We start from the raw sequence: 57,671 nt of genomic DNA on the forward strand, positions 1-57,671 counted from the left end.
CGCTGGAAGCCGATGAAGAGCGGCAGCCCCTCGTAGACGAAACCGCCCACCGCCGCGAGGCCGATGGCAAAGGCCACCGGCATGCCGCAGATGAGGCCACCGGCGAACAGCCCGAAAAGAATAATCAAACCCATGTCAGTACACGCGGCCCCTTGCCAGTTCGGCCATTTGATAGAGAGTGAAGAGCGCGCTCAGCGCGCCGCAGATGGCCATGGGCACGGCGCGCATGCCCTCGGAAATGCCGAGCATCGGCACGGTGCGGGCCCAGGTGTTCTCGGCCAGGATGTAGCCCTGCCAGCCGAGACAGAGCGCGAAGATCAGGACGCCGACCAGCGCCAGCCATTTCATCGCCATGGCGATCGGGCCGGGAAAGGCGTCGCGCAGGAAGTCGACCGACAGATGCGTGCGGCTCCAGACGCCCGCGGCGGCCCCGAGAAAGGTGATCCAGACCACGAGGATCAGCGCCAGCTGCTCGACCCAGGTTGGGGTGTCGTTCATGATGTAGCGGCCCCAGACCAGCCAGCCGAATATGGCGATCAGGACGACAAGGCCGGTGCCGGCCACCATCACGCAGATCCGCGAGAGCAGATCGAGCAGGCGATAGACGGCCCCTGCCCCGGCCACGTGGCTCTGTGCCATGGTCACTCCCGGAAAGGGCGTGTCCCCGCGGGGACACGCCGCAACTCAGATCACTCGATCGACTGGATGTCGCGGATCAGGCTTTCCAGATCCGGGTTGGTCTCGATGAACTTGGCGTAGACCGGCTCCATCGCCGACTGGAACGCCTGCGAGTCCTCGACCTCGTTCACCGTCACGCCGCTGTCGATCACCTTCTGCTTGGAGGCGTCCGAGCGTTCGGCCCAGAGCTCGCGCTGAAGCTCGGCGGCCTTCACCGCGGCTTCGGTGACAATCGCCTTGTCCTCGTCGGACACGCCGTCCCAGACCTTCGTCGAGACGCAGATGCACTCGGGGATGATCAGGTGGTTGGTGATCGAGTAGTACTTGGCCACCTCGTAGTGGTTCGAGCTCTCGAAGGACGGGTAGTTGTTCTCGGCGCCGTCGATCACGCCGGTTTTCAGCGACTGGTAGACCTCGCCGTAGGCCATGGGCGTCGCGTTGCCGCCGAGCTGGTCGACCATCTGCACGTAGAGATCGTTGTTCATCACCCGGAACTTCATGCCGTCCATGTCGGCGGGCGTCTCGATCGGGTGCTTGGTGTTGTAGAAAGAGCGCGAGCCGCTATCCATCCACGACAGGGCGACGAGCCCCTCTTCCGACAGCGCGTCCGAGAAGCGCTGGCCGATCTCGCCGTCCATCGCCGCGTGCATGTGGTCCACGTCGCGGAAGATGAAGGGCAGCGACAGCACGTTGGTCGCCGGGACGATCTCGCCCATCGGGCCCATGTTGAAGTTGCCGACCGCGATGGCGCCGGCCCGGACCTGCTCGATGGCGTCGGGCTGCGCGCCCAGCACGCCGTTGGCATAGACGGTCGGTTCGATCCGGCCCTCGGTCTTTTCCGTCACCTCGTCGGCGAACTGCTGCATGGCGACCACGTTCGGATAATCCTCCGGGTGGATCGCCCAGGCGCGCCAGGTCTCCGCCTGCGCCGCCCCTGCCAGCAGGCCGCAGAGCGCGGTCGCCGCGACCAGTGCCGTCTTGGTCCTCGTGAAATCCATCATCATCTCCTCCCTTAGATGCATATGACGTTACGCGGCGTTTATGACTGACTTGTATGATAACTGTCAATGATATCGTATGATGAAAAAATAACACCGTCGCACAGGCCGGCTTCGGCGATCAGCACGGGCGGCCTGACGCAAATTCAATCTCGACTTTTCGGAGATGCGCGAAAGCTCGCGCTTTGGATGCAGAGGCTGTCGCTATTTCATTCATATCGTGTAAACTCAGACGCATAGATCCGTCCTTGGAAGGACCATTGATATGTTCATTAGACTTATTGAGTCGTTTTCGGCTGTCTCTCTGTGCGCGTTTTTCCTTGCCGCCACGACGACCGCGCCGGCCCTGGCGCAGGACGAAGCCACGGCCCCCGGCCCCACGGTTCTGGTCCAGACGGTGGCGACCCAGAGCATCCGCCCCTCCTTCACGCATCCCGCCCGCATCGAGGCGCTGAACACCGCGTCGATCCGGCCTCCGATCCAGGCGCAGATCACCGCGCTGCACATCACCGCCGGCAGCTACGTCGAAAAGGGTGAGCTTCTGGTCGAGATGGACGAGACCGATTTCCGCATCGCCCTCGCCCAGGCGCACGCGGCGCTGAAGCAGGCCGAGGCCTCCGCGATCAAGGCCGACCTCGATCTCGACCGCGCGACGCAACTGTCGCGGAGCAACACCGTCTCGCAGCGCGAGGTGGAATACGCCCAGGCGCAGGCCGACGTGGCCCAGGCGCAGGTCGACGTGGCCAGTGCACAGATCGCCCAGGCGGAGGAAAACCTCGCCGACACCAAAGTCTACGCCCCGTTCAGCGGCCGCATTTCGGCACCGCAGTTCGCGGTTGGTGACCTCTTCGCGCCCGGCGACCCGACGCAGCCCGGCTTCATCGCGACGCTGGTTTCTCTCGATCCGATCTACGCGGTCGGGCTGGTCGATCAGTCCAACTATTTCGGCTTCCTCGCCAAGCGGCTCGAAATCCAGGAGGCCGGCGGCTCGATCCCTCCACTGGAACTCGAGGCGATCCTGCCCGGCGGTGAGGTCTACCCCGAGAAGGGCACCTTCGAGAACTGGGACAACACCGGCGCCGCCAGCACCGGCACCATCGCCGCCCGCGTCCTCTTTCCCAATCCCGACGGCGTCCTGCTTCCGGGCCAGAACGTGACCATTCGCGGCCAGGTGCTCGAACCGATCCAGGCGCCCCTCATCCCGCAGCGTGCGGTGAGCCTCGACCAGCAGGGCCATTTCGTCTGGGTGGTCGGCGACGGCGACACGGTCGAGCGCCGCAACATCACCGTCGGTGTCCGCAGCGGCGCCAACTGGACCATTGCAGAAGGTCTCGAAGACGGCGAACAGGTGGTCGTCGAAGGGCTGCAGAGCATGCGCCCCGGCCTCACCGTCACGCCGAAACCCTACGACAGCTGAGCCCCGGCAGCGGAGAATTTCATGGGACCTTTATTTTTCATCCGGCGGCCCAAGTTCGCCTTCGTCATTTCCATGCTCATCACGCTGTTCGGCCTGCTAACGCTGACCGTGATGCCCATCGACCAGTACCCCGACATCACCTCGCCCAAGGTTGTGGTGCGCGCCAACTACCCCGGCGCCGATGCCCAGACCCTGCTGCAGGCCGTCGCCGCGCCCATCGAGGACGAGGTGAACGGCGCCGAGGGCATGGCCTACATGGAGTCCAAGGCCGCCTCGGACGGCTCCTACACGCTCACCGTCACCTTCGAGACCGGCGTCGATGCCGATCTGGCGCAGGTCGACGTGCAGAACCGCGTGGCGCTGGCCGAGCCATCCCTGCCCGCCGAGGTGCGCCAGCGCGGCATCCGGGTGCGCAAGCGCAACCCCGACATCCTGATGGTGGTCGACATCATCTCGCCCGACGGGCGTTTCGACGGGCTCTTCCTGTCGAACTACGCCTCGATCAACATCGAGGGCGAACTGGCGCGTATCGGCGGCGTCGGCGCCGCCGAGAACATCGGCGCGCTGGACTACGGCATGCGCGCCTGGCTCGACCCGGTGCAGATGGCCAACCACAATCTGACGGTCAACGAGATCGTGCTGGCGGTGAAGGAGCAGAACGTGCAGGCCGCCGTGGGCTCGCTCGGCGCCGCCCCTGCCGCGGATGACACGCAGTTCCAATACGTGCTGACCACCAAGGGCCGGCTCGAGACCGAGGAGGAATTCGGCGACATCATCCTGTCGGCCAATGACGCGGGCTCGGTGGTGCGCCTGCGCGACGTGGCGCGGATCGAGCTCGGCGCCTTCGCCTACAAGGGTTATGGCGAGTTCAACAACAAGCCCGGCGTGCTGCTGGCGGTCTACAAGCTGAGCGAGGCGAACTCGCTCGATGTGGCCGAGGCCGTGCGCGAGAAGATGGAGGAGCTGAAGGAGTACTTCCCCGAGGGCGTCGATTACGTCATCGGCCATGACACCACGCTGTTCATCGAGGCCTCGCTCGAGGAGACGGTGATCACCATGATCTTCACCATCCTGCTGGTGGTGGCGGTGACCTACATCTTCCTCGGCTCGATCCGCGCGACGCTCATTCCGACCATCGCAGTGCCGGTCTCGATCATCGGCACCTTGGCGGTGCTCTTCGCCTTCGGCATGACGATCAACACGGTGACCCTCTTTGCCCTGATCCTCGCCATCGCGCTGGTGGTGGACGATGCGATCATCGTCGTGGAGAACGTCGAGCGCATCCTGCACGAGAACCCCGAGATCAGCTCGGTCGAGGCGACGAAACGCGCCATGGCCGAGGTGACGGGGCCGATCGTCGCGACCTCGCTGGTGCTGGCGGCGGTCTTCGGGCCGACGCTGCTGCTGCCCGGCATCACCGGGCGCATGTTCAGCCAGTTCGGCGCGACGCTCACCGTCTCGGTGCTGATCTCGATGGTCAACGCGCTGACGCTGAGCCCGGCGCTGGCCTCGGTGCTGATGAAGCCGGGTATGCACCCGAACTTCGTCATCCGCGGGTTCAACAAGGGCTTCGACTGGGTGACGCGGGTCTACAGCGCCATCGTCGATTTCCTCGCCAAGCACGCGCTCATCGCCATCGCCATCGTCGCGGCGTTGTTCTTTGCCATGTACACGCTCTTCACCACCACCCCGACCAGCTTCATCCCGACCGAGGACAAGGGCTTCTTCATGGTGGACGTGCAGCTGCCCTCTGGCGCCTCGCTGAACCGGACCGAGGTGATCATGGACCGTCTCACCGATGCGCTCGGCGAGGATGAGGCGGTGGAGAACGTGCTGTCGGTGAACGGCTACTCGATCCTCAACTCGGCGCTGCAGTCCAACGCCGGGATGATCATCGTCAAGCTCAAGGAATGGAAGGAGCGCACCACCGAGGAAAGCAGCCAGGCCTTCCTGCAGCGCAAGTTCACCCAGCAGTTCGCCGACATGCCCGAGGCCAAGACGATCATCTTCGGCGCCCCCGCCCTGCCGGGCATCGGCGCGGTCGAGGGTCTGAGCTTCGTGCTCGAGGACACCCAGGGGCGCGGCCCCAACGAGATGACCGCCGCGCTGCAGAGCTTCCTCGGAGCGGCCAATGCCGCGGACGAGATCGCGCTGGCCTATTCCACCTTCAAGGCCGACGCGCCGCAGCTCTTCCTCGACATCGACCGGGTGCGCGCCAAGACGCTGGGGGTGCAGGTCTCGGACATCTTCCTGACCCTGCAGGCCCAGCTCGGCGCGCTCTACATCAACGACTTCAACGTCTTCGGCCAATCCTACCGGGTGATGATCCAGGCCGACGCGCAATACCGCCAGAACGAGCGCGCCTTCGACACGCTCTACGTGCGCAACCGCGAGGGCGGCATGGTGCCGCTCTCGACGGTGATCACCGCGGTGCCGACCACCGGCCCGGACGTGCTCTATCGCTACAACACCTACAACTCGGCAACGGTCACCGGCATCCCCGACAGCGCCGGCGGCTTCAGCACAGGCAACGCGATGGACAGCTTTGAGCAGACCGCCGGGGCCGCCCTGCCCGAAGGCTTTCGCTACGAGTGGACCGGCTCCTCGCGCGAGGAACGCGCCTCGGGCAACGCGGTGCCGATCGCGCTGGGGCTGAGCCTGGTGTTCACCTTCCTCTTCCTCGCGGCGCTCTACGAGAGCTTCCTGACGCCGGTGGCGGTGCTGCTCACGGTGCCCTTCGCGGTGCTGGGGGCGCTGGTGACGCTGCGGATCGCCGGCGAGCCGCTCAGTCTCTACGGGCAGATCGGCCTGCTGATGCTCATCGCGCTGGCGGCGAAGACGGCGATCCTGATCGTCGAGTTCGGCAAGCAGCAGCGCGAGGCGGCGGAACTGGATCTGCACGATGCGGCGATGCAGGCGGCCAAGCTGCGCTTCCGGCCGGTGATGATGACGGTGCTGGCCTTCGCGGTCGGGGTCTACCCGCTGGTCATCGCCTCGGGCGCGGGCTCGGCGAGCCGGGTGTCGCTGGGCCTCGCGGTCTTCGGCGGCGCCATCGCCTCGGCGGTGTTGGGGGCGATCTTCGGGCCGGTGTTCTTCAAGATCATCCAGGGCCTGCGCGAGAAGATCCACCGGGGCCGCACGCCGCCGGTTGTGTGAGGCGCTCTCACGAACACGAAAAGGCCCGGGTACTGCGCCCGGGCCTTTTGCATTTGAGAGCCCCGACAGAGCCTTGGCGCGGGGCGACCAGCGCCGGGCCGCGCCCGACCCTCCCCCCGGAAGGGCGCTCTGGCGATATCGCGCCCCGCACCGTTTTCTTGCGGGGTGACGCGATAAAGTGCCTTTTGCCCCCGCTGCGAAGCGCCCACCCAAGGGTCGGGCGCGGCCCTCAGCACGCGGCTCAGGCCGCCGCCTCCTGCACCTCGGCGCTCAGCCGTCCCGAGAGCAGCGCCGCCAGCGCCACCATTGCGGCAGCCGTGCCCAGCACCAGCGGCAAGCCTCCGAGCTGGTAGGTCAGCCCGGACAGCAGCGTGCCGATCAGCCGCCCGGCGGCGTTGGCCATGTAGTAGAAGCCGACGTCCATGGTCACCCGCTCGGACTTGGTGAAAGCGAGGATCAGGTAGGAATGCAGCGAGGAGTTCACAGCGAAGATCGCCCCGAACACCAGAAGCCCGATCACCAGCACCCCCGTCAACCATGCCTGCGGTGTCGGCGAGAGCAGCACCGCCACGGTCAGCACCGCCGGCACCACGAAGAGCGCCGCGGCCCAGCCGCGCGCGGCATGGATCAACGCGCCCTCGGGACGCGCCTTGGCGCGCAGGATGCGCGGCGCCGCCGCCTGCACCGCGCCATAGAGTATGATCCAGACCGCCATGAAGGTGCCGATCATGAAGAAGGCGGCGCGGTTGCCCGCTTCGCTTCCGTCCGAGAGCACGGCGTAAAAGTAGATGGGGATGCCCACCACGAACCACACGTCCCGCGCGCCGAACAGGAACACCCGCGCCGCGGACAGCCAGTTGACGTTGGCCGACTTCGAGAAGACCTCGGAGAATTTCGCCCCCTTGCGTCCCTTCGGCAGCCCCGCAGGCATGAAGAGCGCCACGGCGATCAGGATCACCGCCAGCACCAGCGCCATCGCCAGCACCGCCCATGTGAACCCGAGCGTCGCCAACAGCGCCGCGCCGAGCAGGAAGCCGAGCCCCTTCACCGCGTTCTTCGACCCGGTCAGCAGCGCCACCCAGCGAAACAGCCCGCCGCCCTCGGAGGGCGCCAATAGCTTCACCGCCGACTTCGAGGACATCTTCGCGAGGTCCTTGGCCACGCCCGAGGCGCCCTGCACGCACATCACGAAGGCCACCGAGGCGGCAATGCTCCACGCCGGATCGAGCTGCGTCAGCGCCAGCAGCGCCACCACCTGCAACGACAGCCCGGCGTAGAGCGTCGAGGTCAGCCCGAAGCGCGCCGCGATCCAGCCCGCCGAGAGGTTGGTGACCATCCCCGCGATCTCGTAGAGCACGAAGAGATATGCCAGTTGCACTGGCGAGAAGCCGAGGCTGTGGAAATGCAGCAGCACCAGCATGCGCAGCGCGCCGTCGGTGAGCATGAAGGCCCAGTAGGCCACCGTCACCGCGACATAGGCCGAGAGCCCCTCGGGCCGGTCCGGGGCCTGCGCGCTCACAGCCGCCCCCCGACCATCAGCGCCACGTCCACCAGCCGGTGCGCGTAGCCCATCTCGTTGTCGTACCAGGCGTAGACCTTCAGCTGCGTGCCATTCACCACCATGGTCGAGGGCGCGTCGATGATCGAGCTGCGCGTGTCGTTGGTGTAGTCGGACGAGACCAGCGGGCGTTCCTCGTAGCCGAGAATGCCCTTGAGCGCGCCCTTGGAGGCTGCCTCGAAGAGCGCGTTGACCTCCTCGGCGCTGGTCGCCCGCTCGAGTTCGAAGACACAGTCGGTCAGCGAGGCATTGAGCAGCGGCACGCGCACCGCATGGCCGTTCAGGCGCCCCTTCAGCTCGGGGTAGATCAGCGTAATCGCCGAGGCCGAGCCGGTGGTGGTGGGGATCAGCGAGTTCAGCGCCGAGCGGGCGCGGCGCAGATCCTTGGCGGGGCGGTCGACGATGGTCTGCGTGTTGGTCACGTCGTGGATTGTCGTTATCGACCCGTGCCTTATGCCAAGGTTCTCATGGATCACCTTGACCACCGGCGCGAGGCAGTTGGTGGTGCAGGACGCCGCCGTGACGATGTTGTGCCGGGCGGGATCGTAGGTGCCGTCGTTGACGCCGTAGACGATGTTGGCCGTCGCCCCGTCCTTGACCGGGGCCGAGACCACCACCTTCTTCACCCCCGCCGCAAAATAGGGGGCGAGCGCCGCCTCGGACTTGAAGACGCCGGTGCAGTCGATCACCACGTCGACGCCCTCGAGCGGCAGCGCCGACAGATCACGGGTGCCGATGAACGGCAACCGGGTGCCGTCCACGGTGACGCTCTCATGGTCGTGCTGGAACTCCGCGTCCCAGCGTCCGTGCACCGTGTCGAACTCCAGCAGGTGCGCATGCATCGCCGGATCGCCCACGGCATCGTTGATCCAGGCGATCTCGGCGCCCTTCTCGAGCAGCGGCTTCAGGGCGAGCTTTCCGATGCGGCCGAGGCCGTTCAAAGCGTAGGTGGTCATGTGGTCTCTTTCGGGGTGGTCTTGGTCAGGGAGGTCTTGGTCGGGGAGGTTTCGGGGGTGTCGAATTGCGCGATTTCGTCCACCGCCGCCTGCAAGGAGATGCGGTCCAGCTGCGCAATGGGCAGCGCGGCAAAAGCCTCGATCCGGTGCTTGAGCGCGCCGTAGGCCTGCTGGAAGGCGAGCATCTTCTCGGCCTCGGTGCCGGTGGCCTTCACCGGGTCGGGCATGCCCCAGTGACCGGAGATCGGCTGACCGTCCCAGGCCGGACATTCCTCGTTGGCCGCCTGGTTGCAGACGGTGAAGACGAAATCGAGATTGGGCGCGCCCTCACCGGAGAATTCCGAGACGTTCTTGGCGCGCAGCGGCGCGATGTCATGGCCCTTCTGGCGCAGCAGTTCAACCGCGATCGGGTTCAGTTCCGAGCTGGGCTTGGTCCCCGCCGAATAGGCATTGAACCTCTCGCCGGCGATCTCGCGCAGCAGCGTTTCGGCAAAGATCGACCGGGCGGAATTGCCGGTGCAGATGAACAGGACGTTGTACTTGCGGCCTTGATCTTGGGGAGTCATCGCGGCGGTTCCTTCTGTTGCGAAGAACGGGCTCGGGGAGCAGATCTCGGGGCGCCCGCGACAGCAATCGCGCAGCAGGTAGTCGAAGGTGTCCTGCACCTGTTTCATGTCGACCGCGTAAAGCAGCGAGGTGCCCGCGCGTTCCTGGGTGACCAGCCCGGCGCGCATCAGCGCGGCGAGATAGGTCGAGAGCGTGCTGGCCTTCACCTCCAGCACTTCGGCGATCTCGCCGGCCGGCAGGCGGTCGGGATAGCGGCGCATGAGCAGCCGGAACAGCGCCAGCCGCTGCGGGTGGCCGAGGGTCATGAGGCGGTCGGGAATCTCTTTTTCCATATTTCATGAATATGTGAATTATCTGGATTCGGGAAGTGACGGTTTCATGACGGGCGTCGGCGCAGGGCTGTTCTCTCGGCTCACGGCCGCGTGACGTCGGGGCCTCTTGCGTATTTCCCGATATATCTTATCTTCCGATATATCGAAAATGATCCCGAATGACGGGCACGAGACGGTAGATGCGACAGGACAAGGACGGACATCGCGGCGGCAGGCGGCACAAGCGCCTCTTCGAATACGGCGAGCTGCGCCTGCTCATCCTGTCGATGATCGCCGAGCAGCCGCGCCACGGCTACGAGCTGATCAAGGCCATCGAGGAACGGTCGGGCGGCGCCTATACGCCCAGCCCCGGCGTCATCTACCCCACCCTGTCGTGGCTGGAAGACATGGGCTACGCCCGGGTCGAGCCCGACGAAAGCGGCCGAAAGCGCGCCCGGCCGACCCCCGAGGGCAGCGCCTTTCTGCAGGCCAACCGCGCCGCCGCCGACGATCTTCTGACCCGCAAGCCCCCGGCCTGGCACCGGGGCAATGCGCCGAAGGAAATCGTCGCCGCCATGGACGAGATCAAACTGGCCCTGCGCCGCCGGATGGCGGCGGAGGGCGCCGACGACACGCTCATCGCCACGCTTGCCGCGCAGCTACGAGACACCGCCCGGGACATCGCAGGCGACACGCCCGATGCGCCCTCCGAAGACAGCTGATTGCAAGGACTTCCCATGGAAAGCGTCATCACACGACACAAACACGAGCTGAAGCGCCGCACCCTGACGGTGCGCGAGACCGAACGGCTCACCCCGCACATGATCCGCATCACCCTCGAGGACGAGTCGCTCGCCGATTTCGCCAGCCTCGGCGCGGATGACCACGTGAAGCTCTTCCTCGACACCGGGGCCGAGGCGCCGGTGGCCCGCGAGTACACGCCCCGCGCCTTCGATCCCGAGGCGCGCACGCTGGTGCTCGACTTCGCCATCCACCAGGCCGGCCCCGCCACCGCATGGGCCGAAGCCGCCGCACCCGGCGACACGCTCAACATCGGCGGGCCGCGCGGCTCGGCGGTGATCGCGCCGGTCTTCGACTGGTACTTGCTGATCGGCGACGAGACCGCCCTGCCCGCCATCGGCCGCCGGGTCGAGGAGCTGCCCGAAGGCATCAAGGCGATCACCCTCGCCGCCGTGCCCGGGCCGGACGACGAGCAGCGCTTCGACAGCGCCGCGACGCAGCAGGCCCACTGGCTGCACCGCCCGGTGTCGCAGGCGCATGAGGCGGAGGCGCTGCTCGAAGCAACCCGCGCGCTCACCCTCCCCGAGGGCAATGGCTTTGTCTGGATCGCCGCCGAGGCGCAGGTCGCCCGCGCGCTGAAGCAGCATTTCCTGACCGAGCGGGGCCACCCGGCGCATTGGCTCAAGGCCGCGGGCTATTGGGTGAAGGGCGACGCGGGCAGCAGCGACAAGGCTCTGGACTGAGCGTTCCCCACCCTATGTGAAAAAGTGAAAGGCCGGGCAGCAGCATGCGCCCGGCCTTTGTGTGTCTGAGGATCAGGGGTCAGGGCTTGGCGTAGCGCGCCGCGAATCCCGGCAGGTTCACCCGCGCCCGGGCCCCGCCAGAGGGCGGCGTGCGGCGCTCCTCCTTACGGGTGACGATCCCCGCGAACAGGATCAGCGCGATCACCGGAGACATGATGAGAAGGCCAATGGCCAAGCCAACCAGAAAAAGATGCATGATAGTTCCTCCCTAGGAATCAACGCTATCACGGATCCGTGGCGACACAATGCCGCATTTTCATTTTCAACACCGCCTTCGCAGCGGCAGCATTCGGCGCTGCGCCGCGGCATTCCACGCGCGCCCTGCAGAAACGGAAAACGCCGGCCCGCAGAGGCGGGCCGGCGCGAGGCTGGCAGGCTGTCTTCGGGAAGGCGCGATCAGTCGCTGATCGAGCCTTCCTCGTCGCCGCGCTCGTGCATCTTTGAGCGGACCATGCGGCCGACGATCAGCGGCATGATGAAGCCGATGGCCGCGATGCTCCAAAGCGCGATGGACAGCGGGCTGTCGATCAGGGTGAACCAGTCGCCGTTGTCGATGGTGATCGCACGGCGCAGGTTGTTCTCCATCGTGTTGCCGAGCAGCGTGCCGAGGATGATCGGCACCAGCGGCACGTCGAGCTTGCGCAGCACCCAGCCCATCACACCAAAGCCGATCATGATCAGCAGGTCGAAGCTCGAGCCCGAGATGCCGTAGATGCCGACGAAGCTGACCATCGCCACGATCGGCATGAGGATGCGCGGCGGCACCATCAGCACGCGGGTGAAGATGCCCACCATCGGGATGTTCAGCGCCAGCAGCATGATGTTGGCGATGAACAGCGCGGCGATCAGGCCCCAGACCACGTCGGGGTTCTGCGCGAAGAGCAGCGGGCCGGGGGTGATGTTGAGCGACAGCAGCACCGCCAGCAGCACCGCCGTGGTGCCCGAGCCCGGCACGCCGAGCGCCAGCATCGGCACGAGCGCGCCGCCGGCGGCGGCGTTGTTGCCCGCCTCGGGGGCGGCCACGCCGCGCGGATCACCGGTGCCGAAGGTGCCTTCCTTGTCCACCAGGCGCTTTTCCATCGAGTAGGAGATGAACGAGCCCAGCGACGCCCCCGCCCCCGGCAGAACGCCGGCGATGAAGCCAAGCACCGAGGTGCGCAGCATGGTCGGGGTACAGGCCTTCAGCATCGACAGCGGCGGCGTGAGACGGCCGACCTTCAATTCGCGCGAGCTGGCATCCGAGCCGCCGTGACGGTGCTCGAGGAATATGAACACCTCGGACAGGGCGAACAGGCCGACGATGGCGACGAGGAAGTCGAGCCCGTCGTAGAGGTGCACCTCGCCGAAGGTGAAGCGCGGCACGCCGGTCTGGGTGTCGACGCCGATCATCGCGAGGCCGAGGCCGAGCATGGCGGCGAAGGCCGATTTCGCCTGGTTGGTCGAGGAGACCCCGCCCAGCGTCGCGAAGGCCAGCGCGAAGAGCGCGAAATATTCCGCCGGTCCGAACAGCAGCGCGATCTTCACCAGCTGCGGGGCCAGCAGGATCAGCCCCCAGGTGGCGATGAAGGCGCCGACGAAGGAGGCGATGCCCGAGAGCGAAAGCGCCTCGCCGGCCATGCCCTTCTTGGCCATCGGGTGGCCATCGAGCACGGTCATCATGGCCGGCTCGTCGCCGGGAATGCCGAGCAGGATCGAGCTGATCCGCCCGCCGTACATGGCGCCGTAGTAGACCGAGGTCAGCAGGATCAGCGACGGCGTCGGCCCGAGCCCGAGGGTGAAGGCGAGCGGGATGAGGATGGCCACGCCGTTCGACGGGCCGAGGCCCGGCAGCGCGCCCATGATGGTGCCCAGAAAGCAGCCCAGCAGCGCGAGGCCGAGGTTCTGCAGGGTGAAGGCAACGGCAAAACCGTCGCCGAGGTTGGCAAGAACGTCCATGGCGGCCTTCTCCTCAGAAACCGAGCGGGCCGCGGGCCAGCGACAGCCCCAGCACGAGATGGAAGATCACGTAGATTCCGACCGAGGTCAGCACGCCGATCAGCAGCGACGCCAGCACCGGGCTGCCGAGGCGCCAGGTCAGGTAGGCCGCGGCGACGGCGGTGGCGATGACGAAGCCGACGACGGGCAGGAACTCGGCGTAGAGGATCATCACGACGACCGCGGCGAGGATCTCGACGAGCCGGGCCAGCGAGGGCCACTCGGGCTCGGCATCGGGCTTGAGCGCGATGAAGATGGACGACAGGCCGAGGATGGCAGCGATGATCAGCGGGAAGGCCTTGGGTCCGACCTCGTCAGAGAGGAAGCTTTCCTCGATCTGCAGAGCGGCCCACGCGAAGAAGATGGCGAGCGCCAGCCCGAAGAGGCCGAAGATGCGGTCACTCATGGTGTCCCCCGTAATTTGCGTGAAGGTAGGAAATTGTCCGGCGGGCCCCCGGAGTGACAGGGGCCCGCCGTGCAATGCGTGGGATCAGGTCACTTGATGATGCCGATCTCGCGCGAGATATCCTGGATCTCGCTCACGCTGTTCTGCACGAACTGCTCGAAGTCCGCGCCCTGCAGGTCGAGCGGCGCCAGACCGTTGTTGGCCATGATCTCCTTCCACTCGTCCGAGGCGTAGAGCTCGCCGATCTTCGACACCCAGGCGTCATAGGCCGCATCGCTCATGCCTGCCGGAGCATAGAAACCGCGCCAGTTGGCGCCGATGGCGTCGACACCCTGCTCCTTGGCGGTCGGAAAGTCGGCGAAATCGCCTTCCAGGCGCTCGGGAGCGAGCACGGCGATCACCTTGATGTCGCCGGAGTCGACGAAGCCCTTGGCTTCCGACGCGTCGCCGGTGAAGGCCTGAACCGAACCGGCGAGAAGCTGGGTCACCGCCTCGCCGCCGCCGTCAAAGGCCACGTATTTGACCTTGCGCACGTCCTCGACGCCGTAGGCCGAAGCTGCGATCAGAACCTTCAGGTGGTCCCAGCCGCCCACGGCCGAGCCGCCGGCCACGGAGACCGAGCGCGGGTCCGCCTTGATCATGTCCAGAAGCTCGGGGAGCGTCTCGATCTCGCTGTCCGCGGACACCGCGATCACGCCGTAGTCGGCCCCGATCGAGGCCAGCCAGCGCACCTGGTCGGTGGTGTTGCCCGGGTAGGCGCCCTGCGCCAGGCGGGTCGCGGTGGCCGAGCTGGCCGCGACGATCAGGTCGTTGTCGTCGGAGCGCTTGTTGACCACCTCTGCAAAGGCCACGCCGCCGCCGCCGCCGGCAACGTTGACGACCTGCATGGTCTTGTCGATCAGCCCGAGCCCCTGCAGCTCCTTGCCGACCTGCCGGCAGGTGAAGTCCCAGCCGCCGCCGGGGTTGGCGGGCGCGATGCACTCGGGGTTCTCGGGGGTGTAGTCCTGGGCCTGCGCGGCAAGAGCCGAGACGCCGAGAACGGTCGCGGCGACGAGGCCGCGGGTTGCAGTGATAAACATGGTATCCTCCTCATGGTCGGCCACCGAACCGATACGCGCCGGCGCCGTCGTCTCCCCGCGGAACCCGACTGCGCTTTGCAGCCTCCCCGGTTGCGGGTTAAGACGTGTCTCTAAGCCACGAAGCTGTCGCGAACCTGTCAGAGACCTGTTAGCGCAAGCGAACGTTTCGTCAGCCAGGGAAAAGGTACGAGTGCCATGCGGGTCCTGATGGTCGAGGATGCCAGCGATCTTGCCGAGGGCGTCAGCGCGCGGCTGGCGCAGTCGGGCATCGTCTGCGATGTCGCCGATAGCCTCGAGGCGGCGAGCGATTTCCTCGCGGTGCAGGGCTATGACGCCATCGTGCTCGACATCAACCTGCCCGACGGCTCCGGCCTGCGGTTCCTGCGCGAGTTGCGCGCCTCGGGCGCGCGCACCCCGGTGCTCATGCTCACCGCGCTGGTCTCGGTGGACGACCGGGTGAGCGCGCTCGACCTCGGCGCCGACGACTATCTCGGCAAGCCCTTCGACCAGCGCGAGCTGGAAGCCCGGCTGCGCGCGCTGATCCGCCGCGAGGCCGAGCAGAAGGGCGCCGAGACTGTGCTCGGCCCGCTCGCCTTCTCCCCCGCCGGGCAGAGCGCCACGCTGGACGGCAAGCGGCTCGAGCTGACCGCGCGCGAGGCGGCGCTGCTCGGCGTGCTGCTGCGCCACCAGGGCCAGTACCTGAGCAAGGGACGACTCTACGATTCGCTCTACGGCTTCGGCGATGCCGATGTCGGGGTGAACGCCATCGAGCTCTACGTCGCGCGGCTGCGCAAGAAGCTCGCGGGCAGCGGTGTGAGTATCGCCACCCAGCGCGGCATCGGCTACCGGATCGGCCTCGATGGCTGACCCCGCGCCGCCGCCATCCGCCCTGCCCCCCAGCCTTGCCACGCGGGTTCTCAAGGCGGTGCTGCTGATCCTGCTTGCGGGCGCGCTGCTGGTGGCCGGCGCAACGCTCTACAACGGCCGGCTCGCGGCCCGGCAATCCTACGACCGGATCCTGCTGGGCGCGGCGCAGGACATCGCCGCCTCGATCCGCATCCAGTCCGGACGGCCCCTTGTCGACATGCCGGTCTCGGCCTTCGAGCTGCTCGCCCAGGCCCCCGAGGACCGCATCCACTACGCGGTGCGCGGCCCCGGTGGCACGCTGATCACCGGGCTCGACGAGCGCGATATCGCCCCCCCGGCGCGCGGTGGCGGCGGCGGGCCGGAGTTCTTCGACGACCGGCTCAATGGCGAGCCGGCGCGCTTCGTGCGGGTGACCCGCCGCTTCGCCGAGCGCGACTTCTCGGGCGGCATTTCGATCACCGTCGGCCAGACGCTGCGGGCGCGGCAGGCCATGGCGCTCGGCCTCACCCGCGACACGCTGCTGCCGATGCTGCTGGCCGGGCTGGCGCTTCTGGCGATGTCCTGGGTGGTGACCCGCTCGGCGCTGCGCCCGCTCGAGGCGCTCTCGGAAGACCTCGCGCAGCGCGACCCCTACGATCTGACCCCGGTGCCGACCGAGGGGCTGCCGCGCGAGCTGACGGTGATGCTGGGGGCGATGAACCGCTTCATGGGGCGGCTCGACCGCCAGATGGAGGGCATGCGCCACCTGATCTCCGACGCCGCCCACCAACTGCGCACGCCCGTGGCCGCCATCCGCGTACAGGCCGAGGCGATGCAGGACCAGCCCGACGACACCCTACGCGCGCGGTCTCTGGCGCGGCTGCTGGCCCGCACCCGCTCGCTCGGCGCGCTGCTCGACCAGCTCCTGTCGCGCGCCCTCGTCAGCCACCGCGGCGAAAGCGCGCCGCGCGCGCCGCTCGACCTGCGCGAGGTGGCGCTGGAGGTGGTCGAGCGCGGCGACCACGAGCTGCTCGCCCCCGAGGCAGAGCTGCGGCTGGAGATCGGCGAGGACCCGGTCATGGTCCGCGCCGATGCCTTCTCGGTCGGCGAGGCGGCGAAGAACCTGCTGGTCAACGCGCTGAAGCACGGCGCCCCGCCCATCGCCATCGGCGCCGAGCGGCGCGGCACCGAAGCGGCACTCTGGGTGAGGGATGCCGGCCCCGGCCCCGCCCCCGGGATCGCCGCGCGCCTCGGCCAGCGCTTCGAGCGCAGCGCCGCCTCGCGCGAGGACAGCGCCGGGCTCGGCCTCGCCATCGTCGCCTCGGTCGCCGCGGCCTTCGGCGGGCGCGTCGCGCTGGAATACCCCGAAGGCGGCTTCCGCATCGCGCTGCTGCTGCCCGCCGCCCCGCAGGAGGACGCGCCCGAATGACCCTCCGTCAGCTCTGCACTTGGCTTAGCGCCCTGCTCTGCGTCCTGCTCCTCGCCATGATGTTCACCCTGCCCCGCCCCGCCGCGGCGCAGGAGCGCGTGGAGACCTTTGGCGCGGGCGCCACCCGGCTGATCCTGCGTTCGACCACCGATATCGACATCATCGAGCCGGTCATCGCGCGCTTCGCCGCGCTGAACCCCGATCTCTCGGTGCTCTACGAGCAATGGGGCTCGAACAACCTCTACAACAACAGCCGCGCCGCCTGCGCCGGACGCGCCGCCCCCGCCGACGCGGTCCTCTCCTCGGGTGCGCACCAGATGGTGGCGCTGGTCAATGCCGCCTGCGCCCACCCCTACCACTCCCCCGCCACCGCCGCGCTGCCCGACCAGCGGCGCTGGCGCGACGAGCTCTGGGGCATCACCGAGGAGCCGGCAGTCATCATCTACAACACCGAGGCGCTCGCCGCCGAGGATGTGCCGCGCACCCGCTTCGCCCTGCTCGACCTGATGCGCAAGAAACCCGAGCTGCTGCGCAGCCGCATCGCCACCTACGACATCGAGGACTCGGGGCTCGGCTATCTCTTCGCCCATGCCGACAGCCTCGAGGCCACCACCTTCGGCGCCATGCTCGAAGCCTTCTCGCGGGTCGGGGCGATCGCCACCTGCTGCTCGCTGACGATCATCGAGGGCGTCTCCGAGGGGCGCTACCACATCGCCTACAACGTGCTCGGCTCCTACGCCGAGGCCCGCGCCGCGCCCAATGTCGGGATCATCCTGCCCGAGGATTACACGCTGATGATGTCGCGCAGCCTCATGATCCCGCGCAACGCCCCGCACGCCGAGGCCGCGCAGCGGCTGCTCGACTTCCTGCTCTCGCCCGAAGCGCAGGGTCAGTTGGCCGAGCTCGGCCTGATCGCCGCCACCGACCCGGCCGAAACCAGCCTGCTGCCGAGCGCCCGGCGGCTGATCCCGCTCTCGCCGCCGCTGCTGCTGGCGCTCGACCGCAGCACCCGCGAACGGCTGTTCCGGCTCTGGGACGAGGCCTTCTCGCCGGACGCGGGCTGATGCCCTACATGCGCTTGCAATCCCGCGCGGCGCTTGCAATCCCCCGGGCTCTGGGGCTTCATCAAGGAAACGAGGACCGCGCCATGATGCGACTTGCCACCCTCGGCGCCGTGCTGCTTGGCCTGGCGGCCTGCGCCGCGCCACCACCACCGACCGAGGCCGAGGTGCTCACCGTCGCCTGCTCGGCGGGCATAAACGAGGCCTGCGGCTATCTCTCCCGCGGCATGTCGGTCTCCGGCCGGCCGCTCTGAGAGGTGCCGGACGCGCGGCAGGACCGCGCCTCCGAATTCGTCTAGGCAGAAATATCCCGGGGGAGTCCGCGCAGCGGACGGGAGCAGAGCCCCCTGCAACCTTGGCCGCAGGTCGTTCCCGCGCGGCAGGCAGAGCCCCTATCACCCTCGGGCGCACGCCGTCGGCGCGCGGAGGACAAGGCCCTTCGCTGCGCCGGACATTGCACGGGGCGGCCTGCGCCGCCCCGCATCGCTCCTCAGGCCGCCGGCATGCGCCGTTCGATGATCTCGGCCCACCACGAGCAGCCCGCCGGGATGGCCTCGTCGTTGAAGTTGTACTGCGGGTGGTGCACCGCCGCCGTGTCGCCGTTGCCGACGAGAATATAAGCGCCGGGGCGCTCCTCGAGCATGAAGGCGAAGTCTTCGCCGCCCATGACCAGCGGCGCGTCGGCGCAATCGCCCGAGACCGCGCGGGCCACGTCGGCGGCGAACTCGGTCTGCTCCTCGGAGTTCACCATCACCGGGTAGTTGCGGGTGTAGTCCACCGTGGCGACGCAGCCGAGCGCCGCCGCCATGCCGGTGCAGATCTCGGAAATGCGGGACTCGGCGAGGTCGCGGTTCTCGGGCGCCAGCGTGCGCACGGTGCCGCGCATCGTGACCCGCTGCGGGATCACGTTGAACGCCTTGGAGGAGGTCTCGAAGCTGGTCACCGAGACCACGATCTGCGTCACCGGGTCGGCGTTGCGCGCGGCGATGGTCTGCAGCGCCGTGACGATCTGCGCCGAGGCGACGGTGGGGTCGATGGTCTCATGCGGCTTGGCGGCGTGCCCGCCGCGGCCCTCGATAGTCACCTCGAAAACGTCGGTGGCGGCGAAGAAGGCGCCGGGACGAATGGCAAACTGGCCGACCGGCACGCCGGGCCAATTGTGCATGCCGTAGACCTCCTGGATGTTCCAACGCGCCATCATGCCGTCGTCGCACATCTCCTTGCCGCCGCCGCCGCCCTCCTCGGCGGGCTGGAAGATCACCACGGTGGTGCCGTCGAAGTTGCGGGTCTCGGCGAGATACTTGGCGGCGCCGAGCAGCATGGCGGTGTGGCCGTCATGTCCGCAGGCGTGCATCGCCCCGGGCGTCTTCGAGGCATAGTCGAGCCCGGTGTCCTCGAGAATCGGCAGCGCGTCCATATCGGCGCGCAGGCCGATCACCTTGCCCGAGGCATCGGTCTTGCCCTTGATCACGCCGACGACGCCGGTGCGGCCGATCCCCTCGACCACCTCGTCGCAGCCGAACTCGCGCAGCTTCTCGGCCACCAGCGCCGAGGTGCGGTGGGTCTCGAAGAGGAGTTCGGGGTTCTCGTGCAGGTCGCGGCGCCAGTCGGTGATCTCGGACTGGAGCTCGGCGAAGCGGTTCTTGACGGGCATGGAAGTGCGTCCCTGTGGTTTGATCATATTTCGCGGAGAGCCTGCCACCGGCGCCGGGGCGTGGCAAGCTGCGGTGCACCCTGACCCGAGGGAAAACGCGCGACCGGCCCCTCCAAAGGGCGCAGCCCGCACCGGGCGCGCGGCTTCCCTGCGGCTGGCGCCGCACGCGTGGTCTGTGCGTTCCATGCCTGCCATGTTCAGACACCATTCAAGCGCCTCCCCGCCGGGACGGCGCCGACCATCGGGCCCGACCCGATGGTGCCACACGAGACGACCGCACGCCCGGCGGCTTCGACGTGACGCGGGAAAGGGAGCCCCTTACAGGTTCGGCCCCGGCACCAGCTTGCTGCCATCGGAAAAGCGCGACAGGCGGAAGCGCGTCAGATCGTGGCCCGGGTCCCTGCCCTGCGCCATGTCCGCGACCACCCGGCCGAACCCCGGGCCGATGCCGAAGCCATGGCCGCACATGCCCGTCGCCACGATCAGCCCCGGGATCTGCGCCACGTGATCCACCACCGGCACCACGTCGGGCATCACGTCGATCATTCCCGCCCAGCTCGCCTGCAGCGGCACGTCGCCCATCTCGGGGAAATGCTGCGCGAACTGCGCGCGGGTCGCGGCGACCTTGCCGGCGTTGGGCTCGGGCGAGAGGATGCGCATCCGCTCGAAGGGGGTCTCCTCCTCGTCGCGCCAGCTCCGCGCCGTGCCCCAGGCGTCGGGATAGCCCGCCGGGGCCTTGACCCGGAAGTGCACGTCGAAGCTGCCCTGCCGCGCCAGCGTCAGGTAGGGCCGCGCGTGGCGCACCGCATCGGGGCCGAGGAACAGCTCTGAAAAAGCCGAGGGTGCCAGCGTGTAGCCGCCATCGGCCCGCGGGCGGAAGGCCAGCACGTCGTCCACGGCGGCCTTGTTGACCAGCTGCGGCAGCGGCGCGGTGGCCATGGCGGTCGAGCGCACGGAAAGCTGCGGCAGGGTCACCCCGTGCCGCTTGAGGAAGAGTCCCGACCAGGCGCCACCCGCCAGCACCGCCTGCGCGCAGCGCACGGTCCCGGCCTCGGTCACCACGCCGGTGACCCGGCCAGCGCTGCGTTCGAGCCCGCGCACCGCGCAGCGCTCGCGCACGATGACGCCTTCCGAGGCCGCCAGCCGCGCCAGCTCCGGCACCGCGTGCCAGGGCTCGCCCTTCATGTCGGTGGGCGTGTGCAGCATGCCGACCCAGGGGCTGTCAGTGGCGCCAAGCTGTGCCTTGGTCTGCGCGGCATCCAGCAGTTCAGAGCTGACGCCGAGCGGCTTCGCCTCCTCCAGCCAGCCCGCGAAATTCTCCATCTCGGACTTGCTCTTGGCCAGGTAGCCGACGCCCACGGTGCGCGTGCCGAGCCGCCCGTCGCAAAGTCCGTCCAACTCCTGCCACAGCCGCTGCGCCTCGAGCGCCACCGGGATCTCGGCCATGTCGCGGCCCTGCACCCGGATCCAGCCCCAGTTGCGCGAGCTTTGCTCGGCGGCAATGCGGCCCTTTTCCAGCAACACCACCTTGAGCCCGGCACGGCTCGCGAAAAGCGCCGTGCAGGTGCCGATGACGCCGCCGCCGATGACAACGAGATCAGCGGCCTCGGGCAGATCACCGCCGTGCTCGGCGGGGATCACCTCGCGGAAGGGAAAGGTCACGCTCATGCCAAACGCTCCAGCAGCTTCTCCATGAAGTCCTGCCCCGCCTGCAGCTGCGAGACGGCGATCGACTCGTCCGGCTGGTGCGCGATGCCGATGTCGCCCGGCCCGCAGACCACCACGTCGTAACCGCCGTTCTGGAAGTGGCTGGCCTCGGTGCCGTAGCTGACGTGGCGCTTGGCGTTGTCGCCGGTGATCTGGCGCACCAGCTCCTCGGCGCGGTTGTCGGCGGTCGGTGCGAAGGGCGGCAGGTTGAAGGCTTCCCTGACCTCGATCCATGACTCGGGGCGCACCGCCTGCATCTGCGCGGTGAGCTCGGCGACCTTGTCCATCAGCCGGCCGGTCCAATACTCGGGATCCTCGCCCGGCACCACGCGGAAGCCGAGCGGGAACTTGCAGTCCTTGGCGGTGATGTTCTGCGCCGTACCGCCGCGGATCTGCCCGACGTGAACATTGGTGTGCGGCGGCGTGAAGAGCGCGGCCACCGGGCCCGGCTCGGCGGCGGCGCATTCGGCGTTGATCTCGTTGCACCAGTCGATCAGCTTGGCGCCCCACATGATCGCCGAGACGCCGGTCTCGAGGATCGAGCTGTGCACCTCGACGCCGTGCACATGGATCTCGAAGCTGCGCCCGCCCTTGTGGCCGGTCACCGGCTTCAGCATGGTCGGCTCGCCGACGATCACCGCGCTGGCCTTGGGCACGACGCCCTGCATCGCCGCAACCAGGTCGATCGCCCCCTCGCAGCCGATCTCCTCATCGTAGCTGAAGGCGAGCTGCAGCGGCCGTGTCACGCCGCGGTGCTTGGCCTCGACCAGCGCCCAGAGCGCCAGCGCGTCAAAGGCCTTCATGTCGGTGGAGCCGCGCCCGTAGAGCCGCCCTTCGCGCTCGGTCAGCACCCAGGGGTCGGAGCTCCATGCCTGCCCTTCCACCGGCACCACGTCGGTGTGCCCCGACAGCACGACGCCGCCCTCGACCTCGGAGCCGACATGGGCAAAGAGCGCTGCTTTCAGCTCGGGTTCGGAGGGTTTGGCGTGGCGGTGGCTCTCGATGCCGTGACTGGCGAGGTACTCTTCGGTCCAGCCGATCAGGTCGAGGTTGCTGCCGGTGCTGACGGTGGGAAAGGCAACGAGCTGCGCCAGAAGCTCGCGCGGGGTAAGCCGGGGGGTCATCCGGGAGGTCATGGGGCGTCCTTGGTCTGTCTTCGCGGCAGACCTAAACGCGCCTTGCTTCCGACCACAAGGGGGCGGCGCGGCACGGCCCCGGCATTCGCGCCCGCAAAGGCGCAACTGCACGGTGTTCAGTCTTCGAACTTCAGCCTGCGGTCTTCAGTCTTCGTCTTCAGCCGCGCGCGATGCCCCGGCCCGAGGCCGCCCAGGCCAGCCCGTCGACAACCGCCGTGAACGCCTCGGAGCGGCGCAGCGCGGCGCCAGGACAGACCGCCCGTGCCTCATCCGCCACCAGCGCCATCAGGCTCGAGCCGCCGACCAGCACCACGCTGTCCACCTGCGCCGGCGCGACCTGCGCCAGCATCAGCGTCTCGTAGATCGCCATGCGTAGCGCCTCGCGCGCCTCCGAGAGCGCGGCGTTGAGCGTGCCCGGCGTGACCCGCGCGCCGAGCCCGGGCTCGATCATCGCCATGCCGATCTCGGCCCCCGAGGCGCCGGAGTTGGCCTCGATCTTGCCGCGCTCCACGGCAAAGGCCAGTTCGTGCCCCAGCTCGTCGGTGATCACCGTCTGCAGACGCGCCATCGGCTGCGGCTCGACGGCGTGGCGCAGCATGTCCTCCACCGCCCGCTCGGTGTCGCGGTTGTAGAGGAAGGGAATCTTCGCCCAGGTCGACAGGTCCACGTAGAGCGCGTTCGGCACCGGCAGCAGCCCGTCGCCGAAGTCGCGCCGCAGCTCGCCGCCGAGACCGAGCAGCGGCATGGCGTGGCGCATGGAAACCGCATGGTCGAAATCCGTGCCGCCGAGGCGGATGCCGTGGCTGGCGGTGATGGCGATGCCGTCACCCGCGCTGCGGAACACGGTGAAGTCCGAGGTGCCGCCGCCGATGTCGACGATGAGCCCGATGCCGCCGGTGCCCTCGGCGATGCGGCTCGCGAGCGCCGCCGCCTCCGGCTCGAACATCATCTCGATGCTCTCGAAGCCCGCGGCGAGATAGCAGCCGCGCAGGTCTTCCTCGGCCTTCGCGTCGCGCTCGGCGTCACCGCTGTGGAAATGCACCGGCCGCCCGGAGAGCGCGCGGGTGAACGCCCGCCCCGCCTGCGCCTCGGCCCGGGTCTTCATCTCGACCAGAAACGCCGTGACGATCTCGGCGAGCGTCCGGCGCTTGCCGCCGATCAGCCGCTTCTCGTGAAAGAGCGCGGTGCCGAGCACACTCTTCAGCGCGCGCATGTAGCGCCCCTCATCGCCGGCGATCAGCGCCTCCGAGGCCGCGGCGCCGATGCGCATGCCGCCCTCTTCGGGAAAGAACACCGCGGTGGGCAGGGTCTCGGCCCCGGCCTCGATCTCCAGCAGGCGCACCGCGCCGCCCTCGACGATCCCCGCCGCCGAGTTGGAGGTTCCGAAATCGATCGCCAGACAGTCGCCGGAAATCTCGCCCTTCGCAGCCATGACACGCTCCCCAAGGATGGAAAGACGCCCGGCTACCGAAAACGCGAAACGGGAACAAGCGCAAAACGCCCGCCCCTTCGTCTAGATGAAGATATCCCGGGGAGTCCGCGCAGCGGACGGGGGCAGCGCCCCCGAAACCCTGGCCCGCCGCGCGGGCCGCGCCGATTGACAACGCCCGCACATGGCGGTCAGGCCACAGTCAACGGGCCCGCGCCGTCTACAGCGTGACGGCGGCCTCGCGGCGAGGGGCTCAGCCCTTCGCCGCGGTTTTCTTGTTGGCCTTGGCCGCGTCCTTCTGATCCACCGGCAGCTCGATGTTGATCTCGAGACTGGAGACGTCGCCGATGGAATCCATTCGGATTCCAACGGCATCGTCGCTCACCTGCACGTAACGCTTGATCGCTTCGACGATGTCGCGCTGGAGCATCGGCAGGAAGTCGGCGCTGGGGCCCGACCCGCGCTCATGCGCGAGCAGGATCTGCAGCCGCTCCTTGGCCTGGGTCGAGGACTTGGGCTTGCGGTTGAAGGTGAACCCGAAAAGATTCATGCGCTCCTCCCGAAGAGACGTGACATCAGGCCGGGGACCTTCTCGCCCTCGATCTTCATCGGAAGGTCCTCGCCGTCGAGGCGCGCTACGGCTTCCTCGTAGGCGGTGGCGGCGCGGGACTTCTCGTTGAGGATCACCGGCACGCCGACGTTGGAGGCGCGCAGGACCGCGGGGCTTTCCGGGATCACACCGAGCAGCGGGATCGCGAGGATTTCCAGCACGTCCTCCACCGACATCATCTCGCCGTCGCCCGAGCGGCGCGGGTCGAAGCGGGTGAGCAGCAGGTGGCTCTTGATCTGGTCTTCCTCGCCGCGCTCGGCGCGGGCGGTCTTCGAACTGAGCAGGCCGAGCATGCGGTCGCTGTCGCGCACCGAGGAGACCTCCGGGTTGGTGACCACCACGGCCTCGTCGGCGTAGTACATGGCGAGCTGCGCGCCGCGCTCGATGCCCGCCGGGCTGTCGCAGATGATGTAGTCGAACTCCTCGCGGAGCTCGTTCAGCACCTTCTCGACGCCTTCCTGCGTCAGCGCGTCCTTGTCGCGGGTCTGCGAGGTCGGCAGCACGTAGAGGTTGTCGAGCCGGCGGTCGCGGATCAGCGCCTGGTTCAGCTTGGCATCGCCCTGGATCACGTTGATGAAGTCGAAGACCACGCGGCGCTCGCAGCCCATGATCATGTCGAGGTTGCGCAGACCCACGTCGAAGTCGATCACGACGGTGCGGTGCCCGCGCGAGGCGAGACCGGCGCTGATGGCGGCCGAGGACGTGGTCTTGCCCACGCCACCCTTGCCCGAGGTCACAACGATTACTTTGCTCACTGGCGGCTCCTGTTGAATGCCGAGGTTATCCGAACGGCGCGACGATCAGCCGCTCGTCCTCGAGGTAAATCTGCACCATCTTGTGGCGGACATCGGCGCCGAGGCTGTCCGAGGTCCGGTAAAGTCCGGCGATCGCCAGCAGCTCGGCGTCGAGCGACTGGCAGAAGATCCGGGCGTTCTCATCGCCGTCGATACCGGCGAAGGCGCGGCCGCGCATGCGCCCGTAGACGTGGATGTTGCCGGCGGCGAAAAGCTCGGCACCCGAGCTGACCGGGCCGACCACGGTCAGATCGCCCTTGTCGGCGATCACCGTCTGGCCCGAGCGCACCGGCATGGTGACGATCTTGTTCTCCGGCGCGACCCGCTGCGGGACCGGCGCGGGTTCGGGCGCAGGGTTGGGTTCCGGCGCCGGGGCCGGGGTCTGTGCGGGGGCCGGCTGCGCCTCGGGCATCGGCGGGCGTTCCTGGAACACCCGCTGCGGCCGCTTCTGCTCGGAACTCGGCAATGCCCCGCGCAGCGGCGCATCGCGCCCGCCGGTCACGGAGATCAGCCCCAGCCCCGCCGCAGCGGCGCGCAGCGCCTCGTCCCCGCCCTGCACGCCGAAGACCGCAAGCTCTCGGCGGCGCAGGTCGGCGACCAGTTCGGACAGCGCCTCGGGCGTCACCTCGGCCTGGGATTGTTCAAGGTCGATGATCACCGGCGCGTCGGTGAAGAAGTTCGGAGTCTTCTCCAGCCGATCGGCCAGCATCTCGTAGAACCGGGCATCGGGCGCCGTGCTCAAACGCAGGGCCAGAGCGGTCAGGAACCGCCCCCGGAACTGGAAGGGTTTCAGTGTCGTCCCGACACCATCGATGTTGCCGCTGGCGACGTCTGTCTGCACGCTTGTTCTTAGCCTTCTGCTCTCGGGCCTGGCACAGATTCGTGTCTGTGCTTCGTTGCATCGTGCATAATCATCCCACGTCTGGGGATCCACCTCCAAGCCCTAATTTTCTCGTCATCGGCAGAGAAATGCCGTGACGAGACCACAACCCTTAGTAGCCCGACGCCGAAGTAAGCACGAAATGATCCGGGCCGACCCGCTGATACACGTTGGGCTCCGGCTCGTATCCGACCGGGTGAATTGGCGACGGGATGGGCTTGAAATTGAGGTCCTTCTCGGACTTGCGGCGGCGCGGATCGGCGATCGGAACGGCCGACATCAGCGCCTTGGTATAGGGGTGCTGCGGGTTCTCGAAGACCGCCGCGCGCGGGCCGATCTCGACGATCCGGCCAAGGTACATGACCCCGACCTTGTGGCTCACCCGCTCGACCACCGCCATGTCGTGGCTGATGAAAAGATAGGACAGGCCAAGCTCGGCCTGCAGCTCCATCATCAGGTTGACCACCTGGGCCTGCACCGACACGTCGAGCGCCGACACGGCCTCGTCCGCGACAATCAGCTTGGGGTTGAGCGCAAGGGCGCGGGCGATGGCGATGCGCTGGCGCTGGCCGCCCGACAGCTCGTGCGGGAAGCGGCGCATGAAGCTGCGCGGCAGTTCGACCCGGTCGAAGAGCATGGCGACCCGGTCCATCATGTCCTTGCCCTTGTGCGAGCCGAAATTGCGCATCGGCTCGGCCACCTGGTCAGCGAGGTTCATCTGCGGGTTCAGCGAGGCGAAGGGATCCTGAAAGATCATCTGCATCTCGCGGCGCTCATCGCGCAGCATGTTCGGCCCCAGCCCCATCACGTCGACGCCGTCGAGCACCACCCTGCCCTTCTGCGGCTCCACGAGGCGCAGGATCGAGCGCCCGCAGGTGGACTTGCCGCAGCCGGACTCGCCGACGAGGCTGAGGGTCTGGCCCTTGTTGACGGTGAAGCTGACGTCCTCGACCGCGTGCACATTCGACACGGTCTGGCGGAAGAAGCCGCCCTTCACCGGGAACCGCGTGGTCAGCCCCTCGACCTGCAGCAGCGGCTGGTCGGTGCCGGGGATCGGCTTGATCTCGTCCTGCTCGCGCCCCAGCAGGCGCATCGGTTCGGGCAGCGCCTTGCCGCGCATCTCGCCGAGCTTCGGCACCGCGGCGAGCAGCGCCTGGGTGTAGGGGTGCTGAGGACGCTCGAAGATCTCCTCGACGGAGCCCTCCTCGACCTTCTTGCCGCGGAACATCACCACCACGCGGTCGGCCATCTGCGCCACCACCGCCATGTCGTGGGTGATGAACATCACCGAGGTGCCGGTCTCGCGCTTGAGCCGGTCCATCAGCGCGAGGATCTCGGCCTGGATGGTCACGTCGAGCGCGGTGGTCGGCTCGTCGGCGATCAGCAGCCGCGGCTTGCAGGCCATCGCCATGGCGATCACCACGCGCTGCCGCATGCCGCCGGACAGCTCGTGCGGATATTGCTTCAGCCGCCGCTCGGGCTCGGGGATGCGGACCTGCTGCATCAGCTCGAGGGCACGGGCCTGCGCCTCTTCCTTGGTCATGCCGCGGTGCACGCGCAGCCCCTCGGTGAGCTGCCGCTCGACGGTGAAGACGGGGTTGAGCGCGGTCATCGGCTCCTGGAAGATCATCCCGATCTCGTTGCCCCGGATGTCGCGCATGACGTCCTGGGAGGCCTTCGCCAGATCCGTCTCGCCACCGTCCTTGCGATCAAAAATTAGGCGGCCCTTGGCAATCTCACCGCCGCCGAACTCGATCAGGCGCATCAGAGAGAGCGAACTGACCGACTTGCCGGACCCGGATTCCCCCACGACGCAGACGGTTTCGCCCGGTCCGATATCGAAGCTCACGTCCTCGACACCCGCGACAGGGCCGTCTTTTGTCTCGAATTCTACGCGCAGGCTCTCGATCCGCGCGATGGGGTTGTCCAGCATTTCGGCCTCTCCGTCTGTATCAGTGCAAACGCTAAAGGCAGCTTGCTCAAACTGTCAAACCCAAGCGCCACCTGACCCAAAGGCAATGCTTGCATTTTGCGCGTGTTCTGCTTCGATGGCCCGCAAGCGGGATGAGAGTGATCTTAATGTCTGGCTCCAAGAGGCCGGATAGACTTCATTTTCCGCTGATACAAAGAAGAGACCAACCGGTCTTAGGTCGATAACAGGGAGTGACCTATGAAAATGAAAACCCTTCTGCTCGGGGCCGCAGCCAGCTTTGCGCTGGCCCCCGCCGCTGCCATGGCGGAGCGCGGCTCGGACGGGCACGTGAACATCATCTACTGGCAGGCGCCGTCGATCATGACGCCCTATCTGTCGAGCGGTACCAAGGACATCGAAGCCTCCTCGCTCGTGCTCGAGCCCCTCGGCCGCTACACCGAGACCGGCGCGCTGGTGCCCTTCCTGGCCGAAGAGATTCCCACCGTCGAGAACGGCGGCGTGTCCGAGGACCTGAAGTCGATCACCTGGAAGCTGAAAGAGGGCCTGCTGTGGTCCGACGGTTCGCCGGTGACCTCGGCCGACGTCAAGTTCACCGCCGACTACTGCATGAACCCCGAGGGCGGCTGCGCGCAACTGGCCAAGTTCGACCACATCGCCTCGATCGACACCCCTGACGATCTGACCGTCGTGGTGAACTTCGACGAGGCCATGCCGAACCCCTACGGCCCCTTCATGGGTGGCCAGTCCCCGATTCTGCAGAAGGCGCAGTTCGAAAACTGCGTGGGCGCCGCGGCGTCGACCTGCACCGAGGCCAACTTCAACCCGATCGGCACCGGCCCCTTCGTGGTCGACGAGTTCAAGCCGAACGACGTGATCTCGCTCTCGGCGAACCCCAACTACCGTGACCCGGCGAAGCCCGCCTTCGCGACCGCCACGCTGAAAGGCGGCGGCGATGCGGAATCCGCGGCCCGCGCGGTTCTGCAGACCGGCGAGTTCGACTACGCCTGGAACCTGCAGCTGGCGCCCGACGTCCTTGCCTCCATGGCAGAAGGCGGTCAGGGCACCCCGGTCTCGGCCTTCGGCACCCTGGTTGAACGCCTCGAGATGAACATGACGGATCCCTCGCCGAACCTGCCCGAGGGCGAGCGCGCCACCGTGGCGCATCCGCACCCGATCCTGTCCGATTTCAACGTCCGCAAGGCCCTGTCGATGGCCATCGACCGTCCGCTGCTGACCGAGATCGGCTACGGCCAGGCCGGCCGTCCGACCTGTAACCTCGTGCCCGCGCCCGAGCTCTACGCCTCGGACAACACCGAGTGTCTGACCCAGGACCTCGAAGGCGCCAAGGCGCTGCTCGAGGAAGCCGGCTGGACCGACAGCGACGGTGACGGCATCCGCGAGAAGGACGGCGTGAAGCTGAGCCTGCTCTACCAGACCTCGACCAACGCCGTCCGCCAGGACTTCCAGGCGCTGATCAAGGATTGGTGGCGCCAGATCGGCGTCGAGACCGAACTGCGCAACGTCGACGCCTCGGTGTTCTTCGGCGGTGACCCGGGTTCGCCCGACACCTTCCAGAAGTTCTACGCGGACGTCGAGATGTACGCGAACAACTTCGACGGCACCGACCCGCAGTCCTATCTGCAGATGTACCGCTGCGGCAACGAGCCGAAGCCGTCCTCGCAGTGGCAGGGTGAGAACATCAACCGCTTCTGCAACGAAGAGTACGACGCGCTCCTCGACGAGCTTGCCAAGACCGGCGAGCTGAGCAAGCGCGGCGAGATCGCCAAGAAGCTGAACGACATCATTACCAAGGAAACGATGACCATCGTTCCGCTGGTCGACCGTGGTCGTGTCTCGGCGCATTCCAACACGCTCGGCGGTGTCATCCTGAACACCTGGGACAGCGAACTGTGGAACGCGGCCGACTGGTACCGCATCGAAGGCTGATCCTGTGACACGCACGCCCCCGCCCGACGCGGGGGCGTGCCCCTTTTCGGAAGGTCTGCCCGTGACCTCACCTCTCCGGAACCCCGACCTCGGCCCGCGCGGCCGGTCTCCCGCCCCGGCCACCGCCGCTTCCCGGCGACAGCCGGCGCCGCAGCACGGGCCCAACACCAAAGACACGGAATACATGACGCACACAGCCCGTATCCCCGCGCCGTGCCGGCCGCTGCCCCTGCAGCCGCAGCGCCGCCGCTCCCCCGCCCGCGAGGTCCGCCCATGCTAACCTATGCGATCCGCCGCCTCGTCCTTTCGATTCCGACGCTGCTGTTCATCAGCTTCGTGATCTTCATGCTGCTGCAGCTCGCGCCGGGCGATCCCATGGCGCAGGTGCCGCTGACCGTGCCGCCCGAGGTGAAGCAGAAGATGCGCGAGGCGCTCGGCGTCGGCGAGCCCGCCCTGGTGCAATACTGGAAATGGCTGGTGCAGGTCTTCTGGACCGAACCCAAGATCTTCATCGACTGGCTGACCAACGACAGCTTCCTGCTCGGCTGGCTGCCCGACACGCATCTCTACAACGGCGAGCTGCGGGTGATCTCGTGGCAGACCCGCTCGCCGGTGATGGACATCGTGCTGCAGCGTATCCCGCAGACCCTCTGGGTCGTCGGCCTGAGCTACATCGTGGGCGTGCTGATCGCCCTGCCCATCGGCATCTACTCGGCCTACCGGCAGTACTCGGTCTTCGACCAGGCCGGCACCTTCATCACCATGGTCGGCTTCTCGATCCCGCCGTTCTTCACCGGCCCGCTGCTGATCGTGATCTTCTCGGTCTACCTCGGCTGGTTCCCGTCGATCTACGACACCACCCACGTGGTGAATGACTGGGAGAGCTTCAAGTTCCAGCTGATGCAGATGATCATGCCGGTCATGGTGCTGGCGCTGCAGACCACGGCGCAGCTGTCGCGCTACATGCGCGCCTCGATGCTCGACAACCTCAACCAGGACTACGTGCGCACCGCCCGTGCCAAGGGCCTGTCGGAAGCCGTGGTTGTGATGATCCACGTGCTGCGCAACTCGATGATCCCGGTGATCACCGTGATCGCGCTCGGCGTGCCGGCGATCTTCGGCGGCGCGATCATCACCGAGAACGTGTTCAAGGTGAACGGCATCGGCCAGCTTCTGATCACCGCGCTCTTCGCCAACGACCTGCCGATGGTGATGACGCTGACCTTCATCTTTGCCGTGCTGATCGTGGCCTTCAACCTGATCGCCGACATCCTCTATGGCCTTCTCGACCCGAGGATCCGCTATGACTGAGCCCGTTCCCGCCTCCCCCGCCCCGATCGAGGCCCTGCGCGACAAGGGCCCCGACAAGCCGCCGCGCTCCAAGTGGAAGGATGTCTGGGCGCAGTTCCGCAAGCACAAGGGTGCCATGGTCGGGGCCTTCTTCCTGATCTTCATCACCCTCGGCGTGCTCATCGGTCCCTACATCTGGACGCTCGATCCGCAGGCGCTGGACATCCGCGCCAAGGACATGCGGCCGGTCTACACCGCGCTCTGGGACAGCACGGCCAAGACCGGCTGGGCGCACCCGCTGGGCTCGGACCAGCTCGGGCGTGACAACCTCGCGCAGCTGATCGCCGGCGGGCGGGCCTCGATGGCCGTGGGCTGGGCGGCGATGATCCTGTCGCTGGTGATCGGCGCCGGCATCGGCGTTCTGGCGGGCTACTTCAAGAAGCTCGACGGGCCGCTGATGCGTCTCACGGACCTGTTCCTGAGCCTCCCGATCCTGCCGCTGCTGCTGGTCGCGGTGACGCTGTTCCGCCAGCCGCTGCGCGCCAACTTCGGCCCCGAGGGCGGCATGTTCATCCTCATCGTCACCGTGGTCGGCATCACCTCGTGGATGCCCACGGCGCGCATCGTGCGCGGCGACGTGCTGGCGCTGAAGGAACGCGAGTTCGTGCTGGCGGCGCGCTCGATCGGCACCAAGCCGTTCCAGATCATCAAGCGCCACCTGCTGCCCAACGTGCTCTCGCCGATCATGGTCTCGGCGACGCTGGGCCTCGCCACGGCGATCATCACCGAGAGCGCCCTGTCGTTCCTCGGCGTGGGCTTCCCGTCGGACTTCCCGACCTGGGGCAAGATGCTGGCCGACGCGGTGGCGCGGATGGAGGACTTCCCCGAGCGGGTGATCCTGCCCGGCATCGCGATCTCGCTCACCGTGCTCGGCGTGAACTACCTCGGCGACGGCCTGCGCGACGCGCTCGACCCGCGCATCCGCGGCCGCTGAGCGGCACGCCAGCGGGGTCCGCCATCTGGGGCGGGAGGCATCGGCCTCCCGCCCTTTTTCTTGCGCACTCCGCCTGCGCCCATCGCTGTGCAGGCGGCGCTGCCGGAGGTGCGTATTTGGAAAGAGAAGAAGACCCGGGAGCCCCAAGGCCGCGCGCGGTCCCTTCTTCTCTTTGAAAATACGCCGGGGTGAATTGGCCAACGGGACGCCAAGGTGCGCCACCGGTCCAAGCGCCGATGGCGACGAGGGGCGGCGCCCCTCCGCCCCTCGCCACAGAGCCTTCGCAAAAGAAAAGGCGGAGGGTTTCCCCTCCGCCTCGTCGATCTCACTAACCCGTAGCGCCGCTCAATAGAGCCCGCCCGAGCTGAGTGTGCCGAAGGAGGCCTTCGGACCCACCGTCGCCTTGCGCCCGGTGGAGGTGGTGACCTCGCGCGGGCGGGTCGAGCCGTCGGGCTGGATCATGTCGAAGTTGCCCGACATCGCCCAGCCGCCGTCGAGCTGCACGCCGAAGAGCGGCTCCTCGCCCGAGCGGAAGCATTCCGCAACGACGTTCGGACCCGTGGCGTCCGGCCCCAGCCGCGCGCCGGTGAAGCGGTCCATGTTGAGGAAGTTGCACGCGGGCGGCACCTTGAACTGGCCGCCGCCGTATTTCTCGACCGCCTTGAGCATGAACCGGTTGAACACCGGTCCGCACATGCCGCCGCCCGAAGCGCCCCGGCCCAGCGGCCGCGGCGTGTCGTAGCCGATGTAGCAGCCCGCCACGATGTTCGAGGTGAAGCCAAGGAACCACACGTCCTTGGCATCGTTGGTGGTGCCGGTCTTGCCGGCGGTGGGCACCGGCAGGTTCACCGTCCGCGAGGCGGTGCCGCGTTCGACCACGCCGCGCATCATCGAGGTGAGCTGGTAGGCGGTGACGCCATCCATGATCCGGTCGCGGTTGTTGCGGATGTCGGGGCCCCGGCCTGGCGGCAGGTTCGGATCGGCGCAATCGAGGCAGGTGCGCTCGTTGCCCTTTTCGTACTCGTGGTTGTAGACGGTGCGGCCGTAGCGGTCCTGCACCCGGTCGACCAGCGTCGGCTCGACCCGTTCACCGCCGTTGGCGAACATCGCGTAGGCCGAGATCATCTTGTAGAGCGTGGTCTCGTCGGCGCCGAGCGCATTGGCCAGCACCCGCCCCATGTGATCGTAGACGCCGAATTTCTCGGCGTAGCGCGCCACCGTGTCCATGCCGATCTCCTGCGCGAGGCGGATGGTCATCAGGTTGCGCGACTGCTCGATCCCGGTGCGCAGCGGCGTCGGGCCGTAGTAGGTGTTCGAGGCGTTCTTCGGGCGCCACACGCCCTGCGGCGTGTTGATCTCGATCGGGGCGTCGATGATGATCGTCGAAGGCGAGAAGCCCGAGTCCAGCGCCGACGCGTAGACGAAGGGCTTGAAGCTGGAACCCGGCTGGCGCAGCGCCTGGGTGGCACGGTTGAACACCGAGTTCTGGTAGCTGAAGCCGCCCTGCATGGCGATCACCCGGCCGGTGTTCACATCCATCGCCATGAAGGCGCCCTGCACGCGCGGCACCTGGCGCAGCGTCCAGCGGATGAAGTCGCCGGTCTGATCCTCGGTCATGGCGCGCACGTGCACCACGTCGCCGCGCGCGAAGTTGTCGCGGAAGCTGCCCGAGATCCAGCTGATGTCATTGCGCGGCACCACCGTGGGGCGCTCTGCGGTGTCCTCGACGCCTTCGATGCCGAGCCGCATCTGCTGGTCGCCGACCTCGAGCACCACCGCCGGGTACCATTGGCTGTCGAGGTCGATGTCGCGCGCCACGGCCACGGAGGCCAGCGCGTCGCGCCAGGCCTGTTCCGAGCCGAGCTGCTCTTCGGGGATGGTCTTGCCGGTGCCGCGCCAGCGGCCCAGGCTGCGGTCGTAGTCCTCGAGCGCGGTGCGCAGCGACTTGGCCGCCTCGACCTGCATCTCGGGGTCCAGCGTCGCGCGCACCGACAGGCCGCCCGAGAAGAACTCGCCCTCGCCGAACTGGTCGGTGAGCTGGCGGCGGATCTCGTCGGTGAAATAGTCGCGCGGCGGCAGCGCGTCCTGGTACGGCGGGTAATCCCCGTTCTGCACCGATTTCAGCGGCTGCGCGACGCTGTACTCGAAGGTCGCCTCGTCGATGTAGCCGTTCTCGAGCATCTCGCGCAGCACGTAGTTGCGGCGCTGGGTGACCCGCTCCTTGGCGCGCACCGGGTGATAGCGGCCCGGCGCCTGCGGCATCGAGGCCAGCATTGCGGCTTCGTGCGGCTCGAGCTCCGTGAGGGTCTTGTTGAAATAGGTCTGCGCCGCGGCGGTCACCCCGTAGGAGTTCTGGCCGAGAAAGATCTCGTTCAGGTAGAGCTCGAGGATTTTGTCCTTGCTCAGCGTTTCCTCGAGCCGCGAGGCAAGGATGATCTCCTTGATCTTGCGCTCGATCTTGCGGTCGCCCGACAACAGGAAGTTCTTCATCACCTGCTGGGTGATGGTCGAGGCGCCGCGCACCTCGCGGCCGCGCGTGCGCACTGCCTCGACCACGGCGGCGGCGATGCCGCGCACGTCGTAGCCGTGGTGCTCGTAGAAGTTCTTGTCCTCGGCCGAGATGAAGGCCTGCTTCACCATGTCGGGGATCTGGTCCGCCGGGGTGAACAGCCGCCGCTCCTGGGCGAACTCGTCGATGACCTGGCCTTCTTGCGAGTAGATGCGGCTGATCGTCGGCGGGGTGTATTGTGCCAGGCTCTCGTGGCTCGGCAGGTCGCGGCCATAGATCCAGAACACCGCGCCGATGGACAGCGCGATCGCCATCAGCCCGAGGGTGATGACGCTGAAGATGGCTCCGAAGAAGGAGAAGATGAACCTGATCACGAGCAATGCCTCTCTGGATTGCAGCCCCATTATACTGCGAGGGGCTTCAGGTCAAAACACATAGGTGCCAAGAGCCGGAGACAAGCGCCAGGCTGCCTTTGGGCAGCAAACTGCGGTCGCACAGGCGGGGTGCTGGCGGGCTGCGGGCGGGGTGGCGGAATACCTTACACCTCTCGCGATGGATTTTTTCGCCAATTCGCGCTAGGGTGGTGAGGATTTTAGACGAATTGATTGCACTGCTCACCGGCTTCGCGCCGGGAGACCTTGTCTTGTTGCTCTGCCGTTCCGCGGGGGGTCCGATGCGTGTTTATGAAGCCATTGTCGAGGCACTCGAAGATATCGGGGTCGACGCGGCCTTTGGCGGTGCCGGAGAGAATGCCGCTGGCCTCATGCTGGCGCTGGACGCCTCGAAGACCATCCGCCCCATCCTGGCCAAGAACGAGCAGGCGGCGGCCTTCATGGCCTGCGGCTACGCGATGTTCTCCGACCGGCTGGGCGTGTGTTTCGCCACCGCCGGTCCCGGGGCGTTCAACCTGATTTCCGGGCTCTGCGTGGCGCTGACCGACAGCTATCCCCTGCTGGCGATCAGCGGCTATTCCACAGTGGCCTGGGAGGGACGCGGCGGGCTCAACGAGACCTCGGGCCGCGCCCGCACGCCCAATTCGCACATGATGTTCGACGCCTGCTGCAAGACCGATCCGGGCACCGGCAAGCCCGCCAACTACCTGGTGACCGATCCCGCCAAGCTGATCGACACGCTGGAGCACGCCGTGCGCGTCGCCTTCGAGGGGCGTCCGGGCCCGGTGCACCTCGCCATCGCCGAGGACATCACCGCGCGCAGCGTCACGGTGCCGAACTTCCGCCGCCTCGAGGTGCGCCCCGATCCGGTGCCGCCCGACCCGGCGCAGCTCGAGGCCGCTGGGAACCTGCTCGAAGATGCGCTGGAACGCGGCGACAGGGTCTGCGTGCTGGCGGGCTTCGGGGCGATCCGCGCGGGGGCCGGCGATGCGCTGCGCCGCTTCATCGAGCGCTTCGAGCTGCCTTTGCTGACCACGATGGACGGCAAGGGCATCGTCGACGAGCAGCACCGCCTGGCCATCGGCATCTTCTGCGACAGCGGCCACAAGGCGGCGCGCGATATCTGGGAGGACAGCGACCTGGTGCTCGCCATCGGCAATTCCTTTGCCCAGCACGCGACCTTCGACTTCAACGAGGAGCTCTTCGAGGGCAAGCAGCTCATCCATGTCAACATCGACCCCGGCGAGATCGACAAGGTCTACCGGGTGGATGCGGGCGTGGTCGCCGATGCGAAACTGGCCATCACGGCGCTGCACGCGCGGCTCGACAAGAACGTCGGCCCCCGCCCGGAGATCGACTACCGGCCCAAGGACTACGACGAGCGCTTCGTCATAGGTCTGCACAAGGGGCTGCACCCGGGGCGCATGGTGCAGGCGATCTCGCGCAACCTGCCGCCGCGCGGCGTGGTGTTGACCGACGCCGGGGCGCATGCCGCCTGGTGCGGCTACTACCTCGAGATGCGGGACGGTCAGAACTTCCGCAAGCCGGGCACCTACGGGCCGATGGGCATCGGCGTCTGCGGCGCGCTGGGGGTGAAGTTCGGCGATCCCTCGCGCCCGGTGGTCGCCGCGGTGGGCGACGGCAGCTACCTGATGATGGGCTTCGAGCTGATGACCGCCGTCGCCCATGACATCCCGGTGGTCTGGGTGATCTTCAACGACGGCGAGTTCAAGCTGATCAAGCTCTACCAGCTCTCGGCGTTCTTCGACACGGCGCTGACGGAGTTCGAGAACCCCGACTGGGTGGCCTACGCCCATGCCTGCGGCGCCGAGGGCTACCGCGCCGACGACGAGGACGAATTCGAGGAGGCATTCCGCAGGGCCATCGCCTCCGGCAAGCCGACGCTGATCGACGCGCGGATCACCCGGCTCGCCCTGCCCCACTACAGCCCGGACCCCGAGGGCATCCTCTCGGCGCTCTGGAACGGCATAAGGGAGAGGATCGGTGTCTGACGGAGGAGATGGCGGCCTGCAGGCCGGAACCGCGAAGTGGAAGGAAACCTACCGCGGCGGCTCGCCCGAGGCGGAGCGGGCGGAGTTCGTGGCATTGACCGACCTGATGCTCGACGCGCAGCTCAAGTCGCGCAAGGCGGCCAAGGCGCGGCGCGTCGACCGCGCCTTCCATGCCAAGTCGATCGCCGCCTTCTCCGGCGCGACCCTGCGCTTTGCCGACACGCTGCCCGACGAGCTGCGCGTCGGCTTCGCCCAGCCTGGCGCCAGCTATCCGGCCAGCGTGCGCTTCTCCAACGCCGCCTCTGTCCCCAAGTCCGACGAGGAGAAGGACCTGCGCGGCCTTGCGGTGCGGGTGAGCGTTGCGGACGACGAGCAGCACGACCTGCTGGCCACCAACTGGCCGGTGCCGCACGCCCGCGACGCGCATCAGTTCGTGCATTTCGCCCACGCCGTCTCGGGCGGCACCCTGTCAAAGGCCTTGGGGCTGGCGGGGCTCTGCCGCAGACTCGGGCTCGGCGAGGTCCGGCGGATGCTGGCCAACGTGCGCGAGGCACTGCGCACCTGCGACAGCGTGGCGCTGGAAAGCTACTGGAGCCGCGGCGCCATCCGTTGGGGGAACGAGGCCGTGCGCTATGCCTTCAAGTCCGCGCGCGGCACGCCCGGCGCCTTTCCCGCCACCGGGGCGGCGCGGCTTTCCAGCGAGTTCGCGCAGCGCATTGCCGCGGCGGATGTCACCTTCGAGCTCTACGTGCAGCGCTTCGTCAGCGAGCACCTCACCCCCATCGAAAACGCCGCGCAGGAATGGGCGGAGCGCGACAGCCCGGCCATTCTCGTCGCCACGCTCATCCTGCCGAGGCGCGACCTCACCAGCCCGGACGCGATCGCCGAGCAGCGGGCGCTGGACGACGGCGGCTTCAACCCCTGGAACACCACCGAGGACTTCCGCCCGCTCGGCCACCTCAACCGCGCGCGCAAGGCGGTCTACGACGGCTCGCTGCATCATCGCACGGCGCTGCGCTGGCGCGCCGAGCGTCCGCCGCTGCAGAACCGGGTTTTCGGCAGCGGCGCCCGCTGGGCGCTGCGGCAGGCCAACACGCGCGTGCCCTGGCACCGCATGCCGCTGCTTGTGAGCCTGCTGAACCTCGACGCGCTGCGCCACGACCTGCGGGTGAAGAACCTGATCGACACCGAGCCGCGCGAGGCCCCGCCCAGCGCCCGCTCCCTGCCCCCGGCGAGCCCGCCGGAAGAGCTGTCGTTCCGCACCTACGACGGGCGCGCCAACGACCTCAGCGATCCGCAGATGGGCGCGGTGGGCGCCGCCTTCGGGCGCAACATGCCGCTCGAGACCATCCCGCCCGACGAGCCCAATGCCGTCACCGTCTGCCGCGAGCTGATGGACCGCAAGACCTTCATCCCGGCGCGCACGCTCAACATCCTCGCCGCGGCGTGGATCCAGTTCCAGGTCCACGACTGGGTGGCACACCAGCGCCGCAAGCTGGGCGAGCAGGACCTCGTGGTGCCGATCCCCGGCAAGTATCCCGACTGGACCTCGCGTCCCGGTGGCGAGATGGGCCGCGAGATGCGCATCTCGGGCAATGTCCCCCACCCGCGCGCGACCGACCCTTGGGTCTTTGCCAATACCACCTCGCACTGGTGGGACGGCTCGGAGGTCTATGGCGCGGACAGCGCGCGCGCCCGCTCGCTGCGCGACGGCGCGAAGATCCGGCTCAACGATGCGGGCTACCTGCCCGAGGGCGTCGATGGCATGTCGATGACCGGCTTCAACGAGAGCTGGTGGATGGGACTGTCGGTCATGCACACGCTCTTCGCCCGCGAACACAACGTGCTGGTGGACGAGCTGCGCCGCGCCTACCCGCATTGGGACGACGAGCGGCTCTACCAGACCGCCCGGCTGATCGTCTCAGCGCTGATCGCCAAGATCCACACCGTCGAATGGACCCCGGCGATCCTCGGCACCGAGGCGCTGGACATCGGCATGAAGACCAACTGGTACGGCCCACCGTCTGGCGATTGGCTGACCAGGCTCGGCATCTGGCTGACCGACGTGCATGCGCTCAAGGGCATTCCCAAGACCATGCCCGACCACCACGCCGCGCCCTACTCGCTAACCGAGGAGTTCGCCACGGTCTACCGCATGCACCCGCTGATCCCGGACGACTACATCTTTTACGACTACGCCACCGGCAAGGAGAGGCAGCGCAAGGGGTTCCTCGACATCCAGGGCGCACAGGCCGACAACGAGATGCGCGACATCGGCATGCGCGATGCGCTCTATTCCTTCGGCACCGCCCATCCCGGCGCGATCACCCTGCACAACTTCCCGAGATCGCTGCAGCATTTCGAGCGCGAGGGCGAGGTGATCGATCTCTCGGTGGTCGATATCATGCGCACCCGCGTGCGCCGGGTGCCGCGCTACAACGGCTTCCGTCGCGGGCTGCATATGCCAGAGATCAAGTCCTGGGACGATCTCACGCCCGATCCCGGCACGAACCGCCTGTGCCGCGAGATCTATGGCAAGCTCGACAATGTCGACACCGTGGTCGGGCTGCTGGGCGAGGCGCCGCCCACCGGCTTCGGCTTTTCGGACACGGCCTTCCGCATCTTCATCCTGATGGCCTCGCGCCGGTTGCAGTCGGATCGCTTTCTCACGGTGGACTTCCGCCCCGAGATCTATTCGCCGCTCGGCATGGACTGGATCGCGCGCAATTCCATGACCAGCGTGATCCTGCGCCATTGCCCCGAACTGGGACCGGTGCTGCCACGCGATGCCACCGCTTTTGCACCCTGGCGGACCGTGCCGGGAATGGGAGGCTGAGATGAAGGATCACGATCACGCCCGCTCCGGCCTCGCGGCCTTCCTGCAGGAGCCGCTCGCCAGGGTGCTCTGGTCGCGCCGCACGCGCCGGGTGCCGCGCGGCTACAGCGTGCCGGCTGGCTCAGCCTCCTACAGCTCAAAGAACGAGCCCCTGCCGCTCAGCAAGCTCGAGGAGGCAATCCTCATCGCCGCCACCGGGGCCACCGGGCTCACCATGCCCGACCGCCCGTGGCAGGACGATCAGACCGGCGATCCCATCATGTCGAAGCCGAACCTCGTGATGGAGGGGCGCACCGCCGGCAGCCCCGACAATGCGCAGGGCACCTATTTCTTCATGATCAACGACGAGGGCACCTATTTCATCCGCCACCTGCCGCCGCCGGACCCCGGCACCGACCCGTGGTCGGAAGAGCTGCTGCTGGCCCGCGCCGAGGCTGCCAAGGTCCGCATCCTCGACCGCCGCATCGACGTGCCCTCCGGGATGCGCGACTTTCCGGCCTATCTCGATTCCAACCGCTTCCTGTCGAACCGCCCCGGCACGACCGTCTTCTTCCCGGTCGTGGACCTGTCGCACCAGTACATCAACGGGCTGATGTACCTGCTCACCCAGCCGGAAAAGGCCCGCCCCGCGCTGATCGACGACCGCAACTTCTACCGGCCCGCCGGCACGAAAAAATGGATCAAGAACGGCTTTCTCAACAAGGACATCAAGCTGCCGCTCGGCGTGGTCTACCAGATGCGCACCGAGATCGAGGCGAGCCTGCTGGTGCAGAACCTCTTCCTGGTCACCGAGGCGCTGGGGCTCGGCGCGTGGATCCACGGCGCGATCTCTCCGCCGGTGCTGATGGGCGATCCCAAGTTCCGCGGCACCTTCGGCACCATGCTCGGCTTCGACTACGTCTCGCCGAAATGGCGGTTCATGGACCTGCTGCGCTGGCACACGCTGCCGGTCAGCGCGATGAAACACGTGCGCAGCCATGCCATCGGGCTGCGCCACCACGGCGAGGCGCTGATCAAGTGCAAGTGCCCGCCCAATTACGCCTCGATGGCCGAGGCGGTCGACGCCGTGGTTGATGGCAAGTTCGGCCCCGGCGGGCTCTACAAGGATCCCGCCGTTTTCGAGCGCATCTACAAGGGCGATTTCGGCGCGCGCTACCTGTCGGAGGCGGCGGAATATGAGGCGGATGTGATCGCCTGTTGCCGCGACATCTGCAGCTACATCCACGACACCCACGGCCGCTTCCCGGCCCATTGCGAGGCCATCCACGCCCCCGGTATCTTCTTGCAGGCCCATCACGTCGAGGAAGAGTACTACGAGCAGGTCTTCCGCAATGGCATGACGGATCGGCAGGCGGAGCACATGGCGCGCTGGCATTCCTGAGCATGCGGTAGCGGGGATTTGGGGCTGCGCGTCGGCAGTGGCGGAGCTGCGCGATGGTCGTGGCGGAGGCTCAGGGATTCGAACCCTGGGGACGCTCTCACGCCCAACGGTTTTCAAGACCGCCGCATTCGACCACTCTGCCAAACCTCCGGTTCGACCGACCTAGCCTGCTTCTCGCGATTCTAGAACAGGCTTTCCGGGAAAAACCGCCGATCACGGCTTTGATGGCTTTTCTTGATCTACGCCACCCGTTACGATCCGCGAAAAAGCCGGGACGTTTCGCTCCACTTTCCAGCGCCGGTGGCGCAGCCCTCCGACCGCCAAGGCCCATGCGCCGCGGCCGGTCAGGCACGGCAAGCCCCGCCCCAGTGCGACACGGCAGAGGAGCGCGCCCCGCAGATCAAGGACCGGGCGCAAGCCGTCCGGAAGAAGGGACATCCGGCAAGGCGCGACAGACGCCACCGGTCAGGCGGGAATGCAGGGGGCATTATGGCCAGAGCAAGGAAAACGCGGCCCATGAACGCGAATGGGGCCGTACGTGGGGCAATGGTGGCGATGCTGGCAACGCTCGCCGTCGGCGCCTGCAGCGAGTCGCAGATGCCGGGCTTTCTGAAGAGCAGCGGCGATGCCGGGACTTCCGGCGCAGAGGTCTCGCGCGGGACGGCCACGGTCGAGCGCGACATCGAGGCCCCCGAGGTCTTCCAGACCACAGAAGCCGGTCTCTGGGACGGACGCCCGTCTCTGGGCGGTGTCTGGGTCGCGCATCCTGACGTCAGCGAGCCCGAACGGGTGATCATCCGCAACGAGAAGAACGGCCAGTTCGTCATCGGCGCGCTGTTCCGCCGCGAGCGCATGAGCCCCGGCCCGCGCCTGCAGGTCTCCTCCGATGCCGCCGCCGCCATCGGCATGCTGGCCGGCGAGCCGTCGAACCTCAACGTGGTCGCGCTGCGCCGCGAGGAAGGCCCCGCCGAACCCGAGGCGGGCACCGGCCCCGCCGGGGTCGAGGCCGAGACGCTGTCGAACGTGCCCGAGGTCGAGGAAAGCGCGCTCGATCCGGTGACCGCCTCCGCCGCGGCGGCGATCGAGGCCGCGCCGGCCACCCCGGCCGCGCCTGCGGCCTCTGCCGAAACCTCCGCCGAAGCGGCGACCCCGGCACCCGCACCCGCGCCGCGTCCGACGCAGGCGACGAGCCTGTCGCGCCCCTACGTGCAGATCGGCATCTTCAGCGTCGAGCAGAACGCCGAGAACACCGCCACCGCGATGCGCCAGGCCGGCATGGTGCCGACCGTCAAGAAGCAGAGCAGCTCGGGCAAGACCTTCTGGCGGGTGCTTGTCGGCCCCGCTTCCGACAAGGCCGAGCTCGACGCGCTGCTGAGCAAGATCAAGGGCACCGGCTTCTCCGATGCCTACGCCGTCAAGAACTGACCGGATCCACAGAGAGGAGCCGCCCATGCGCCGCCTGAAGAGCCCCCTTTCGAGCCTCACCCTGCGCCGCCTGCTGGCCGGCGCGGCCACCGCCGCGATGCTCGCCGGCGGGGCACAGGCCTTCGACACCAGCGCCCGCACCGCCTTCGTGCTGGACTACACCACCGGCACCGTGCTGATGGCCAAGGACGCCGACAAGGCCGTGCCGCCCGCCTCCATGTCGAAGCTGATGACGCTCTACATGGCCTTCGAGGCGATCCGTGACGGCCGCCTCAAGCTCGACGAGACCCTGCCCGTCTCCGAACACGCCATGTCCTACGGCGGTTCGACCATGTTCCTCGACACCACCGACCGGGTGAAGGTCGAGGATCTGCTGCGCGGCATCATCGTGCTATCCGGCAACGACGCCTGCGCGGTGATCGCCGAGGCGCTCTCGCCCAACGGCACCGAGGCCGGCTTCGCCGACCTGATGACCCGCCGCGCGCAGCAGCTCGGCATGACCAGCTCGAGCTTCGCCAATGCCTCCGGCTGGCCGGCGCAGGGCCACGTGATGTCGATGCGCGACCTGACGCTGCTGGCCCGGCACATCATCGAGGACTTCCCCGAGTTCTACCCGATCTTCTCGGAGCGCCGCTTCGAGTTCGACGGCCGCGCGCCGCAGAACGTCAACAACCGCAACCCGCTGCTGCGCCTCGACATCGGCGCCGACGGGCTGAAGACCGGGCACACATCCGAGGCAGGCTACGGCCTCGTCGGCTCCGCCAAGCAGGGCGACCGCCGGGTGATCTTCGCCATCGCCGGGCTCGACAGCGAACGCGCCCGCGCCGAGGAGAGCGAAGCCATCGTCAACTGGGCCTTCCGCCAGTTCGCCGAGCGCAAGCTGGTCGAGAAGGGCAAGGAAGTCGCCCGCGCCGAGGTCTTCCTCGGCAACAAGGAGACCGTCGGTCTCGTGGCCCGCGACGACATCGAGATGCTGATCCCGGTGACCCCGGGCACCGAGCTTGGCGCCGAGGTGGTCTACACCGGCCCGCTGCAGGCGCCGATCACCGCCGGGCAGCAGCTCGCCGAACTGATCATCACGCCCGAGGGCCTGCCCGAGCACCGCGTGCCGCTGTTTGCCGCCGAGGACGTGCCCTCGGGCGGCTTCGTCAAGCGCATGATGGTGGTCAGCACCAACCTGATCGGACGCCTGCAGACCCCCGCTGCGACCTCCGCGGAGGCCATGTGACGCAAGCGGCAGGCCAGGCGGGGGCGAAAGGCCTCTTCGTCAGCTTCGAAGGCATCGACGGCTCCGGCAAATCCACGCAGGCGCGGCGGCTGCACGCCGACCTGCGCGCCGAAGGGCGGCAGGCGGTGCTCACCCGCGAGCCCGGCGGCTCGCCGGGGGCCGAGGAGATCCGCGCGCTGGTGCTGCAGGGCGACCCCGACCGCTGGTCTGCCGAGACGGAACTGCTTCTGTTCACAGCTGCCCGCCGCGACCATCTCGAGCGGCTGATCTGCCCCGCCCTCGCGGAGGGCAAGATGGTGATCTGCGACCGCTTCGCCGACAGCAGCCGCATGTACCAGGGGCTGTCGCGCGGCGATCTGCGCGACAAGGTCGACGCGCTGCACGCGTTGATGATCGGCACCGAGCCCGACCTGACGTTCCTCATCGACATGGACCCGGCGGCCGGCCTCGCCCGCGCCAAGGCCCGCGCCACCGAAGAGGAACGCTTCGAGGATTTCGGCGTCGCGCTGCAGGAGCGGATGCGCGCGGGCTATCTCGCGCTGGCCGAGGAATTCCCCGAGCGCTTCATCGTGATCGACGGCAACCGCCCGCAGGACGAGGTGGCCGCCGACATCCGTGCCCAACTGGACGCCCGGCTCGACGCGCGGAGCCCGGCATGAGTGCCGAGGAGGACATCCCCGAGGCCGACCGGATCGAAGGCGCCCCGCACCCGCGCGAGACCTTCACCATCTATGGTCAGGACCGCGCGCAGGAGGATCTCCTCTCGGCCTTCAATTCGGGGCGCCTGCACCACGGCTGGCTGATCACCGGGCCGCGCGGGCTCGGCAAGGCGACGCTTGCCTGGACCATCGCGCGCTTCCTGCTCGCCACCCCCGAGGACGACGGCGGGCTCTTCGGCGCGCCGCCCCCGCCCACCGACCTGCGCATCGACCCCGAACATCCGGTGGCGCATCGCGTGCACGCGCTCTCGGAGCCGCGATTGCACCTGCTGCGCCGGGGCTGGGATGCCAAGACCAAGAAGCTGCGCTCCGTCATCACCGTGGAAGAGGTGCGCGCGCTGAAACGCTTCTTCTCGCTGTCCTCGGCCGATGGCGGACGGCGCGTCGTGATCATCGACAGCGCCGACGAGATGAACCCCAACGCCGCCAACGCCATCCTCAAGCTGCTCGAGGAGCCGCCCGCGAACACCGTGCTGCTGATGGTCAGCCACCAGCCCTCGCGCCTGCTGCCGACGATCCGCTCGCGCTGCCGCGAGCTGCGGCTCTCACCGCTGGAGCCCGAGGCCATGGCCCGCGCGCTCGACCAGGCCGGGGCGCAGGTGGCGCCGCAGGAGGCCGCGGCGCTGGCCGAGCTTTCCGCCGGCTCGGTGGGCGAGGCGCTGCGGCTGCTGAACCTCGACGGGCTGAAGCTCTATGCCGATCTGGTGTCGCTGGCCGGCACCCTGCCCCGGCTCGACCGGCCGCGCGCCATCGCACTTGGCGAAAGCACCGCCGGCAAGGGCCGCGAAGCGCGGCTCGACCTGATGCTGACGCTGACCGACCGGCTCATGGCGCGGCTTGCCCGCGCCGGGGTCACCGGCATGGCGCCCCGCGCCGAGGCGGCGCCGCAGGAGGCCGAGGTGCTGCAACGCCTCGCCCCCCATCCCGCCGCCGGGCGGGCCTGGGCGCAGCTGGCGCAGGATGCCGGGGAGCGCGCCCGCCACGCACGGGCGGTGAACGTCGACCCGGCGGCGCTGGTGCTCGATCTGCTGCTGCAGATGCGCAAGGCGGGCTGACGCCTGCGGCGTGAGGGGCTTCGCCCCAACGTGGCACGCTCACATATGTCCCGAGAGTGGGGGCGCTGCCCCCGCCCGCTGACGCGGACTCCCTCGGCGTATTTGGAAAGAGAAGAAGGGCGCGGCGCGCCCTCCCCTCATCTTCGTCACTAAGAATGGAAGCGCGGCTCAGACCGCACCCTGGGCGATCAGTTCCTGCGCCAGCTTGGCGTAGGCCTGCGCCATCACGCCCTCTCCCAGCGCCACCGGCGCGCCGCTGTCGCCGGCGAGGCGGGTCTCGAGGTCGATCGGCAGCTGCGCCAGCACCGGCAGGTTCAGCCGCGCCGCCTCGGCCGCGACGCCGCCCTGGCCGAAGATATGGCTCTCGCGCCCGCAGTCCGGGCAGACGAAGACCGACATGTTCTCGATCATCCCCAGCACCGGCACGTTCAGCGTGGCGAAGGCGTCGAGCGCCTTCTTCGCGTCGATCAGCGCCACGTCCTGCGGCGTGGAGACCACGATGGCGCCATCCACCTCGGATTTCTGGCCGAGCGAGAGCTGCACGTCCCCGGTGCCCGGCGGCAGGTCGATCAGCAGCACGTCGAGCTCGCCCCATTCCACCTGCATCAGCATCTGCTGCAGCGCGCCCATCAGCATCGGCCCGCGCCAGACCACCGCCTTGTCCTCGGGCAGCATGACGCCGATCGACATGAGCGTGACGCCATGCGCCTCGAGCGGGATGATGGTCTTGCCGTCGGGGCTGGCCGGCCGTTTCGAGACACCGAACATACGCGGCTGCGACGGGCCGTGGATGTCGGCATCGAGCAGGCCGACCTTCTTGCCCGCGCGCGCGAGCGCGACCGCGAGGTTCGACGAGACCGTCGACTTGCCGACCCCGCCCTTGCCCGAGCCGATGGCAATGAGCTTCTTCACCCCCGGCGGGATCATCCGCCCCTGCTGCGGCTTGGCGTGGCCGCCGAGCTTCAGCGAGGGCGCCTTCGGCGACTGGGTCGGGGCCGAGAGCACGACCGCGGCACTCTCCACCCCCGGCAGTTCGGCCACCTTCGCCTCGACCACCGCGCGGAAGCCATCCATCTGGCGGGCGATCTCGGGGCTCGGCGCCTCGATCACGAAGCTCACCTTGCCGCCGTCGACACGCATCGCTCGAATCATATCGCGCGAGATCAGGGTGCCTCCACCGGGCAGATCGAAGCTCTCGAGCAGCTTCGTGATAGCGTCGGACAATTGGGTCATGGTTACTTCCTTTCCCTGGACGCATGGTGCCCTTGCGTCATCTTGCGCCCCGCGCAAACCGCAGACACGGTGCGCCTAAATCTTGTGCATAAGCCCCCGAGAACGCGCAATCCAAAGGGGTTTTCCCCATGCATTTTCCGCATAGCGGCATTGAACCCTCCCGGGATTGTGCACCCGCAGCAACTGGCCCATCTATGGGTCAACGAAAGACAGACGCAACCATCCAGCCAGACGGGCACAGACGCACATGGCATACGCAACCGACACCACCCGCATCGCAGGCCGCTCCGAAGGATTCGTCGAGCGCTTCCGCACTGCCCTCGCACGCCGCCGCCTGTACAAGCAGACCTTCGGCGAGCTCGCATCGCTGAGCAACCGCGAACTGAGCGACCTCGGGCTGCACCGCTCGATGATCCGCCGGATCGCCTACCAGGCCGCCTACGAGGCATAAGATTTCGAACACGTCCCGGCTCTCTCCTCCTCCCTGAGCCGGTTCGTTAAGGCGGTGACCTCTCTCCTCCTCCCTGAGGTCACCGCCACAAAGACACGGGCCGCAAGGTCCAGACATCGACAGCCCCTCTCCTCCTCCCTGGGGCATCGATACAGCGGCGATCTCTCTCCTCCTCCCTGAGATCGCCGCACCAAATACCGGGGCCTCCTCCAAGAGGTCGCCCCCAGAGCTTCGGAGCCCCTCTCCTCCTCCCTGGGGCAACGATGCAGCGGCGGTCTCTCTCCTCCTCCCTGAGACCGCCGCACCAGATACCGGGGCTTCCTCCAGGAGGTCGCCCCAAAGTTTCGGAGCCCCTCTCCTCCTCCCTGGGGCAACGATGCAGCGGCGGTCTCTCTCCTCCTCCCTGAGACCGCCGCGCCAGATACCGGGGCACAGAATTCAGGTGCCTCCAGAAGCTTCGGAGCCCCTCTCCTCCTCCCTGGGGCGTCGATGCAGCGGCGATCTCTCTCCTCCTCCCTGAGATCGCCGCACCCTACATAGGGCCTCCCTCGGGCCCGACCGGATCGGAAGCCCTTCTTCTCCTCCTCCTCGGGCTTTCGTGACACGGAACGGCGGTGCCTCTCCTCCTCCCTGGCACCGCCGTTTTTCTTTTCCAGCCATCAGCCTCGCTGCGTCCCCTCGCAAAGCCCGCCCCGTGAAGCCTCCCCTGCGCAAGCGGCGCTTTCCCTTTGCCGAGCCTTTCGGTAGGAGGGTCCGGACAACAGCACAAAGCAGGCATGGGAACGCAGCCATGGCGATGGAAAAGACCTTCAACGCGGCCGAGGCCGAGGCGCGCATCTACAAGGCGTGGGAAGACAGCGGAGCCTTCAAGGCCGGGGCCAATGCCTCGCGCGACGAGAGCTTCTGCATCATGATCCCGCCGCCGAACGTGACCGGCTCGCTGCACATGGGCCACGCGTTCAACAATACGCTGCAAGACATCCTCGTGCGCTGGCACCGGATGCGCGGCTTCGACACGCTCTGGCAGCCGGGGCAGGACCACGCGGGCATCGCCACGCAGATGGTCGTCGAGCGCGAACTGGCCAAGGACAAGAACAATGCCACCCGTCGCGAGATGGGCCGCGAGGCCTTCCTCGAGAAGGTCTGGGAATGGAAGCAGCAGTCCGGCGGCACGATCATCAACCAGCTCAAGCGCCTCGGCGCCTCCTGCGACTGGTCGCGCAACGCCTTCACCATGTCGGGGGCCGAGGGTGCCCCCGCGGGCGAGGAGGGCAACTTCCACGACGCGGTGATCAAGGTCTTCGTCGACATGTACGAGAAGGGCCTGATCTACCGCGGCAAGCGGCTGGTGAACTGGGACCCGCATTTCGAGACCGCGATCTCTGACCTCGAGGTCGAGAACATCGAGGTGCCGGGCCACATGTGGCACTTCAAGTACCCGCTCGCCGGCGGCGAGACCTACACCTACGTCGAGAAGGACGAGGACGGCAACGTGCTCTTCTCCGAGGAGCGGGACTACATCTCCATCGCCACCACCCGCCCCGAGACCATGCTCGGTGACGGCGCGGTCGCGGTGCACCCCTCGGATGAGCGCTACGCGCCGATCGTCGGCAAGCTCTGCGAGATCCCCGTGGGCCCGAAGGAGCACCGCCGCCTGATCCCGATCATCACCGATGAATACCCCGATCCGACCTTCGGCTCGGGCGCGGTGAAGATCACCGGCGCGCACGACTTCAACGACTACGGCGTGGCCAAGCGCGGCGGCATCCCCTGCTACCGCCTGATGGACACCCGCGCCACCATGCGCGAGGATGGTCATCCCTACGCCGAAGCCGCCGAGATCGCCCAGCAGGTTGCCCGCGGCGAGCTGACGCTCGACGAGCACGAGGCCGACAAGCTCAACCTCGTGCCCGACCACCTGCGCGGCCTCGACCGTTTCGCGGCGCGTGAAGCGGTGATCGCCGAGATCACCGCCGAGGGTCTCGCGGTGATGACCGAGGCCACCGACCCGCGCCTCGGCAAGGCGGCGGCCAAGGCGCCGCCCGCCCCCGAGGAAGGCGGCGAGGCGCTGGACGAACCGGAACAATGGGTGCCGCTGGTCGAGGCCAAGCCCATCATGCAGCCCTTCGGCGACCGCTCGAAGGTGGTGATCGAGCCGATGCTCACCGACCAGTGGTTCGTCGACACCGCGCAGATCGTCGGCCCGGCGCTCGACGCCGTGCGCGAGGGCCGCGTGCGGATCATGCCCGAGAGCGGCGAGAAGACCTATTACCACTGGCTCGAGAACATCGAGCCCTGGTGCATCTCGCGCCAGCTGTGGTGGGGCCACCAGATCCCGGTCTGGCACACCCCGGGCATGGGCGACGAGTGGCGCTCGTTCTGCGCCGCCTCGGAAGGCGAGGCCATCGAGCAGATGAAGGCGGTCTTCGGCGAGGACGCCGAGTTCCTGATCGTCGAGGATGCCGCCGCCGCCGAGGACCATCTCGCCGCGCTGCTGCAGCAGGGCACCGATTTCACCGGTGTCGACCAGCGCCGCCGCCCGCAGGCGATCCCGGTCTTCCGCGACCCCGACGTGCTCGACACCTGGTTCTCGTCGGGCCTCTGGCCGATCGGCACGCTGGGCTGGCCCGAGCAGACGCCGGAGCTGAAGAAGTACTTCCCGACCGACGTGCTGGTCACCGGGCAGGACATCCTGTTCTTCTGGGTCGCCCGGATGATGATGATGCAGCTCGCCGTGGTGGACGAGATCCCCTTCAAGGACGTCTACCTGCATGGCCTTGTGCGCGACGCCAAGGGCAAGAAGATGTCGAAGTCGCTCGGCAACGTCGTAGACCCGCTGGAGATCATCGACGAGTACGGTGCCGATGCGCTGCGCTTCACCAATGCCGCCATGGCCTCGCTCGGCGGCGTGCTGAAGCTCGACATGCAGCGTATCGCCGGCTACCGCAACTTCGGCACCAAGCTGTGGAACGCCGCCTCCTACGCGCAGATGAACGGCGTGTTCGAGCTGTCCCATGCGGATGCCGTGCCCGAGACCACCCTGCCCCTCAACCGCTGGATCAAGGGCGAGGTCGCCAAGACCCGCGAGACGGTGGACGCAGCGCTGGCTGACTACCGTTTCAACGACGCGGCGCAGGCGCTCTATGCCTTCGTCTGGGGCACCTTCTGCGACTGGTACCTCGAGTTCACCAAGCCGGTGTTCCACGGCGAGGACGAGGCCGCCAAGGCCGAGACCCGCGCCACTTACGCCTGGGCCTTCGACCAGTGCCTGATCCTGCTGCACCCGATCATGCCCTTCGTCACCGAAGAGCTCTGGGCGCAGCGCGAACGTCCCAAGATGCTGATCCACGCCGACTGGCCGGAGTACAGCGCCGCCGAGATGGTCGATCCGCAGGCCGACGCCGAGCTGAACTGGGTGATCCGGATGATCGAGGCGATCCGCTCGGCCCGTGCGCAGATGCACGTGCCCGCCGGCGCCTACGTGCCCTGCGTGGTCAAGGGCATGACGCCCGACGCGAAGGCCGCCTACGAGACCAACGAAGCCTTCGTGAAACGCTACGCGCGGATCGAGGGCCTGACCGAGGTCGAGGAAATGCCCAAGGGCACCGCGGCGCTGGCGCTGAGCGGTGGCACCTTTGGCCTGCCGCTGGCGGGGATCATCGACGTCGCCGAGGAAAAGGCCCGGCTCGAGAAGGCCCTGCAGAAGCTCGCCAAGGAACTCGGCGGGTTGCGCGGCCGTCTGAAGAACCCGAAGTTCGCCGAGAGCGCGCCGGAAGAGGTGGTCCAGGAGACCCGCGACAACCTCGCCGCACGCGAAGAGGAAGAGGCGAAGCTCAAGGAAGCGCTGGCACGGCTCGCAGAGCTGGGCTGACGCCCCGAGACGCCTGAACACGAAGGCCCGCCCGGAGACGCTCCGGGCGGGCCTTTTTCATTGCGGGCGCCTCTCCCCGGCGCGGCGCGGGTGGCAGACGGTGGGCCATGCGTATTTGGAAAGAGAAGAAGCGCACAAGGGAAGAGCGGGAAGGCGCGCCGCGCCAGCCCCTTCTTCTCTTCTCAAATACGCAAAATGCCGAGGGGACCGCCCGCGCCTCAGCCGACCAGGAGCGCCCGCGCCGCCGCCCGCGCCTCGGGGGTGACCGTGTCGCCCGCCAGCATGCGCGCGATCTCGTCCTCGCGCTCGTCCTCGCCGAGCGGCGTGACCGACGACAGGGTGATATCGTTCTCCACCCGTTTCGCCACGCGCCAGTGATGCGCACCGAGCGCCGCCACCTGCGGCGAATGGGTAACGACCAGCACCTGCCCGCCCTCGGCCAGCGCCGCGAGGCGGCGGCCCACGGCGGCGGCGGTCGCGCCGCCAACGCCCCGGTCGATCTCGTCGAAGATCATCGTCACCTCACCGCCCTGTTCTTCCGACAGGCAGACCTTGAGCGCCAGAAGGAACCGAGACAGCTCGCCGCCCGAGGCGATCTTGTTGAGCGGCCCGGACGGCGCGCCGGGGTTGGTGGCGACGGTGAAGGCCACGGCGTCGCGCCCCTCGGGGCCTTCGGGCGCCCCGGTGATCTCGGTGCGGAAGACGGCGCGTTCCATCTTCAACGGCGCCAGTTCGGCGGCGACGGCGGTGTCGAGCCGCGCGGCGGCCTCGCTACGCGCAGCGGTCAGCGCGGTCGCGGCGGCGTCATAAGCTTTCTCGGTGCGGCGCACCTCGGCGTTCAGCGCCTCCAGTTCTTCGGCGGAATGGTCCAGCGCCGAAAGCCGGGCCGAGAGCGTCTCGCGCAGCGGCGCCAGCTCATCGGGCAGCACGTTGTGCTTGCGGGCAAGGCCGCGGATGGCAAAGAGCCGCTCCTCGGTGTCTTCCAGTGCACGGGGATCGAAGTCGAGGGCGTCCAGCGTGTCCTCGACCTCGCGCGCGGCCTCGTCGAGCTCGGCCATGGCGCGGGTCAGCGCAGAGATCGCCGCGTCCAGACGCCCTTCGGCGCCGTCCGAGGCGCCCTCGAGCCAGCGCAGCGCATCGGCCATGGCGCCCTCTGCCCCGTCGTTGCCCAGCGTGTGACCGGCGCGGGCGATGTCGGCGCGAATGCGCTCGGCGGCCTGCATCATGCGGCGCTTCTGGTCGAGCTCGGCCTCTTCCCCGGCCTCGGGAGCGAGCTTGTCCAGCTCGGCCACGGCGTGGCGCAGGAAGTCCTCCTCGGCGCGCACGGCCTCGAGCGCCGTCTCGGCCTCCGACAGGCGCTTGCGGGCGCTACGCTGGTCGGCCCAGGCCGCGCGGGCGGTCGCGAGTTCCGCGGTCAGCGCCGCGTAGGCGTCGAGGATGTCGCGGTGGCCCGAGGGGTTCAGCAGACCTCGGTCGTCGTGCTGCCCGTGCAGTTCCACGAGTGTCTCCGACAGGCGGCGCAGCACCTCGCCGCTGGCGCGGCGGTCGTTGATCCAAGCGGTCTTGCGGCCGTCGGCCGTGTTCACCCGGCGCAGGATCAGCTCATCCGACACCGGCAGCCCAACGTCCTCCAGAACCGCGCGCGCGGCATGGCCCGGCGACAATTCGAAAACGGCGGTGACCTCGCCCTGCGCGGCGCCGGCGCGCACCAGTTCGGCGCGGCCGCGCCAGCCGAGTACGAATCCGAGGCTGTCGAGCAGGATCGACTTGCCCGCGCCGGTCTCGCCGGTGAGCACGTTGAGGCCCGGCTGGAAGTTCAGGTCCAGCCGGTCGATAATCAGCAGATCTCGGATTTCAAGCGCTCGGAGCATCCATTCAGGCGGGCGAGCCGCTCTCCCTCAGATCCACTGGCCCTTGATCATCTGGCGGTACACCTGGGCCAGCCAGCTGTCGCCCGCGGCTTCCAGTTCCAGCCCGCGGCCGGTGAGCAGCTTGTAGCTGTCCTCGTACCATTGCGTGCCGCGGTAGTTGTACCCCAGGATCGCCCCGGCGCTCTGCGCCTCTTCCACCAGCCCCAGCGAGAGATAGGCCTCGACCAGCCGGTGCAGCGCCTCGGCGGTGTGCGTGGTGGTCTGGAAGTCCTCGACCACGACACGGAAGCGGCTGATCGCGGCGCCGTAATTCTCGCGCTTGAGATAGTAGCGCCCGATCTCCATTTCCTTCGCCGCGAGGTGGTCGAAGGCGAGATCGAACTTGAGGATCGAGCTGCGCGCGTATTCGCTGTCGGGGTAGCGTTCGATGACCGTGCGCAACGCCTGCAGCGCCTGGAATGTCAGCCCCTGGTCGCGGCCGACTTCCTCGATCTGGTCATAATACGACAGCGCCAGAAGATACTGCGCGTAGGCGGCATCTTCGTCGCTGGGATAGAAGTCGATGTAGCGCTGTGCCGCCGAGCGCGAATTCTCGTAATCCTTCGCCCGGTGGTAGCTGTAGGCCTGCATGATCAGCGCACGCTTGGCCCAGTCCGAATAGGGGTAGAGACGCTCCACCTCGCCGAAATAGAAGGCGGCGCGCTCGGCGTCGCTGCGCTCCATTTCGAACTCGCCGCGCTCGAAGATCTGCTCGGCCGTGTAATTCTCGATCGGAACCCCGCCTGGGCCGGTTCCGGGCAGTTCCTGCGCTCCGCAGCCTGCCAGAAGAATCGCGGAGAAAGCCGCCCCGATCACTGCATTTCGCGATCTGCCGCCTGCCATGCCCGACTTACCTCACATTCCTTGCCAAGCCCCCTCCGGGGCCTTGGCTCGGTCCTAGCACAGAAATTTCCGGGGCAAAACGCCTTAACGGCGATTTGAGCGCGGGGCCGCTGTCACGCAACCGCGGGGATCTCATCCCGTTCGACACCGGCTCCGGGCAGGCGCGCAGCCATCTGCGCATCGCACACCGTCAGGCGGAACGCATCCGGCGTGGTGAACAGCGCATGCAGCAGCTTGTTGGTGATCGCGTGGCCGGCCTTGAAGCCGGTGTAGTGGCCGATGATCGGCGCGCCGGCGGTGTAGAGGTCACCCAGGGCGTCGAGCATCTTGTGGCGCACGGCCTCGTCGGCGTGGCGCAGGCCACCCGGCGAGAGGATCTTGTCGCCATCGACGACAACCGCGTTCTCATAGGTGCCGCCGAGCGCCTTGCCGTTGGCCTGCATCGCGTCGACGTCGGCCTGGCGGCAGAAGGTGCGACTGTCGCAGAGTTCGCGCACGAAGCTGCCGTTGGCGAGGTTGATCGCCTTGTCCTGGGAGCCGATGGCGGCATCGGCGAAATCGATGTGGAACTCCATCGTGGTACCCTGCCCCGGCGAGAGACGGGCCCAGCCACCGGGGGTTTCGACCTCGATGGTCTTCAGCACTTCGATGGCGCGGACAGGGGCGCGCAGTTCGCGCACTCCGCGGGCGAGGATCGCGCGGACGAAAGGCGCGGCCGAGCCGTCGACGATCGGAACCTCGGGGCCGTCGATCTCGATCAGCGCGTTGTGGATGCCGCAGCCGGCAAGCGCGGCCATCACGTGCTCGATGGTCGAGACGGAGACGCCGGCGCGGTTCTTGATGAGGGTGCAGAGCGGCGAGATCTCGACCGCGTCAAAGCGGGCGGGAACGAGGGCGTCGCCGATTTCGATGTCCGTGCGCTTGAACCAGATGCCGTGCTCGGCGGCAGCCGGGCGAATGGTCATCCGGACAGGCGCGCCGGAATGAAGGCCCACGCCCTGGAAGCTCACTGCACTGCGGATCGTCGTTTGCACTTTGGTCACCTTTGTCTGGAGCGCCCCTCCTCATGGCGCGCGTCCTTTGTTGTCAGGGAGATACTCACAGGGGGGCCAGTTCTCAAATCAAGTATTGCAACGAAATGAAACATGCAGGTTTCCTAATGGGCGGATGCGTGCCGGGCCGCTCAAGAGAACCTCCAACTAACTGCTTTACAAAGAAAAACACCCTCTCTTCCGAGAGGGTGTTTTTGCTCAAGTGACGCAGATCGTGCACCCGCGCGAGGCCGCGCGGGCGATTTGTGTCAGTTTGCCTGGCGGCGCAGGAAGGCCGGGATCTCGATCCGGTCCTGCTCGGGTGCCTCTTCCGGGGCCGGCGCGGGAGCCGCTGCCGGGCGCTGCGCCTGCATCGGCGGCTGGCGGCGGGCCTGCGGCTGCTGCGGCGCCGCCGGAGCGGCGGGTGCCGCGGGCTGTGCCTGCTGCTCGTGACCGTGGTGGCCGGTCATGCGGTTGATCAGCGAGTTGATCCCGAAGCGCGGCTTCTCACCTTCCGGCGCGCGCTGCGGGGCGGCCGGCTGCTGCGGACGCGCCCCCGCGGCGGGCTGGCCCGGGCGGTTGTTGCGGGCGGCAGCGGCATGCAGGCGCTTCATCGTATCCGCCGAAGGCTGGCCGGGCGCGCGCGGGGCAACGAAGCTCTCGGGCGCGGCGTCGAGCGGCGCGGCCTCGGCCTGGCGCTGTGCCGGCTGCGGGCGGTAGGCGGGCGGCGGCAGGCCGTCGTCGGTCTCGGCCGCCTCTTCCTCGTAGCCCTGCTGGCCAGCGGACATGCCGCCGAAGAGCGAGGGTTCTTCCTCTTCGTACTGCGGCTGAGCGGCGGCCGGAGCCTGCTGCGGCGCGACCTGTGCGGCCACCGGCTGCGGCGCCGCGGCGGGCTGCGGTGCAGCCTCGACGGCCTGCTCTTCCGGCTGGGTCAGCGGCTGCGCCAGCGGGCGGCGCGGCACGGGGATTTCGCCGTGCGAGGCCGAGGCGTCGATGCCGGTCGCGACGACCGAAACGCGCATCCGGCCTTCCATCGTGTCGTCGAGGGTCGAGCCGACGATGATGTTGGCGTCCGCGTCGACCTCCTCGCGGATGCGGTTGGCCGCCTCGTCCAGTTCGAACAGGGTGAGATCGTGGCCACCGGTGATGTTGATGAGCACGCCCTTGGCGCCCTTGAGGCTGATTTCGTCGAGCAGCGGGTTGGCAATCGCCTTCTCCGCGGCCTGGATGGCGCGGTCTTCGCCGTCCGCCTCGCCGGTGCCCATCATCGCCTTGCCCATCTCGTCCATCACGGCGCGGACGTCGGCGAAGTCGAGGTTGATCAGGCCCGGGCGGACCATCAGGTCGGTCACGCCCTTGACGCCCTGGTAGAGCACGTCGTCGGCAAGCGAGAAGGCCTCGGTGAAGGTGGTCTTCTCGTTGGCCAGACGGAACAGGTTCTGGTTCGGGATGATGATCAGCGTGTCGACCACCTTCTGCAGGTGCTCGACGCCCTCTTCCGCCTGGCGCATGCGCTTGGCGCCTTCGAACTGGAAGGGCTTGGTCACCACGCCGACGGTCAGCACGCCGAGCTCACGCGCGGCCTGCGCGATGATCGGGGCCGCGCCGGTGCCGGTGCCGCCGCCCATGCCGGCGGTGATGAAGCACATGTGCGCGCCTGCGAGGTGATCGACGATCTGCTCGATGCTCTCCTCTGCGGCGGCCGAGCCGACCGACGGGCGGGCGCCCGCGCCGAGACCTTCGGTCACCTTCACGCCAAGCTGGACCTTGGCGGTGGAGAGGCTCTGCTGCAGAGCCTGCGCATCGGTGTTGGCAACCACGAAGTCCACGCCTTCGAGCTGCTTGGTGATCATGTTGTTGACTGCGTTGCCACCGGCTCCGCCGACGCCGAATACGGTGATCCGGGGCTTCAGCTCTTCCTGTCCGGGCATCGAGAGATTGAGTGCCATGTGATGTTCCGCCTGTCGTTATGACTTGTTTCGCGCCTGTCCTGCGCCTTGGGTTAATTATTACCGAGATACTAGGGCTCGGTCACGTAAAAAACACAGATCCACCACGAAATATGGCTTGCGGATTGACTATCCGCGCGAGATTTCGCCCGTTTCCACCAAGTCTTGCGCATTGCGCCGCCGGTAGCACAAAACGACCCGTGGCGCCCCCTGCCCCGCAGAAGCCGCACGCGAATCTCTTCATCTATGTCCGGAGATGCCTGCTCGCCTCTCCACTGCCCGCATCTTCCGTGCGGGACTGCCTATTCATACTCAAATCGCCCCGGCCCCGTCACCCCGAACTCTTCGTGAACACGGGGTTATCTGCGGCCGGGCCAAGCCTTCACCAGTTGTCGCGGAACCACTTCACTGCCTTCATGATCGAGCGCGAGGAATAGCGTTCGATCGGGATCTCGAAGTCCCACCATTCGTC

The 57,671-nt window shown here is 67.8% G+C and carries 45 protein-coding genes and 1 tRNA gene (2 of these 46 running past the window's edge); 20 read left to right on the plus strand and 26 right to left on the minus strand.

Features of this window, described 5'->3' with window-relative positions:
• The 3 genes in view from LC039_RS07180 to LC039_RS07190 are tightly spaced (at most 50 nt apart) and all read right to left on the minus strand, a layout consistent with a single transcriptional unit that may run on beyond the window.
• On the minus strand, window positions 1-134 hold the 5' portion of the coding sequence (locus LC039_RS07180; protein WP_226622680.1) for a TRAP transporter large permease. Its footprint begins 1,144 nt before the window's first position; 134 of the gene's 1,278 nt are visible here — the first part of the coding sequence; its start codon is at window positions 132-134; the stop codon falls past the left edge of the window.
• Window position 135: 1 nt separating this feature from the next.
• The gene (locus tag LC039_RS07185; protein WP_226622682.1) at window positions 136-639 is read right to left on the minus strand and encodes a TRAP transporter small permease; all 504 of its coding nucleotides are present in this window, start codon (window positions 637-639) and stop codon (window positions 136-138) included.
• A 50-nt stretch (window positions 640-689) separates the two neighbouring features.
• On the minus strand, window positions 690-1,676 hold the full coding sequence (locus LC039_RS07190; protein ID WP_226622684.1) for a TRAP transporter substrate-binding protein: 987 nt from the start codon (window positions 1,674-1,676) through the stop codon (window positions 690-692).
• A gap of 265 nt (window positions 1,677-1,941) precedes the next feature.
• Here LC039_RS07190 and LC039_RS07195 point away from each other — a divergent pair, with 265 nt between their 5' ends.
• The gene (locus LC039_RS07195) at window positions 1,942-3,093 is read left to right on the plus strand and encodes an efflux RND transporter periplasmic adaptor subunit (RefSeq protein WP_226622686.1); all 1,152 of its coding nucleotides are present in this window, start codon (window positions 1,942-1,944) and stop codon (window positions 3,091-3,093) included.
• Between the two features lie 21 nt (window positions 3,094-3,114).
• Window positions 3,115-6,249 (plus strand): efflux RND transporter permease subunit, encoded by a 3,135-nt coding sequence (locus LC039_RS07200; protein ID WP_226622688.1) that lies wholly within the window; start codon window positions 3,115-3,117, stop codon window positions 6,247-6,249.
• A gap of 241 nt (window positions 6,250-6,490) precedes the next feature.
• On the opposite strand, the gene arsJ is transcribed toward LC039_RS07200, so the two are convergent.
• From arsJ to LC039_RS07215, 3 genes are read right to left on the minus strand one after another with little or no spacing between them, the layout of a single operon-like run.
• On the minus strand, window positions 6,491-7,768 hold the full coding sequence (gene arsJ, locus LC039_RS07205) for an organoarsenical effux MFS transporter ArsJ (protein WP_226622689.1): 1,278 nt from the start codon (window positions 7,766-7,768) through the stop codon (window positions 6,491-6,493).
• Window positions 7,765-8,763: an ArsJ-associated glyceraldehyde-3-phosphate dehydrogenase gene (locus LC039_RS07210; protein ID WP_226622695.1), complete on the minus strand. Its 999-nt coding sequence runs from the start codon at window positions 8,761-8,763 to the stop codon at window positions 7,765-7,767. Before LC039_RS07210 ends, arsJ begins: the two co-directional genes overlap by 4 nt.
• Window positions 8,760-9,662 (minus strand): helix-turn-helix domain-containing protein, encoded by a 903-nt coding sequence (locus LC039_RS07215; protein WP_226622697.1) that lies wholly within the window; start codon window positions 9,660-9,662, stop codon window positions 8,760-8,762. Before LC039_RS07215 ends, LC039_RS07210 begins: the two co-directional genes overlap by 4 nt.
• Window positions 9,663-9,841: 179 nt before the next feature.
• Here LC039_RS07215 and LC039_RS07220 point away from each other — a divergent pair, with 179 nt between their 5' ends.
• Both LC039_RS07220 and LC039_RS07225 read left to right on the plus strand, forming a co-directional pair.
• The gene (locus tag LC039_RS07220; RefSeq protein ID WP_226622699.1) at window positions 9,842-10,363 is read left to right on the plus strand and encodes a PadR family transcriptional regulator; all 522 of its coding nucleotides are present in this window, start codon (window positions 9,842-9,844) and stop codon (window positions 10,361-10,363) included.
• Between the two features lie 15 nt (window positions 10,364-10,378).
• Window positions 10,379-11,125 carry a siderophore-interacting protein gene (locus LC039_RS07225; protein WP_226622700.1) on the plus strand — a complete coding sequence of 249 codons (747 nt, stop codon included), beginning with the start codon at window positions 10,379-10,381 and terminating at the stop codon, window positions 11,123-11,125.
• A 79-nt stretch (window positions 11,126-11,204) separates the two neighbouring features.
• Here the strand turns inward: LC039_RS07225 and LC039_RS07230 are convergent, their stop codons facing one another.
• The 4 genes from LC039_RS07230 to LC039_RS07245 all read right to left on the minus strand — a co-directional run bounded on the left by LC039_RS07230 (window position 11,205) and on the right by LC039_RS07245 (window position 14,644).
• Window positions 11,205-11,381, minus strand: coding sequence for a hypothetical protein (locus LC039_RS07230; RefSeq protein WP_226622702.1), 177 nt, complete (start codon window positions 11,379-11,381; stop codon window positions 11,205-11,207).
• Window positions 11,382-11,581: 200 nt separating this feature from the next.
• Entirely contained in the window at window positions 11,582-13,120 is a 1,539-nt protein-coding gene (locus tag LC039_RS07235) for a tripartite tricarboxylate transporter permease (protein WP_226622704.1), read from the minus strand.
• 13 nt (window positions 13,121-13,133) lie between these two features.
• Window positions 13,134-13,565 (minus strand): tripartite tricarboxylate transporter TctB family protein, encoded by a 432-nt coding sequence (locus tag LC039_RS07240; RefSeq protein WP_226622706.1) that lies wholly within the window; start codon window positions 13,563-13,565, stop codon window positions 13,134-13,136.
• 89 nt (window positions 13,566-13,654) lie between these two features.
• Window positions 13,655-14,644, minus strand: a complete 990-nt coding sequence (locus LC039_RS07245) for a Bug family tripartite tricarboxylate transporter substrate binding protein (RefSeq protein ID WP_226622707.1) — start codon at window positions 14,642-14,644, stop codon at window positions 13,655-13,657.
• Window positions 14,645-14,839: 195 nt separating this feature from the next.
• Between LC039_RS07245 and LC039_RS07250 the strand changes: the two genes are divergently transcribed.
• The 4 genes from LC039_RS07250 (at window position 14,840) to LC039_RS07265 (ending at window position 18,234) form a co-directional block, all read left to right on the plus strand.
• Entirely contained in the window at window positions 14,840-15,511 is a 672-nt protein-coding gene (locus tag LC039_RS07250; RefSeq protein WP_226622709.1) for a response regulator transcription factor, read from the plus strand.
• Window positions 15,504-16,919: a sensor histidine kinase gene (locus tag LC039_RS07255; protein WP_226622711.1), complete on the plus strand. Its 1,416-nt coding sequence runs from the start codon at window positions 15,504-15,506 to the stop codon at window positions 16,917-16,919. Before LC039_RS07250 ends, LC039_RS07255 begins: the two co-directional genes overlap by 8 nt.
• Complete coding sequence (locus LC039_RS07260) at window positions 16,916-17,983, plus strand: ABC transporter substrate-binding protein (protein ID WP_226622712.1); 1,068 nt, start codon at window positions 16,916-16,918, stop codon at window positions 17,981-17,983. Before LC039_RS07255 ends, LC039_RS07260 begins: the two co-directional genes overlap by 4 nt.
• A gap of 83 nt (window positions 17,984-18,066) precedes the next feature.
• Window positions 18,067-18,234 carry a hypothetical protein gene (locus LC039_RS07265; RefSeq protein WP_226622714.1) on the plus strand — a complete coding sequence of 56 codons (168 nt, stop codon included), beginning with the start codon at window positions 18,067-18,069 and terminating at the stop codon, window positions 18,232-18,234.
• A 236-nt stretch (window positions 18,235-18,470) separates the two neighbouring features.
• Here LC039_RS07265 and LC039_RS07270 read toward each other — a convergent pair whose 3' ends face one another.
• The 8 genes from LC039_RS07270 to LC039_RS07305 all read right to left on the minus strand — a co-directional run bounded on the left by LC039_RS07270 (window position 18,471) and on the right by LC039_RS07305 (window position 28,123).
• Window positions 18,471-19,634 (minus strand): M20 aminoacylase family protein, encoded by a 1,164-nt coding sequence (locus LC039_RS07270; RefSeq protein ID WP_226622715.1) that lies wholly within the window; start codon window positions 19,632-19,634, stop codon window positions 18,471-18,473.
• Window positions 19,635-19,952: 318 nt separating this feature from the next.
• Window positions 19,953-21,302, minus strand: coding sequence for an NAD(P)/FAD-dependent oxidoreductase (locus LC039_RS07275; RefSeq protein ID WP_226622716.1), 1,350 nt, complete (start codon window positions 21,300-21,302; stop codon window positions 19,953-19,955).
• A complete protein-coding gene (argE, locus tag LC039_RS07280) occupies window positions 21,299-22,465 on the minus strand; it encodes an acetylornithine deacetylase (protein WP_226623206.1) in 1,167 nt (388 codons plus the stop codon). Before argE ends, LC039_RS07275 begins: the two co-directional genes overlap by 4 nt.
• 169 nt (window positions 22,466-22,634) lie before the next feature.
• On the minus strand, window positions 22,635-23,909 hold the full coding sequence (locus LC039_RS07285; protein WP_264179474.1) for an Hsp70 family protein: 1,275 nt from the start codon (window positions 23,907-23,909) through the stop codon (window positions 22,635-22,637).
• A gap of 250 nt (window positions 23,910-24,159) precedes the next feature.
• On the minus strand, window positions 24,160-24,456 hold the full coding sequence (gene minE / locus LC039_RS07290; RefSeq protein ID WP_226622717.1) for a cell division topological specificity factor MinE: 297 nt from the start codon (window positions 24,454-24,456) through the stop codon (window positions 24,160-24,162).
• A complete protein-coding gene (gene minD / locus LC039_RS07295; RefSeq protein WP_226622720.1) occupies window positions 24,453-25,271 on the minus strand; it encodes a septum site-determining protein MinD in 819 nt (272 codons plus the stop codon). The genes minE and minD overlap by 4 nt, the downstream gene beginning before the upstream one ends.
• A 25-nt stretch (window positions 25,272-25,296) precedes the next feature.
• A complete protein-coding gene (gene minC, locus LC039_RS07300) occupies window positions 25,297-26,151 on the minus strand; it encodes a septum site-determining protein MinC (RefSeq protein ID WP_226622721.1) in 855 nt (284 codons plus the stop codon).
• Between the two features lie 151 nt (window positions 26,152-26,302).
• The gene (locus tag LC039_RS07305; protein WP_226622723.1) at window positions 26,303-28,123 is read right to left on the minus strand and encodes an ABC transporter ATP-binding protein; all 1,821 of its coding nucleotides are present in this window, start codon (window positions 28,121-28,123) and stop codon (window positions 26,303-26,305) included.
• A gap of 237 nt (window positions 28,124-28,360) precedes the next feature.
• Between LC039_RS07305 and LC039_RS07310 the strand changes: the two genes are divergently transcribed.
• The 3 genes from LC039_RS07310 to LC039_RS07320 all read left to right on the plus strand — a co-directional run bounded on the left by LC039_RS07310 (window position 28,361) and on the right by LC039_RS07320 (window position 32,354).
• On the plus strand, window positions 28,361-30,070 hold the full coding sequence (locus tag LC039_RS07310) for a peptide ABC transporter substrate-binding protein (RefSeq protein ID WP_226622729.1): 1,710 nt from the start codon (window positions 28,361-28,363) through the stop codon (window positions 30,068-30,070).
• Between the two features lie 273 nt (window positions 30,071-30,343).
• Window positions 30,344-31,381 (plus strand): ABC transporter permease, encoded by a 1,038-nt coding sequence (locus LC039_RS07315; protein WP_226622731.1) that lies wholly within the window; start codon window positions 30,344-30,346, stop codon window positions 31,379-31,381.
• The gene (locus LC039_RS07320; protein WP_226622732.1) at window positions 31,374-32,354 is read left to right on the plus strand and encodes an ABC transporter permease; all 981 of its coding nucleotides are present in this window, start codon (window positions 31,374-31,376) and stop codon (window positions 32,352-32,354) included. The genes LC039_RS07315 and LC039_RS07320 overlap by 8 nt, the downstream gene beginning before the upstream one ends.
• A gap of 345 nt (window positions 32,355-32,699) precedes the next feature.
• Here LC039_RS07320 and LC039_RS07325 read toward each other — a convergent pair whose 3' ends face one another.
• Window positions 32,700-35,237: a penicillin-binding protein 1A gene (locus tag LC039_RS07325; RefSeq protein WP_226622733.1), complete on the minus strand. Its 2,538-nt coding sequence runs from the start codon at window positions 35,235-35,237 to the stop codon at window positions 32,700-32,702.
• A 299-nt stretch (window positions 35,238-35,536) separates the two neighbouring features.
• Here LC039_RS07325 and LC039_RS07330 point away from each other — a divergent pair, with 299 nt between their 5' ends.
• From LC039_RS07330 to LC039_RS07340, 3 genes are read left to right on the plus strand one after another with little or no spacing between them, the layout of a single operon-like run.
• Window positions 35,537-37,267, plus strand: a complete 1,731-nt coding sequence (locus tag LC039_RS07330) for a thiamine pyrophosphate-binding protein (protein ID WP_226622734.1) — start codon at window positions 35,537-35,539, stop codon at window positions 37,265-37,267.
• Window positions 37,260-40,103, plus strand: coding sequence for a peroxidase family protein (locus LC039_RS07335; protein ID WP_226622735.1), 2,844 nt, complete (start codon window positions 37,260-37,262; stop codon window positions 40,101-40,103). The genes LC039_RS07330 and LC039_RS07335 overlap by 8 nt, the downstream gene beginning before the upstream one ends.
• 1 nt (window position 40,104) lies before the next feature.
• Complete coding sequence (locus LC039_RS07340; protein WP_226622736.1) at window positions 40,105-41,484, plus strand: hypothetical protein; 1,380 nt, start codon at window positions 40,105-40,107, stop codon at window positions 41,482-41,484.
• 60 nt (window positions 41,485-41,544) lie between these two features.
• Here LC039_RS07340 and LC039_RS07345 read toward each other — a convergent pair.
• Window positions 41,545-41,634 (minus strand) — tRNA-Ser (locus LC039_RS07345).
• A 366-nt stretch (window positions 41,635-42,000) separates the two neighbouring features.
• Here LC039_RS07345 and LC039_RS07350 point away from each other — a divergent pair.
• The 4 genes from LC039_RS07350 to LC039_RS07365 are packed head-to-tail and all read left to right on the plus strand — an operon-like array spanning window position 42,001 to window position 45,911.
• Window positions 42,001-42,909 carry an SPOR domain-containing protein gene (locus LC039_RS07350; protein WP_226622738.1) on the plus strand — a complete coding sequence of 303 codons (909 nt, stop codon included), beginning with the start codon at window positions 42,001-42,003 and terminating at the stop codon, window positions 42,907-42,909.
• Window positions 42,910-42,934: 25 nt separating this feature from the next.
• The gene (locus tag LC039_RS07355; RefSeq protein WP_226622739.1) at window positions 42,935-44,137 is read left to right on the plus strand and encodes a D-alanyl-D-alanine carboxypeptidase family protein; all 1,203 of its coding nucleotides are present in this window, start codon (window positions 42,935-42,937) and stop codon (window positions 44,135-44,137) included.
• On the plus strand, window positions 44,134-44,796 hold the full coding sequence (gene tmk, locus LC039_RS07360; protein ID WP_226622741.1) for a dTMP kinase: 663 nt from the start codon (window positions 44,134-44,136) through the stop codon (window positions 44,794-44,796). The genes LC039_RS07355 and tmk overlap by 4 nt, the downstream gene beginning before the upstream one ends.
• Window positions 44,793-45,911 carry a DNA polymerase III subunit delta' gene (locus LC039_RS07365; protein ID WP_226622748.1) on the plus strand — a complete coding sequence of 373 codons (1,119 nt, stop codon included), beginning with the start codon at window positions 44,793-44,795 and terminating at the stop codon, window positions 45,909-45,911. The genes tmk and LC039_RS07365 overlap by 4 nt, the downstream gene beginning before the upstream one ends.
• Before the next feature lie 168 nt (window positions 45,912-46,079).
• Here LC039_RS07365 and LC039_RS07370 read toward each other — a convergent pair whose 3' ends face one another.
• A complete protein-coding gene (locus tag LC039_RS07370; protein WP_226622750.1) occupies window positions 46,080-47,144 on the minus strand; it encodes an Mrp/NBP35 family ATP-binding protein in 1,065 nt (354 codons plus the stop codon).
• A gap of 247 nt (window positions 47,145-47,391) precedes the next feature.
• On the opposite strand from LC039_RS07370, the gene LC039_RS07375 reads away from it, so the two are divergent.
• Complete coding sequence (locus LC039_RS07375) at window positions 47,392-47,595, plus strand: DUF1127 domain-containing protein (protein WP_226622751.1); 204 nt, start codon at window positions 47,392-47,394, stop codon at window positions 47,593-47,595.
• A 790-nt stretch (window positions 47,596-48,385) separates the two neighbouring features.
• Complete coding sequence (locus LC039_RS07380; RefSeq protein ID WP_226622757.1) at window positions 48,386-51,466, plus strand: valine--tRNA ligase; 3,081 nt, start codon at window positions 48,386-48,388, stop codon at window positions 51,464-51,466.
• Window positions 51,467-51,684: 218 nt separating this feature from the next.
• On the opposite strand, the gene recN is transcribed toward LC039_RS07380, so the two are convergent.
• From recN to ftsA, 5 genes are all read right to left on the minus strand, one after another.
• Window positions 51,685-53,337: a DNA repair protein RecN gene (gene recN, locus LC039_RS07385; RefSeq protein ID WP_226622759.1), complete on the minus strand. Its 1,653-nt coding sequence runs from the start codon at window positions 53,335-53,337 to the stop codon at window positions 51,685-51,687.
• 27 nt (window positions 53,338-53,364) lie between these two features.
• Window positions 53,365-54,219, minus strand: coding sequence for an outer membrane protein assembly factor BamD (locus LC039_RS07390; protein ID WP_226622761.1), 855 nt, complete (start codon window positions 54,217-54,219; stop codon window positions 53,365-53,367).
• A 113-nt stretch (window positions 54,220-54,332) separates the two neighbouring features.
• Window positions 54,333-55,253, minus strand: a complete 921-nt coding sequence (gene lpxC, locus LC039_RS07395; protein ID WP_226623208.1) for a UDP-3-O-acyl-N-acetylglucosamine deacetylase — start codon at window positions 55,251-55,253, stop codon at window positions 54,333-54,335.
• A 266-nt stretch (window positions 55,254-55,519) separates the two neighbouring features.
• On the minus strand, window positions 55,520-57,199 hold the full coding sequence (gene ftsZ / locus LC039_RS07400) for a cell division protein FtsZ (RefSeq protein ID WP_226622762.1): 1,680 nt from the start codon (window positions 57,197-57,199) through the stop codon (window positions 55,520-55,522).
• 382 nt (window positions 57,200-57,581) lie between these two features.
• A protein-coding gene (ftsA, locus tag LC039_RS07405) for a cell division protein FtsA (protein WP_226622764.1) crosses the window boundary here: on the minus strand, window positions 57,582-57,671 show its final stretch. It continues 1,242 nt past the right edge of the window; the window shows 90 of its 1,332 coding nt (coding positions 1,243-1,332); its start codon lies off the right edge, out of view; its stop codon occupies window positions 57,582-57,584.

This window comes from Alloyangia pacifica (assembly GCF_020524285.1).
Taxonomy (GTDB): domain Bacteria; phylum Pseudomonadota; class Alphaproteobacteria; order Rhodobacterales; family Rhodobacteraceae; genus Salipiger; species Salipiger pacificus_B.

Coding starts and splice junctions, on each gene's coding strand:
- LC039_RS07185 (WP_226622682.1), bottom strand. CDS start 639: ATGGCACAGAGCCACGTGGCCGGGGCAGGGGCCGTCTATCGCCTGCTC.
- LC039_RS07190 (WP_226622684.1), bottom strand. CDS start 1,676: ATGGATTTCACGAGGACCAAGACGGCACTGGTCGCGGCGACCGCGCTC.
- LC039_RS07195 (WP_226622686.1), top strand. CDS start 1,942: ATGTTCATTAGACTTATTGAGTCGTTTTCGGCTGTCTCTCTGTGCGCG.
- LC039_RS07200 (WP_226622688.1), top strand. CDS start 3,115: ATGGGACCTTTATTTTTCATCCGGCGGCCCAAGTTCGCCTTCGTCATT.
- LC039_RS07210 (WP_226622695.1), bottom strand. CDS start 8,763: ATGACCACCTACGCTTTGAACGGCCTCGGCCGCATCGGAAAGCTCGCC.
- LC039_RS07215 (WP_226622697.1), bottom strand. CDS start 9,662: ATGGAAAAAGAGATTCCCGACCGCCTCATGACCCTCGGCCACCCGCAG.
- LC039_RS07220 (WP_226622699.1), top strand. CDS start 9,842: ATGCGACAGGACAAGGACGGACATCGCGGCGGCAGGCGGCACAAGCGC.
- LC039_RS07225 (WP_226622700.1), top strand. CDS start 10,379: ATGGAAAGCGTCATCACACGACACAAACACGAGCTGAAGCGCCGCACC.
- LC039_RS07230 (WP_226622702.1), bottom strand. CDS start 11,381: ATGCATCTTTTTCTGGTTGGCTTGGCCATTGGCCTTCTCATCATGTCT.
- LC039_RS07235 (WP_226622704.1), bottom strand. CDS start 13,120: ATGGACGTTCTTGCCAACCTCGGCGACGGTTTTGCCGTTGCCTTCACC.
- LC039_RS07240 (WP_226622706.1), bottom strand. CDS start 13,565: ATGAGTGACCGCATCTTCGGCCTCTTCGGGCTGGCGCTCGCCATCTTC.
- LC039_RS07245 (WP_226622707.1), bottom strand. CDS start 14,644: ATGTTTATCACTGCAACCCGCGGCCTCGTCGCCGCGACCGTTCTCGGC.
- LC039_RS07250 (WP_226622709.1), top strand. CDS start 14,840: ATGCGGGTCCTGATGGTCGAGGATGCCAGCGATCTTGCCGAGGGCGTC.
- LC039_RS07255 (WP_226622711.1), top strand. CDS start 15,504: ATGGCTGACCCCGCGCCGCCGCCATCCGCCCTGCCCCCCAGCCTTGCC.
- LC039_RS07260 (WP_226622712.1), top strand. CDS start 16,916: ATGACCCTCCGTCAGCTCTGCACTTGGCTTAGCGCCCTGCTCTGCGTC.
- LC039_RS07265 (WP_226622714.1), top strand. CDS start 18,067: ATGATGCGACTTGCCACCCTCGGCGCCGTGCTGCTTGGCCTGGCGGCC.
- LC039_RS07270 (WP_226622715.1), bottom strand. CDS start 19,634: ATGCCCGTCAAGAACCGCTTCGCCGAGCTCCAGTCCGAGATCACCGAC.
- LC039_RS07275 (WP_226622716.1), bottom strand. CDS start 21,302: ATGAGCGTGACCTTTCCCTTCCGCGAGGTGATCCCCGCCGAGCACGGC.
- argE (WP_226623206.1), bottom strand. CDS start 22,465: ATGACCCCCCGGCTTACCCCGCGCGAGCTTCTGGCGCAGCTCGTTGCC.
- LC039_RS07285 (WP_264179474.1), bottom strand. CDS start 23,909: ATGGCTGCGAAGGGCGAGATTTCCGGCGACTGTCTGGCGATCGATTTC.
- minE (WP_226622717.1), bottom strand. CDS start 24,456: ATGAATCTTTTCGGGTTCACCTTCAACCGCAAGCCCAAGTCCTCGACC.
- LC039_RS07305 (WP_226622723.1), bottom strand. CDS start 28,123: ATGCTGGACAACCCCATCGCGCGGATCGAGAGCCTGCGCGTAGAATTC.
- LC039_RS07310 (WP_226622729.1), top strand. CDS start 28,361: ATGAAAATGAAAACCCTTCTGCTCGGGGCCGCAGCCAGCTTTGCGCTG.
- LC039_RS07315 (WP_226622731.1), top strand. CDS start 30,344: ATGCTAACCTATGCGATCCGCCGCCTCGTCCTTTCGATTCCGACGCTG.
- LC039_RS07320 (WP_226622732.1), top strand. CDS start 31,374: ATGACTGAGCCCGTTCCCGCCTCCCCCGCCCCGATCGAGGCCCTGCGC.
- LC039_RS07330 (WP_226622734.1), top strand. CDS start 35,537: ATGCGTGTTTATGAAGCCATTGTCGAGGCACTCGAAGATATCGGGGTC.
- LC039_RS07340 (WP_226622736.1), top strand. CDS start 40,105: ATGAAGGATCACGATCACGCCCGCTCCGGCCTCGCGGCCTTCCTGCAG.
- LC039_RS07350 (WP_226622738.1), top strand. CDS start 42,001: ATGAACGCGAATGGGGCCGTACGTGGGGCAATGGTGGCGATGCTGGCA.
- LC039_RS07355 (WP_226622739.1), top strand. CDS start 42,935: ATGCGCCGCCTGAAGAGCCCCCTTTCGAGCCTCACCCTGCGCCGCCTG.
- LC039_RS07365 (WP_226622748.1), top strand. CDS start 44,793: ATGAGTGCCGAGGAGGACATCCCCGAGGCCGACCGGATCGAAGGCGCC.
- LC039_RS07370 (WP_226622750.1), bottom strand. CDS start 47,144: ATGACCCAATTGTCCGACGCTATCACGAAGCTGCTCGAGAGCTTCGAT.
- LC039_RS07375 (WP_226622751.1), top strand. CDS start 47,392: ATGGCATACGCAACCGACACCACCCGCATCGCAGGCCGCTCCGAAGGA.
- LC039_RS07380 (WP_226622757.1), top strand. CDS start 48,386: ATGGCGATGGAAAAGACCTTCAACGCGGCCGAGGCCGAGGCGCGCATC.
- recN (WP_226622759.1), bottom strand. CDS start 53,337: ATGCTCCGAGCGCTTGAAATCCGAGATCTGCTGATTATCGACCGGCTG.
- LC039_RS07390 (WP_226622761.1), bottom strand. CDS start 54,219: ATGGCAGGCGGCAGATCGCGAAATGCAGTGATCGGGGCGGCTTTCTCC.
- ftsZ (WP_226622762.1), bottom strand. CDS start 57,199: ATGGCACTCAATCTCTCGATGCCCGGACAGGAAGAGCTGAAGCCCCGG.